This window comes from Terriglobia bacterium (assembly GCA_020073085.1).
Taxonomy (GTDB): domain Bacteria; phylum Acidobacteriota; class Terriglobia; order JAIQFV01; family JAIQFV01; genus JAIQFV01.
In genome coordinates, this window is the sequence record JAIQFV010000016.1 from 1 (window position 1) to 57671 (window position 57671).

The 57671-nt window shown below is 55.8% G+C and carries 39 protein-coding genes and 1 CRISPR repeat array (1 of these 40 running past the window's edge); of the genes, 26 read left to right on the forward strand and 13 right to left on the reverse strand.

The window, feature by feature from the left end; all coding sequences use genetic code 11:
* A CRISPR array of direct repeats spans positions 1–1261; the repeat unit is 37 nt; unit sequence GTTCGCCCCGCGAATTCAGCGGGGCGCGGATTGAAAC.
* 487 nt (positions 1262–1748) lie between these two features.
* Entirely contained in the window at positions 1749–3650 is a 1902-nt protein-coding gene (gene speA, locus LAO21_16110; protein MBZ5554242.1) for a biosynthetic arginine decarboxylase, read from the forward strand.
* 226 nt (positions 3651–3876) lie between these two features.
* Here the strand turns inward: speA and LAO21_16115 are convergent, their stop codons facing one another.
* A complete protein-coding gene (locus tag LAO21_16115; protein MBZ5554243.1) occupies positions 3877–6183 on the reverse strand; it encodes an LptF/LptG family permease in 2307 nt (768 codons plus the stop codon).
* A gap of 51 nt (positions 6184–6234) precedes the next feature.
* Here LAO21_16115 and LAO21_16120 point away from each other — a divergent pair, with 51 nt between their 5' ends.
* On the forward strand, positions 6235–8403 hold the full coding sequence (locus tag LAO21_16120) for a glycoside hydrolase (GenBank protein MBZ5554244.1): 2169 nt from the start codon (positions 6235–6237) through the stop codon (positions 8401–8403).
* A 165-nt stretch (positions 8404–8568) separates the two neighbouring features.
* Here the strand turns inward: LAO21_16120 and LAO21_16125 are convergent, their stop codons facing one another.
* Together LAO21_16125 and LAO21_16130 are read right to left on the reverse strand one after the other, a co-directional pair.
* Positions 8569–9978, reverse strand: a complete 1410-nt coding sequence (locus LAO21_16125) for a M28 family metallopeptidase (GenBank protein ID MBZ5554245.1) — start codon at positions 9976–9978, stop codon at positions 8569–8571.
* A 372-nt stretch (positions 9979–10350) separates the two neighbouring features.
* Entirely contained in the window at positions 10351–12021 is a 1671-nt protein-coding gene (locus LAO21_16130; protein ID MBZ5554246.1) for an amidohydrolase, read from the reverse strand.
* Between the two features lie 752 nt (positions 12022–12773).
* On the opposite strand from LAO21_16130, the gene LAO21_16135 reads away from it, so the two are divergent.
* From LAO21_16135 to LAO21_16205, 15 genes are all read left to right on the forward strand, one after another.
* A complete protein-coding gene (locus LAO21_16135; protein MBZ5554247.1) occupies positions 12774–16991 on the forward strand; it encodes a PAS domain S-box protein in 4218 nt (1405 codons plus the stop codon).
* A gap of 290 nt (positions 16992–17281) precedes the next feature.
* Positions 17282–17758, forward strand: a complete 477-nt coding sequence (locus LAO21_16140; protein MBZ5554248.1) for a flavin reductase family protein — start codon at positions 17282–17284, stop codon at positions 17756–17758.
* A gap of 66 nt (positions 17759–17824) precedes the next feature.
* Positions 17825–18313, forward strand: a complete 489-nt coding sequence (locus tag LAO21_16145) for a tetratricopeptide repeat protein (protein MBZ5554249.1) — start codon at positions 17825–17827, stop codon at positions 18311–18313.
* A gap of 60 nt (positions 18314–18373) precedes the next feature.
* Entirely contained in the window at positions 18374–19309 is a 936-nt protein-coding gene (locus LAO21_16150; protein ID MBZ5554250.1) for a DUF72 domain-containing protein, read from the forward strand.
* A 148-nt stretch (positions 19310–19457) separates the two neighbouring features.
* Positions 19458–20309, forward strand: coding sequence for a nucleoside triphosphate pyrophosphohydrolase (mazG, locus tag LAO21_16155; GenBank protein ID MBZ5554251.1), 852 nt, complete (start codon positions 19458–19460; stop codon positions 20307–20309).
* 3 nt (positions 20310–20312) lie between these two features.
* Positions 20313–21098, forward strand: coding sequence for a GNAT family N-acetyltransferase (locus LAO21_16160; protein ID MBZ5554252.1), 786 nt, complete (start codon positions 20313–20315; stop codon positions 21096–21098).
* A gap of 37 nt (positions 21099–21135) precedes the next feature.
* Positions 21136–22242 carry an o-succinylbenzoate synthase gene (gene menC / locus LAO21_16165; protein ID MBZ5554253.1) on the forward strand — a complete coding sequence of 369 codons (1107 nt, stop codon included), beginning with the start codon at positions 21136–21138 and terminating at the stop codon, positions 22240–22242.
* 40 nt (positions 22243–22282) lie between these two features.
* Positions 22283–23230: a DMT family transporter gene (locus tag LAO21_16170; protein ID MBZ5554254.1), complete on the forward strand. Its 948-nt coding sequence runs from the start codon at positions 22283–22285 to the stop codon at positions 23228–23230.
* Positions 23231–23269: 39 nt separating this feature from the next.
* Positions 23270–24328, forward strand: coding sequence for a 3-isopropylmalate dehydrogenase (locus LAO21_16175; GenBank protein ID MBZ5554255.1), 1059 nt, complete (start codon positions 23270–23272; stop codon positions 24326–24328).
* A 311-nt stretch (positions 24329–24639) separates the two neighbouring features.
* Positions 24640–25440 (forward strand): DNA repair protein RecO, encoded by an 801-nt coding sequence (gene recO / locus LAO21_16180; protein ID MBZ5554256.1) that lies wholly within the window; start codon positions 24640–24642, stop codon positions 25438–25440.
* Positions 25437–26327 carry a glycine--tRNA ligase subunit alpha gene (locus LAO21_16185; GenBank protein MBZ5554257.1) on the forward strand — a complete coding sequence of 297 codons (891 nt, stop codon included), beginning with the start codon at positions 25437–25439 and terminating at the stop codon, positions 26325–26327. Before recO ends, LAO21_16185 begins: the two co-directional genes overlap by 4 nt.
* The gene (gene glyS / locus LAO21_16190) at positions 26324–28483 is read left to right on the forward strand and encodes a glycine--tRNA ligase subunit beta (protein MBZ5554258.1); all 2160 of its coding nucleotides are present in this window, start codon (positions 26324–26326) and stop codon (positions 28481–28483) included. The genes LAO21_16185 and glyS overlap by 4 nt, the downstream gene beginning before the upstream one ends.
* 45 nt (positions 28484–28528) lie before the next feature.
* Entirely contained in the window at positions 28529–31306 is a 2778-nt protein-coding gene (ppdK, locus tag LAO21_16195; GenBank protein ID MBZ5554259.1) for a pyruvate, phosphate dikinase, read from the forward strand.
* Positions 31307–31426: 120 nt separating this feature from the next.
* Complete coding sequence (locus LAO21_16200; protein ID MBZ5554260.1) at positions 31427–32134, forward strand: Crp/Fnr family transcriptional regulator; 708 nt, start codon at positions 31427–31429, stop codon at positions 32132–32134.
* A 644-nt stretch (positions 32135–32778) separates the two neighbouring features.
* Entirely contained in the window at positions 32779–32988 is a 210-nt protein-coding gene (locus LAO21_16205) for a hypothetical protein (GenBank protein ID MBZ5554261.1), read from the forward strand.
* A gap of 32 nt (positions 32989–33020) precedes the next feature.
* Here LAO21_16205 and LAO21_16210 read toward each other — a convergent pair whose 3' ends face one another.
* The 4 genes from LAO21_16210 to LAO21_16225 form a co-directional block, all read right to left on the reverse strand.
* Positions 33021–34184 (reverse strand): D-alanine--D-alanine ligase, encoded by a 1164-nt coding sequence (locus tag LAO21_16210; GenBank protein ID MBZ5554262.1) that lies wholly within the window; start codon positions 34182–34184, stop codon positions 33021–33023.
* A 75-nt stretch (positions 34185–34259) separates the two neighbouring features.
* Positions 34260–35561 (reverse strand): asparagine--tRNA ligase, encoded by a 1302-nt coding sequence (gene asnS, locus LAO21_16215; protein ID MBZ5554263.1) that lies wholly within the window; start codon positions 35559–35561, stop codon positions 34260–34262.
* Between the two features lie 203 nt (positions 35562–35764).
* Complete coding sequence (ggt, locus tag LAO21_16220) at positions 35765–37498, reverse strand: gamma-glutamyltransferase (protein MBZ5554264.1); 1734 nt, start codon at positions 37496–37498, stop codon at positions 35765–35767.
* 126 nt (positions 37499–37624) lie between these two features.
* Positions 37625–38368, reverse strand: a complete 744-nt coding sequence (locus LAO21_16225; GenBank protein MBZ5554265.1) for a class I SAM-dependent methyltransferase — start codon at positions 38366–38368, stop codon at positions 37625–37627.
* Positions 38369–38644: 276 nt separating this feature from the next.
* Between LAO21_16225 and LAO21_16230 the strand changes: the two genes are divergently transcribed.
* The 3 genes from LAO21_16230 (at position 38645) to LAO21_16240 (ending at position 42111) form a co-directional block, all read left to right on the forward strand.
* Complete coding sequence (locus tag LAO21_16230) at positions 38645–40192, forward strand: sodium:solute symporter (protein ID MBZ5554266.1); 1548 nt, start codon at positions 38645–38647, stop codon at positions 40190–40192.
* Positions 40193–40263: 71 nt separating this feature from the next.
* Positions 40264–41649, forward strand: coding sequence for an amino acid permease (locus LAO21_16235; protein MBZ5554267.1), 1386 nt, complete (start codon positions 40264–40266; stop codon positions 41647–41649).
* A 126-nt stretch (positions 41650–41775) separates the two neighbouring features.
* Positions 41776–42111, forward strand: a complete 336-nt coding sequence (locus LAO21_16240) for a hypothetical protein (protein MBZ5554268.1) — start codon at positions 41776–41778, stop codon at positions 42109–42111.
* A 116-nt stretch (positions 42112–42227) separates the two neighbouring features.
* Here LAO21_16240 and truB read toward each other — a convergent pair whose 3' ends face one another.
* From truB to LAO21_16270, 6 genes are all read right to left on the reverse strand, one after another.
* Positions 42228–43178 carry a tRNA pseudouridine(55) synthase TruB gene (gene truB, locus LAO21_16245; protein ID MBZ5554269.1) on the reverse strand — a complete coding sequence of 317 codons (951 nt, stop codon included), beginning with the start codon at positions 43176–43178 and terminating at the stop codon, positions 42228–42230.
* Positions 43179–43482: 304 nt separating this feature from the next.
* Positions 43483–43863, reverse strand: a complete 381-nt coding sequence (gene rbfA / locus LAO21_16250; GenBank protein MBZ5554270.1) for a 30S ribosome-binding factor RbfA — start codon at positions 43861–43863, stop codon at positions 43483–43485.
* Between the two features lie 193 nt (positions 43864–44056).
* Positions 44057–44338: a DUF503 domain-containing protein gene (locus LAO21_16255; protein MBZ5554271.1), complete on the reverse strand. Its 282-nt coding sequence runs from the start codon at positions 44336–44338 to the stop codon at positions 44057–44059.
* Between the two features lie 118 nt (positions 44339–44456).
* The gene (gene infB / locus LAO21_16260) at positions 44457–47354 is read right to left on the reverse strand and encodes a translation initiation factor IF-2 (protein ID MBZ5554272.1); all 2898 of its coding nucleotides are present in this window, start codon (positions 47352–47354) and stop codon (positions 44457–44459) included.
* 128 nt (positions 47355–47482) lie between these two features.
* Positions 47483–49066, reverse strand: a complete 1584-nt coding sequence (gene nusA / locus LAO21_16265) for a transcription termination factor NusA (protein MBZ5554273.1) — start codon at positions 49064–49066, stop codon at positions 47483–47485.
* A 150-nt stretch (positions 49067–49216) separates the two neighbouring features.
* Entirely contained in the window at positions 49217–49690 is a 474-nt protein-coding gene (locus LAO21_16270; protein MBZ5554274.1) for a ribosome maturation factor RimP, read from the reverse strand.
* Between the two features lie 240 nt (positions 49691–49930).
* On the opposite strand from LAO21_16270, the gene LAO21_16275 reads away from it, so the two are divergent.
* From LAO21_16275 to LAO21_16300, 6 genes are all read left to right on the forward strand, one after another.
* Positions 49931–50383, forward strand: coding sequence for an Hsp20/alpha crystallin family protein (locus tag LAO21_16275; protein ID MBZ5554275.1), 453 nt, complete (start codon positions 49931–49933; stop codon positions 50381–50383).
* A gap of 151 nt (positions 50384–50534) precedes the next feature.
* The gene (gene lon, locus LAO21_16280; protein ID MBZ5554276.1) at positions 50535–52979 is read left to right on the forward strand and encodes an endopeptidase La; all 2445 of its coding nucleotides are present in this window, start codon (positions 50535–50537) and stop codon (positions 52977–52979) included.
* 117 nt (positions 52980–53096) lie between these two features.
* Entirely contained in the window at positions 53097–54071 is a 975-nt protein-coding gene (gene thiL, locus LAO21_16285; GenBank protein ID MBZ5554277.1) for a thiamine-phosphate kinase, read from the forward strand.
* 6 nt (positions 54072–54077) lie between these two features.
* Positions 54078–54560: a DUF2062 domain-containing protein gene (locus tag LAO21_16290; protein ID MBZ5554278.1), complete on the forward strand. Its 483-nt coding sequence runs from the start codon at positions 54078–54080 to the stop codon at positions 54558–54560.
* Between the two features lie 22 nt (positions 54561–54582).
* Positions 54583–55881, forward strand: coding sequence for a 3-phosphoshikimate 1-carboxyvinyltransferase (aroA, locus tag LAO21_16295; GenBank protein ID MBZ5554279.1), 1299 nt, complete (start codon positions 54583–54585; stop codon positions 55879–55881).
* A gap of 698 nt (positions 55882–56579) precedes the next feature.
* Positions 56580–57671, forward strand: partial view of an activator of (R)-2-hydroxyglutaryl-CoA dehydratase gene (locus tag LAO21_16300; protein ID MBZ5554280.1) — the 5' portion only. Its footprint extends 597 nt past the window's final position; the window shows 1092 of its 1689 coding nt (coding positions 1–1092); the start codon lies at positions 56580–56582; its stop codon lies off the right edge, out of view.

A 57671-nucleotide genomic window follows, 5' to 3' on the forward strand; every position in this document is an offset into this window, starting at 1 on the left:
GTTCGCCCCGCGAATTCAGCGGGGCGCGGATTGAAACCTTTTTATCATACACACTGCGGACCGACTTCGAATGGTTCGCCCCGCGAATTCAGCGGGGCGCGGATTGAAACCACCATGGCAGCGCCCGCATGACGTCGGGATCCCGCGTTCGCCCCGCGAATTCAGCGGGGCGCGGATTGAAACCCAAAAAAAGATGTTCAGGGTTAACACACCCAGGAGTTCGCCCCGCGAATTCAGCGGGGCGCGGATTGAAACCCTGGTTCCTGCATCCTGGTAGGTCGGGAGAGCGGGTTCGCCCCGCGAATTCAGCGGGGCGCGGATTGAAACAAGGAAACGGCAAGGAGCCTTATCCTGAAGACTTTGTTCGCCCCGCGAATTCAGCGGGGCGCGGATTGAAACATATTCATCTGGCTTTGGCTTTTGGCTTGCATGGTTCGCCCCGCGAATTCAGCGGGGCGCGGATTGAAACAAGCGCCATCTCTTCATGCGCTCGAACCTTTCGACGTTCGCCCCGCGAATTCAGCGGGGCGCGGATTGAAACCCGGGTCTTCCCCCACCGTTTCAATGTACTCCAAAAGTTCGCCCCGCGAATTCAGCGGGGCGCGGATTGAAACACGGTCGGATGCCTGGCGTGCGTGAGGTGTAAGCACGTTCGCCCCGCGAATTCAGCGGGGCGCGGATTGAAACTATCGCTCAGTAGCTGCATCCTAAGTTCGATCTCGTTCGCCCCGCGAATTCAGCGGGGCGCGGATTGAAACATCACCGACAAGGATGTCGCGGCGGCGATGCAATTGTTCGCCCCGCGAATTCAGCGGGGCGCGGATTGAAACGGGATAATGCGGGACCAGCAGCCGCGCGACCGACTGGTTCGCCCCGCGAATTCAGCGGGGCGCGGATTGAAACCAGAATCACCACAAGGCCCGGTCATTGCCCTCGGGTTCGCCCCGCGAATTCAGCGGGGCGCGGATTGAAACAATAAATCATTACGTTTTCACGCAACATGGAAATCAGTTCGCCCCGCGAATTCAGCGGGGCGCGGATTGAAACTAATGGCCGCGCCGCAACGGGTGCATATCGAAAGAGTTCGCCCCGCGAATTCAGCGGGGCGCGCATTGAAACCAGGCTGGGCAACGACTGAAGTCGTTACTACGGCGTTCGCTTCGCGAATTCATCGGGGCGCGGATTGAAACCAGACCGAGCAACGACTGAAGTCGTTACTACGGCGTTCGCTTCGCAAGTTCAGCGGGCCGTGCATTGCAGAATCCCTAAGGGTGACCCTCCGGCGCGCTATGCACCCAACAACTCCGCAATTGCACCATTTGCCGCTCATTCCCCTCCCTTTTATGATTCCGGCAGCACCAGTCGATGTGCGTTGTGCCTGCCCCTTTTCCTCTCCTCAAAGTTTTGAGTGAAATCCGTATCTTTTAGTTTGACGCGAAAATTTATTTTTAGTAGATTGAGAAAAATTAGAAGGAGGGAGGCGCGATACTCAGGATGCGCAACGGTCGACGATTGGATCGGCCCGGTTTGAAGCCTCCCCCATTGGACTAAAGAATTTGAATGGTGTTCAAGCAGCACCTCTGATCGGTTTAAAGAGAGTCTACCTGCCGACAGGGCGGTGTTGCGGTGTCTCGTTCGATTCAGGAGCTCCGCGCGGGCGGGGAAACGCCTGGTTCCACATGGTCCAAAACACAACTTAAACCGGAGACTGACTGGAAATGAACCCCCTTCCTGCCGAAACACAGTTAATGCCCAGTTCCGAAACCACGGATCTGGTATCCAAGTTGTATGGCGTCGAAAACTGGGGCGCCGGATATTTTCAGGTCAACCAAAGGGGCAACCTCTCGGTCACCCCGACCAAGAATCCGCACCTCCAGGTCGACGTGTATGACGTGGTGTGCGAACTGGCACGGCGCAAAGTCGGCACCCCCATCCTGCTGCGGTTTCCCCAGATGCTGGAATGCCAGGTCACCGATCTTCACGAGGCGTTTCTGAATTCCATTAACGAGTTCCATTATGGCGGCGGACATCTCGGCGTTTTCCCGACCAAGGTGAACCAGAAACTGGATGTCATCGAGAGCCTCCTGCACACCGGGGCCAAGTACCGCTACGGGCTGGAGGTGGGGAGCAAGGCGGAACTGGCACTCGCCGTGGCGATGCCCCTGTCCCCCGGCGCGCTGATTATCTGCAACGGGAACAAGGACGAGCTGTTTGTCCGCAGCGCGCTCTTATGTCAGAAGCTCCAGAAGCCGTCCATTGTGGTCATCGAAGACATCGAAGATCTCAAGATGACGTTGAGCCTGGCGGAGAAGCTGGAGCTCGAAGCTCAGCTGGGGATTCGCGTCAAGCTTTATACCCGGGGTAGCGGCAAGTGGGAGGAGTCGGGTGGAGAGATTGCCAAGTTCGGCCTGAATACAATCCAACTGGTCAAGGCGCTGCACCACCTGCGCGAGGTCGGCCACCAGCAGGACTTGAAGATGCTGCATTTCCACATCGGCTCTCAGATTACGAACATCAAACGGATCAAAGCTGCTGTCAAAGAGGCGGCGCGCGTGTTCTGCAAGGTGAATAAGATGGGGTTCAACGTCCAGTACCTGAATGTGGGGGGGGGACTGGGCGTGGACTACGACGGCAGCCGCACCGCCTCGGAATGCAGTGTCAATTACACGATTCAGGAATTTGCGAACGACGTCATTTACACCGTGCGGGAGGTGTGTCAGAGCGAGAATGTGCCCGAGCCGATCGTGGTCACCGAGAGCGGGCGCGCCGTTGTCGCCTACCATTCCATGCTGATCACCGACGTGAGACAGGCCGTTTCCCCGGGGGCCAGTGCCGCCGCGCTGATCGAAATGGCGAATGGCACCAAATCGGAGCCGGTTCGCGAATTGGTCGATCTGGCGCGCGACATCAATGCCAAGAATTTCATGGAGTATTACCACGATGCCCTGGCACACCGCGAGGAATTCATCGCCCTGTTTGACCTGGGCTTTCTCGACCTCGAAGAAAAGGCCAAGGGCGAACAGCTCTTCTGGGACATCTGCCGGAAGGCCGTGAAGTTTTCCAAATCGATGAAAGATCGTCCAGAAGAGTTTGAAGACCTGGAAAAGTTGCTTTCGTCAAAGTACATCTGTAATTTCTCGCTCTTCCAGTCCGCCATCGACATCTGGGCGCTGGACCAACTGGTCCCGATCATGCCCATCCATCGGCTCAACGAGATCCCCACCGAATACGGGACGCTGTGCGACGTCACCTGTGATTCCGACGGGAGCATCGATAAGTTTGTCGATGTGCGGGACACGAAGGAATCCCTCGAACTGCACTCCCTCAATGGCACCCCCTATTACATCGCCCTGCTGCTGGTGGGGGCCTACCAGGAAGCCATCGGGGATCTGCATAATCTGTTCGGCGCAGTCAACGAGGTGAGCGTGGTGGTGGACGAAAACGGGCGGTTTCATTTCCGAAAAATCGTGCGGGGGGAAGTCGTCCGGCAGGTCCTGAGTTACATGGGCTACGATGTGGACACGCTGCTGCAATTGCTGGGGAACAGCGTGTCGCGACTGCGCCAGGAAGGGCTGCTCAAAGATGAGGACGAGCACGAACTGCTCGCCAACTATTCGCGTCTGCTGGACAGCTACACGTATCTATCTTAGTTCAAAGTTCGAAGTTCAAAGTTCAAAGTCCAAAGTCCGGAGACCAAAGTTCCGAGTTCAAAGTTCCAAGATCAAAGTTCCAAGTTCAAAGTCCAAAGTTAAAGGTCCTGATTCCACCCCATTCAATTCTGATTCCCGGCTTCTGGCCTCCGTCATTCGTCTTCTGATGTCCGACCTCCGACTTCTGACCTCTGACAACTGAGCGCCGAGAACTGACATCTGGGGCTCACGTATCAATCGTCAGAAGCAGGTACAGCCCGCCCAGTCCGAACAACAGGTTCGGAGACCATACCGCAATCATCGGATTCAGCTTGTTGAAGGAGCCCATCGCCTCGAAGAGTCCCGCCACCGCCCAGTAAACGATTCCGATTACGATCGACAACCCCACTCCGTACAGAGCCCCTCGCCGGCCCGTGGAGAAGGAGAACGGGATGGCGATCAAAACCATGATAAACGCCATGGCCGGATATGAGAATTTTCGATAGTACTGGACCATCAGCCGCACCACATCAAACCCGCTCTGTTGCAGTGATCCAATGTAATGCCACAGTTCTCGGGCGTTCATTTGTTCGCTCAATTTCACCACTTTGACAAAGTACTCGGGTTTCTCAGTCATCTCCGCAAAGGTGGTCACGCTGAACGTCCGATAAGGTTCAGGCGCACCCGCGGCAAAATCCCTCACCCAGCCGTCATCGTAAATCCAGCGGTCCGAGTACGCATCCCGGTAGGTCTGTCGGGCGAAGATGCGTCGCGTGATCTCAAAGGAGTGCGGATCGATCTCAAAAACAGAGAGCCCCGCAAAGACTTGCTTGTCCGGATCGTAGTAGTTGTAATTGTAAATCTGGAGGTGTGCATTCCCCGTCCCTACAATCCAATTCTGATTGGGACGGAGAAACGTCTGCGGAGGCCTGCCCTTGATGATGTTCCGGTACATGTCCTGGCGCTGATTGGATCCGGGCAGCACGAAGTCCTGCAGTACAAACATACCGACGCTGATCACGGCCGCGCTGAAAAGCAGCGACAGGGAAAGGCGGTAGAGACTTAAACCCGAGGCCTTCATGGCGGTGATCTGATTGGTCTTGGTCAACAACCCAAAATTCACAAGAGTGGCCACCAGGATCGCGAGGGGGGTCAGCGTGTAGACAATCTGAGGAGTTAGGAAGACAAAGTAATAGATGGTGGTCAGCGGAGAGATATCATTTCTCACGATGTCCGAGATGAGCTCAAACAGGGTGACAATGATAAAGATGATGATGAAAGCAGCCAGGGAGAGCAGGAGGTAGGCGAAGAATCCCCGCAGAATGTATTCGTCCAGGATATGAGGAGAGATCAAGCGCAATAGAGAGATGACCTTCCCGGACGGCTGCGCGGTGGAGGACTCGGTATTATTCAACTGGGCGGCCCTTCTCATCCCCCGGGCATCCAGAAAGGCGGGGCGTGAAATCCTGAACAGGGACCGCTCATGAAGAAAGATAAGAACGCCCGCAAAGAACAGGAAGATCAGGTTGGTTCCCCAGATCCCCACAAAAGGTGAAAGCCGGCCATCCTCGGCAAACCGGGATCCACTGACAAACAAGAGATAATAGGCGCTGATGACCAACAGGCTCAGGACGAACCCATAGGACTTGCCGCCTTTCCGGGAGGAGATCCCCAAGGGGATCCCGAGCAGGGCGAGCACGATGCAGGAACAGGGAAGGGCGAACCGCCGGTACAATTCGATACGGAAAGACCGGGAAGCGATCGGCTTCCTCGTTTCGTTCAGGAGTTCCCAGTTCGTATATTCGCTCAGCGACCGCCGGGTTGCCTGCGCCCCTTTCGCGACGATCGGAGGCAGGGGAATTTCGCTGTGCGTGAAGTGAATCATGGAGTACTCGCTGGGTCTCTGAGGCGCAAGCAGGTGGGTTCCTCCTTCTTCCAAGTACAACTGGAGTCGATCCTTGGGGCGGTCAACAATCAACATTCCCTTCTGCGCCAACGTGATCTTGGGCTCATCCGCTTTGGAAACGTCGACCAGGAAGATCCCGTTCCAGCGATCCCCACTGATATCCTGAACGTAAAGAATCAAATTCGGGAACCGTCCATCAAAGACGCGGGGGCTGATCTCGGTGCCGATCTGGGAGCGGGCGAGTTGGGTCAGGACCGACTGCTTCATGCGGTTCACTCGGGGCACAATCTCGAGGGAAAGTCCCAGATTGAGCCCGGCGGCAAGGAACGCCAGAAGGAGAACCGGCCTCACAAACGCCGCGATGGATTGGCCGCTGGCACGAAGCGCGACCACTTCGCCATCCGCCGAGAGCCGTCCCAGCCCCACCAGGATACCGAGTAGCCCCGCCATGGGAATAGCAAAGAGAAAGATGTTGGGGAGCAACAGCAGGCAGAGCTTCCCGATCAGTGCCGGTGAGGCCGTGCTGCTGACCACCATCTCCAGCAATTTTCCCATGTCCCGGACGAAGAGGATGAAAGTAAAGACGAGCAACCCGAGGAGGGTGGGGGAGAGAATTTCACGAAAGATTGCGCGTGATATAATTCGCATGCTTCAAAATCTCGTGGCGAACGACCTCATCAATTTACCATATATTTTTTTATGCCCGAAAAAATTAAATTGGCCCTGCTCTGGCACATGCATCAACCATTTTACAAGGATTCCCTCCGGGGACTGCTGGAAATGCCCTGGGTGCGCTTGCACGCCCTGAAGGACTATTGGGGGATGGTCGCCATGCTCGATGACTTTCCCCGCGCCCGAATGACCTTCAATGTGGTCCCTTCACTTCTCTCCCAGATCGAGGACTTTCTTGCCCATCCGGAGGTCGATCCGCTTTTCACGCTCGCCTTCCAGCCCGTGTCCTCTCTGACCGACGATCAGAAGCTCTCGATGCTGGAGAACTTCTTTCAAGCCAATTATGAACATCAGATTGCCCGCTTTCCAAGGTTCGAAGAGCTGTTCCAACGCGCCCATCAATCCCCCGGTCCGCCCTCCAGCGCAAGACTCCGACAATTCGGGGCGCAGGATCTTCTTGATTTGCAGGTTCTCTCCCAGTTGTGCTGGTTTGATGAGATCTACCTCACCCGAGATCCGGTGACCCGCTCGCTGGTTGAAAAAGGGCGACGATTTTCCGATGAGGACAAAGCCAGACTCCGGGACAGGGAGGTGGAGATATTATCTCACCTTGTCCCAATCTATCGGCAGGCGGCAGAGCGGGGGCAGGTCGAACTCTCAACCACGCCCTTCTTCCATCCCATCCTCCCCTTGCTCTGTGATTCGTCGATTGCCAGTCAATCGCAACCTCGCTCTCCCTTCCCGGCGCAACCCTTCCGGTATCCTCAGGATGCTGCTTTGCAGTTGAATCGCGCCGTGGAGCAACATCAAAGGCTTTTCGGCCAGGTCCCCTCCGGGGTCTGGCCTTCCGAAGGTTCGGTCTCCAACGCCGCTCTCGATGTGATCTCCGACGCCGGGTTTCTGTGGACCGCGACCGACGAGGGGATCCTGGCTCGCAGCCTGGGGCTGGCGTTTCATCGGGCCCCCAGCGGGGAAATCCACCACTCGGAGATGTTGCACGCCCCCTACCGATATCGCAATACCTCGTTGCACATCTTCTTCCGCGATCGGGAACTCTCCGATGCCATCGGCTTCCACTATTCAAGGATGCCGGCGGGAGACGCCGCAGAGAATTTCGTGCATCGCGTCAAGTCTTCAGTCAAACTTTCCAGAGAATCTGCACCCTGCGTCTCCGTCATCCTTGATGGCGAGAACGCATGGGATTACTTCCCCGAGAACGGCCGTCCCTTTTTGAAGGCTCTTTACCAGCGCTTGACTGAGGACCCCGGCCTCGAGATGGTGACTTTCTCCGAAGCCTGCGCCCAATTGAGCACCCATGAGCGAAGATTGGAGAATATCTGGCCCGGTTCCTGGATTAACTCCGATTTTTCGATCTGGATCGGGGACCCTGAGGACAACCGCGCCTGGGAACTTCTTTCCGAGACCCGTGAGGCGATGGAGATCTTCACGAAAACCCATCCCGATTTTGCAGGCAGCCCCCGCGGAAAGGCAGCATGGGAATCGCTGCTCGCAGCGGAAGGGAGTGACTGGTGCTGGTGGTACGGACCCGAACACTCCACGGTCAACGATTTTCGCTTTGATCGGTTGTTCCGTTCCCACCTCATTAACTGTTACCAGCAGATGGGACTGAGCATCCCCGGAAGCCTGGCGCAACCGTTGAAACGACAGATCCCGAAGCGCCTTCACATTCTTCCGTTGGGGAGGGTACATCCCTCCATCGATGGCCGGGTCTCCAGTTATTTCGAATGGATGGGGGCGGGATCGATCGAGGAATCCCAGAGCACCATGCATCAGGGTCGAAAAAGTTTTGAACGGCTCCTATACGGATGGGATGAAGAAAATGTTTTTATAAGGATTGATCTGCCGGAGCCACTCCTCGAGAGTCATCCAGCCGTTGATGTAAGGCTCTATTTCGATGCTGACACCTGCCTGGTCTTCAAGGATGCCGCAGCGAAACACGTTGCCCTTTCGGTGCTCCTCCGGGAGGAAAAAGTACCGGCGGAGCGGGCTGTTGACCGTGCGGACGCGGAACCGGCCTTCGATAGAATGTTCGAAGCCCGCATTCGGAAGTCCCTGTGGCCTGCTCAACCCGGCGGTGCGCTCTCGTTTTACGTCCTTTTGGAGATTGGCGGCGTTCCCGTTGAACGCATTCCCATGCATGGGAACCTGAGGGTCGACGACACCTCATTTGAATGAGCGTCACGAATCGTCCTGTCCATAAAACGGCCCTTAAAGGGACCGCCATTCTCACATCACCCTCTTACCCACGGCCCCGCCAGCCCGCTTTGAGAATTCATCCCCAAGAAAATTCTTCGCGGGAAGCCGAGGCGGGTCCCGCCGAAACTGAGCGGTAGCCGGCGGTCACCGCCCCGACGCCCCTCGCTGAGGGCTGGGCGGCCTGGGCACCGTAACCGGACTCAAATCACCTTCCTTGTCAACGGCCCGTACTCCAAAGATCAAATTGTCCTTTGACAGGCCCTTCAAGGTGAACTCCGTGACGTTGCCGACATACAGTTCATGTTGCCAATCCGGCGCCGTGGTATCCCTCCAAACCAGCGCATAACCGGCGACGTTCGATTCAGGATTGGGAGACCAATGGATGAGGGTGTCGTAGGCTTGGCGCGCCGAGCCGAACCGGACATTCTCGGGCGCTGCGGGAGCCAAGGCCAGTGAGGCCAGCGAGGCGGCATTGAGCCGGGCGACCTGGGCGATATACCCCGGTGAGACAAACCCGGGCAAATCGCCATACTGGACGCCCCCTTCAGTTCGTGGGGTTTGATGTTGGTGTCTGAAATCCTCGTGTAGTTCGGAAAACCGAACGGCCGCGAACCCGTTTTCATTGAACGCCGTATGGTCGCCCCCGCGTCCATATCGGTCCCGACGGAAGACCATCAGGACCTTGAAATCAGGCACGTATTTGACGGCGGTCTCTTCAATGTAGCGCGCCAGCTGTCGCGAGGGTGAATCATCTTCGCCCCCGATGGCCTCACGCAACCGCTTGTCTGCCTCAGTTTCGTTGACCGGCACCCCTTCGGAAAACACCCTCACGATCTGATTATTAATCTCTTCGCCACCTCCCTGAATGTTGCCCACGATGTCGTCGTTGAGCATCGCCGCGATGTTCCATTTCTTTTCTTTTGCCGCTCGGGCCCAGTGCGTGGACCCGATCAACCCCTGCTCCTCGCCCGCGACGCAGAGGAAGACCACCGTCGCATCGAACTGATACTTGCTCATGACTCGTGCCAGCTCCATCGAGACGGCGGTGCCGCTGGCATCATCATCGGCTCCGGGGGCGTCGCACTTGGTGTCCATCATTTGTGTGCACATGGAATCATAATGCCCGCTCACCACATAGATTCGGGCGGCGGAATCCGGCCGTGAACCCGGCAAGGTCGCAACCACGTTCACGATCTCGGTGGGTTTGGGGACGCGGGACCGGTAGCGGGGCTCAATGTCCTTGGGATCAGTGATGAAGGAGTCGAATTCGACCTTGAGCCGCCCACCACTGTCCTTGGAATACTTTTCCAATTCGTTTTTAATCCATCGACGGGCCGCTCCGATCCCGCGGTCCTCAGGGGCCGTTTCGGAGAGCGTGTGCCGGGTCCCAAAGCTCACCAGCTTGTCGAGGATCTGCTGGATGTTCTGCGGCGAAATTTCCTGGACGATCTTTTCAACTTCCGGGTTGCGGGCAGGGAGCGGTTGGCCGGAACAAGGGATGACCCAACTCATCGAGACAAGCAAAATCACAATGGCGCCGAAACGGATTCGCATAAACACTCCTGGCGATTGGAATAGATTCCCGTGATAAAATAATGGCATGGGTAAAGGACGATTCGTCAATCAAAAGCTGGGGAAGCGCGTCCACCGCGGCATTGGACAGCACTTCGGGAAGTCCCAAACCAAGGGCTTTCCGGATAAGATGTCTCAACGCCGGGACCAAGTAAATCTTCGCGGAAGCTGCTCCCCCGAAGCCGCAAGGCTTGGGAAGAAGACTTTCCCGCAAGGGTCCTGAGGGGTGCTCGAAGCCACTTCCTCGGGGCCGCCGCTTGAAGATCACGCTCGATTCCCCGCGAAAATTTCGCCTCTCTCCGCCCCTGGCTGATTCAGGGAAACGCAGGAGATCGCTCCCTGGAGGATCTTCACTCAGGGCCTTGACGTCACTTTTCCGTAGACCAGTTTACCCCCCAGGAAGGTCTTCTCAACTTCCGTTCGCAAAATCAATTGAGGTTCAATTTTCATAATATCATGGCTTAGAACCACCAGGTCAGCGAGCTTCCCTTCCTCAATGGATCCCTTCAGTTTTTCCTCAAACGCCGCGTAGGCTGCGTCCAAGGTGAAGGATCGAAGCGCCTCTTCACGGGTCAACCGCTCCTGGGCAAACCAGCCGGCCGTCGGCCACCCGCTTTGGTCCTGGCGCGTGATCGCCGCATAAAATCCCCACAGCGGGTTGGGGTCTTCCACCGGGAAGTCGGATCCGGCCGCAATGCGAACCCCGGTCTTCAGAAGCGAGCGCCAGGCATAGGCTCCCTTGATCCGTTCCGCTCCCACGCGCTGCTCGGCCCATCGCATGTCACTGGTGCAATGGGTGGGCTGCATCGAGGGGATGACATGCAATAGCGCCAAGCGGGGGATATCGCTCATGGCCAGGATCTGGGCATGCTCATCGCGCAAGCGCAACTCTTTCACTTTCGGGTTTTCCTTTTCGAGGCTTTCCACGATATCAAGCCAGATGCGGTTGGCACGGTCGCCAATGGCATGCGTGTTGACCTGGAAGCCCCCATCCGTGGCCTTCTTGGCCCAGGCATAAATGGCCTCTTGGGGTGTAACCATCAGCCCGGTATTCTTGGGATCGTCACTGTACGGCTCCAGCATCGCGGCTCCCCTGGATCCGAGCGCGCCGTCCGCTATAATCTTGATGGATCGGACCGTCAGTCGATTTCCACCATATCCAATGAGAGGTCCCGTCTTCAGGTAGGCATCCAGTGTCATGGCTGCCGGCGAGTTGGCGGGACTACCCGTCGCCATGATCATGGCATAGATGCGGAAGTCGAATCGGCGCTCGTCAACCAGGTCCTTGTAAATTTCGATCGTCTCCCTGCCCACCCCCGCATCGTGGACCTCGGTCAACCCATCCGCGAGGCACTTCTGGATTGCGAGCAGGGCAGCCCTCTTGATCTGGTCGCGCGTAAGGGGCGGAATATGACGTCCGATGAGGGACATGGCATTGTCCACAAAGACTCCCGTGGGCTCGCCGGATTTCTCATCATGGACGATCCTGCCCCCGGGCGGGTCCGGAGTTTGGCGGGTAATCCCAGCTATTTCCATTGCCCGGGCATTGGCAAGCCCCGCATGGCCATCCACGCGGGTCAGCCAGACCGGATTTTCGGGTGAAACGGCGCTCAGTTCCCGATGGTGGGGAAAATCTTTGACAGGCCATCGGGTCTGATCCCAACCGCGCCCCTGCACCCATTCGCCGCGGGGACTCTCGGCGACCTTCTGTTTTACCATCCCGACGACCTCTTCGAAGCTGCGGGTTTCCACGAAGCTTAATCGCTGTAAACTTTCTCCGAGTCCAATGAAATGACCGTGCGCGTCAATAAAGCCCGGTACCACCGTTTTGCCGTCGAGATCTACCACCTCGGTCTTTGGACCCCTGAACCGTCCTGCCCCTTCGTTCGTCCCCACATATCGTATTTTGTCCCCAAGAATCGCGATGGCCTGTCCGTGCGGGTTCCGTGGATTCATGGTGTAAATGTTCCCGTTCAGCAACACCGTGTCCGCGGGTTCACTCCCCGCACCTGGCGAGCCCTTCATTCCGGGTTGGGCACGTAAAACCTGATGCAGGATGAACGCTGCGAATAGAAGAATCACCAGAACCGGGAGAACTTTTCGTGCCTTCATAGCCAGATCCTCTGGGTGTCGACTTTTTGAAGGTAGAACATTGAACAGCAAATTGCAGGGCCAGCCGGCGCTGAACTGAAACCCCCGAGGATCGGACATCTCGGGGTCCGGGACCTATACTGAAACCACTTCCTGAGGCCAGCCCCGATTCTATCTCTCCCGAGACCCAGATTCTAGCAATTAGTTTCCATCCTTTTATCCAGAATGGAAGTGGCGCCTGCCGCAGGGCCACTGTCCTGCGCCCGTTTCCCTGAAGATGTCCGAGCTGAGTCCCTTCGGGTTAAGACAGAGGATTGACCCGGATCAATCCAGACGTGGCCCCTCGCAGAAACTATTAAGGCCTAAATCTTGAGAAGCCGATAAGTTAATGGAACTCCTGTTGGGGGTTCCGGACTTGAGTTTGATCGGTTCCTCTTCGGCCTGATGAAAATATCAAAGATGGCATGAGTGACACAAATTGGGGCGGAGACAACGCCCGGCATTGCTTCAAAGGGGTGGAAGAGGGCACTCTGAAACCATGCGGGTGTGTATCGTCCCGCCTGAACTCTGCGATCGGAAGTGCAATTGTCCTGGTTCGAATCCCATTGACCTTAAGCCGAGAGGGAGCCAGGAATGAATGCCTACCCGGGAGGTACTAGAAGACCATTGCATCGAAAGTCATCCTTATGAGACGAAGCTTCGGGATCATCGCTTTGACCATGGCTGCCTTGCTGGCGGTTACCCTTCTCGCATTTCACCTTCACCAGCGAAGCAAAGATGAGGTGGTGTCAGGCTTTCAGGACCAGCAACTCCTCATGGCCCGGCATGTGGCAAATCAGATCGCCTCCTATCTGCGCGACCGCTCACAGCGGGTTCGACTCCTTGCCACCCTCGCCTCCGCGCAGCCGCTGGAGTTGGACCACCTGACCAAAGACATCGACAATTACTTTCAGTATGTGAAAAACAAGAGTGTCAAGGCCATCACGGTCTATGATGATGCCGGAAAGATTGTCTACTCAACCTCGAAAAGCTTCGTCGGCGAGAAGGATGCCCCGGCTGATCTTCTGGCCTGGGCCGGGAAACCCGAGAACCGGGGAAAGGTCTACTTATCCCCGATTGTGGTCCCCGCCGCTGCGGGTGAAAGACTTCCCACCTATGCCCTGCTTCTTTTTGAGCCCGTCCGATTTAACCCTGGACTCCCGAATGACCCCGGGGGCAGCCCAAGGCCCGCTGGTGGGATTTCGCTCATCGTGGATATGAATGAGCTTCTGAGCGGTCAATTGGCCCTTGTCAGCCCCAAGAAGAAGGCGCCGCAGGCCTGGGTTATTGATGAAAACGGGACTCTCTTGTTTCACTCCGAGCATCCTGAAATGGTCTTGAGGAGCATACGCCGCAGGGAGAGTGAGTGCGTTCAATGTCACATCTCCATGAACTATGTCGAGAAGATCCTCAGAGAGAAGCAAGGCATCGTCGACTATGCCGTCAGCAATTCCTCCAAGAAGCTGGCCGCTTTTGCCCCGATTGAGTTTGAAGAAGCCAAATGGGTCGTGGTTGTCAATGCACCCTATGATGACGTGACCGCATTCGTCAGAAGGAGTTTTCGCGACACGTTAATGCTTCTGGCAGTGACCGTTCTTGCCCTGGTGACCGGCTCCTCCTTCGTTTACCGGGACTATCGCTCGAGGATCCGGGCCGAAGAGGACGCCCTGCAATGGAGGGAAAAACGGGCCCTGGAGGAAAAGGCACGGGAATCGGAAGAACGTTATCGGCGCCTTGTCGAACTCTCTCCGGATGCCATTTTCATTCAGTGCGATGGGAAAATTGTCTACACCAACCCGGCTGGGGTGAGGCTCGTGGGAGCAACCGATGCGGAACAACTCCTGGAAAAATCTGTTCTGGACATGATCCACCCCGATTTCCGGGGAGTCGTCCAGAAACGCATCGAGAGGTTAAAGGAGGGGGAGGATCTCCCGGCCCTGGAAGAAAAACATCTCCGGCTCGATGGGAGTTCAATCGAGGTGGAGGTGGTCGCGACGCCATTCACCTACCACGATAAACCTGCTGCCCAGGTCATCGTGCGGGACATCACCGAGCGCAAACGAGCCGACTTGTTGTTGAGGAAGAGTGAAGAACATTTTCGATCCCTGATCGAGAATGCCTCCGATCTGATTTTTGTCCTGAACGCAGACCGGACGATCCGTTACGTCAGTCCCTCGATCGAACGCGTGCTGGGATACAAGCCCGAGGTCTATACCGGCCGGGATGTCCTTCAATTTGTGGACCCGAGCGACATCACGCGCATAGTGAGTTTCCTTTCTCGGTCGATCAAACAGCCGGGTGAAGTCTATGTGGTTGAACATCGGATCCGACACCGGGACGGAACCTGGCGTTACTTCGAATCCTCGGGAAGGACTCACCAGGATCCTGAACGGGGGTTGACTGCGGTGGTCAATTCCCATGACATTACGGACCGGAAGCTGGCCCAGGAGGCGGTACGACAGAGTGAGGAGAGGTACCGGGGACTCTTTGAGACCATGCTCGAGGGATTCGCCTTGCACGAGATCATCTGTGACGAGAGCGGGAAACCCTTCGATTATCGATTTCTTGAAGTGAATTCGGCTTTTGAATCAATGACCGGCCTCAAATCAGCGCATCTCGTCGGGAAGACCGTACGACAAGTCCTTCCGGAGATTGAAGACTTCTGGGTCGATACCTACGGAAAGGTCGCGCTGACAGGTGAACCCGTTCAGTTTGAGAATTATTCTGTGCCCTTGAAGAAACACTTCGAAGTCGCGGCCTATAGTCCGAACCGGGGACAGTTTGCCTCCATCCTCATGGACATCACCGAGCGCAAACGGGCCGAAGAAGCGATCTTGAAACGGAGCCGGCAACTGCAGATTCTTTCGCGGGCCACCCAGGAGGTGAATGCGGTGTTGGAGGTCCCTGTCATTATGCGCAGCCTGGTTGCGTCCGCCATGGAGTTGGTCGGTGCAACGGCTGGAGCGGCGGGGCTCATGGACGGGGGAAGACTGGCCTTCACCGAATACAACAACAGGGGAAACCTTCTTCCAATTGAATTCCACTTTGAGCCCGGCAGCGGCGTCCCCGGCTGGGTCCTGGAAACGAGAAAGCCCTATATCGCCAACGATGCGGCACACGATCCCAAAGTCCTCCCCGAAGTCCAAAAGGCCCTGGGGTTTTACAATCTCGTCAATGTTCCCATCTTCAATCGGCGAGGGGAACTCCTGGGGGTATTTGAGATTCACAACTCCCAGGGGCGCGTCGGGTTTGATGAAAATGATGTGGAGCTGCTCCAGGGGCTGGCCGCAAGTGCTGCGGGAGCACTCGAAAATGCGCAAACCTTGATTGAGCGCACACTGGCAGAGATGGAAACCGCGCGGCAGAAGACCCTCTTCCAACAGCTATTTGAAAACGCGCCGGCAGCCATCGCCTTGTTGGATGACCACGACCAGATCCTCCAGGTGAACAAAGGGTTCGAAACCATGTTCCAGTTTTCTGCCCATGAAGTCCTCGGAAAGCACATCAACGAGACGGTGGTTTCTGAGGAATTCTCCGAGGAAGCTTCTCTATTATCTTCGAGAGTCCTTCACGGAGAGGCGGTTGAAATGCAATCGACGAGGCGCCGAAAGGACAGCTCTCTCATCCCCGTCCAAATCTACGGGGTCCCCATCGTGATCAACCAGAGGCAGACGGGTATCTACGGCATGTATGTCGACCTGAGTGAATCGAAGCGCATGGAGGAGCAGTTTCGGCAGGCGCAGAAAATGGAGGCCGTCGGCCGACTGGCCGGGGGCGTGGCCCACGATTTCAATAACCTGCTCACGGCGATCATGGGATACTCCGAGTTGCTGCTGATCCGTCTCGACGGATCGGATCCCATGCGGAAAAATGTGGAGGAGATCAGGAAAGCCGGGGAACGAGCGGCATCATTGACCCGCCAACTGCTCACCTTCAGCCGAAAGCAGGTCCTTCAACCTCAGGTCATCGACCTGAACATTGTCGTTTCCGGAATGGAAAAACTGGTCCGCCGCCTCATCGGAGAAGACATCGATTTGCGGCTGGGACTTCAGTCGCCCCTGGGTAGTGTCAAAGCGGATCCCGGGCAACTCGAGCAGGTCATCTTGAATCTTGTGGTCAATTCGCGCGATGCCATGCCTCGCGGAGGTAAGCTGACGATCGAAACAAAAAGTGTCGCCCTGGGCGACGACTACATCTGGAAGTACCCCGGGGCCAAGGCGGGGAGTTACGTGATGCTGGCGGTAAGCGATACCGGATCCGGGATGAGCGCCGAGGTGCAATCCCATCTCTTCGAGCCGTTTTTCACTACAAAGGAAAAAGGGAAGGGAACCGGACTGGGGCTTTCGACCGTTTATGGCATCGTCAAACAGAGTAACGGCAATATCAGCGTTTACAGCGAAGGGGGGCGGGGGACGACCTTCAAAGTCTACCTACCCCTTGTGGATGCTCTCGCGGCCGAGGCCAAACCTCCTGTTGAACCCGAAGAGGGGGGGGCGGGGTCGGAAACCATCCTCCTGGTGGAGGATGAGCAAGCGATCCGGGGATTGATGCGGACCATGCTCAAGATGAAAGGCTATACTGTTCTCGAAGCATCGGATGGGGTAGAAGCGCTCAGTTTATTCAGAGGGAATGAGGACCGCATCGATCTGGTGATCACCGACGTGGTGATGCCGAGAATGAGCGGCCGGGAGCTGGCTTCGCGGATCGCCACCGACCGGCCCAGAACCAAGGTGCTCTTCATGTCAGGGTACAGTGAAGAGGCCGTGCTGTACCAAGGGATCTTTCAGTCGGGGACTGCGTTCCTCCAGAAGCCGTTCTCGCCTGATTCGCTGACCCGGAAAGTCCGCGAAGTCCTCGACCACTGATCCGCAGACGCCGGGATGCGTGGTCCAGGATTGCAATTCTCACCCGGCGTCAAACACCATCCCTCAACCGGGGCGGGCAGCCGGCCTGCTTCCTGGGCAGTCGAATCCCGGATCAGCGGGAATCATCCGGCCCTGCAAAATTCACAATTCATCTTGAATCCCCTCTGCTGGACCCGCTCAAATCGCGCTCCTGAAAGTCCATTGCTTCAGACTCACCCAGGATATAGAATCCCTCTGCTGGAATCCTTTCATGTCGTCTCAATCCGGTCTCCCCAAGGGAGGGAAAATTCATGGATTCAGAAGCGAAGAAGAAAGTCCTGCGGATGATTAACTATGGAATGTACATCCTCTCGTCCCGCGCAGATACACATCTCGCCGCTGCCACCGTCAACTGGTTATCCCAGGCTTCCTTTACCCCGCCTTTGGTCATGGTAGGGCTCAAAGTGGACAGCGACACTTTTGCCACCGTGAAAAGGTCGAGGCACTTTGTGGTGAACATTTTGGGAAAGAACCAAAAGGAATTGGCACAGGACTTTTTCAAAGCGAGTTCCGTTGAGGGAACCAAAATCAACGGCCATGAATATGAAAATGGGAAAACGGGCGGGGCCCTGCTGAAGGAAACTCCCGCGTCCTTCGAATGCAAGGTCACGGACATCGTCGAACGCGGCGATCATGCGGTCGTCCTGGGTGAAGTCCTTGAAGTGAATATCAACCGCGAGGATACACCTTTATTCATGCGCGAGACCGGTTGGTTCTACGGCGGATAGGCCACATTAAGCCCACACGAACCGCGGCGAGAGTGGCTTCCACATCGAAATCCGGGTTGATTTCCTATGAGCAGCCAAGCAGACCGATTTCACCTCGCCACGGAGCTTTGGCAACAGGCGTACGAGTTCCAGAAAAATGGTGACTTCGAGGAAGCGATCCGGCTCTATAAGGAATCGATCGAGGTGCTTCCAACCGCGGAGGCGCACACCTTCCTGGGGTGGACCTACAGCCTCCTGGGGAGACTTGATGAGGCTATTGAAGAGTGCCACAAGGCCATTCAAGTGGATGCAGAATTCGGGAACCCTTACAATGATATTGGAGCCTATTTGCTTCAGTTGGGCAAACCGGATGAGGCGATCCCCTGGTTGGAACAGGCGACCGAGGCGCGAAGATATGAAAGCTATTGCTTTCCCCATATGAACCTGGGGCGCATTTACGAAATGAAGGGCCAATGGAAGAGGGCCCTTTCAGAATTTCAGAAGGCGGTTGAATGCCGGCCTGACTATGAGGAGGCAATTCACGCTCTCCGCCGCCTGCAAGCGCGGATGAACTGAATCCTTGTCCCCCTGATGCTGACGGCGACACGCGGTTGAACCGGTTACCACCATCGAACCGTGGCTCATCGAAAACCAAACGTCAAAATTGGAATTGCCGGATGGAGCTACCCTGACTGGGAACACGTCGTCTATCCTTCGGGTGGTGGTCGGGGCAAGCTGCGTTTCGTGGCGCAGTTTTTCCCGGCCATTGAAATTAATTCGACTTTCTACCGAATCCCTTCAACACGGGTCGTCGAAGGATGGTGTGCCGAGGTGAGTTCCGTGGAGGAATTCACCTTCACTGTGAAGCTTCTCCAGGACTTTACGCACGGGAAGAGCAGGACGGACGTCAAAGGACCCGACTTTGCCCGCAACGTCTCTTCCTTCAAACAAGCCCTCCAACCGATTCAGCGGAGTGGCCGGCTGGGTTCAGTGCTGATTCAATTCCCGTATTCTTTTCATCTCGATTCCAAGAACCTCGATTATCTCAAACAGTTATTCACGGCGTTTGAAGGGGATCCCCTGGTGGTGGAGGTGCGTCATCGGTCTTTTCTCAATGAGGAGTTCTTCGATTTTCTTCGCCGCTGCCAGGTCGGCTTTGTGAACCTTGATCAGCCCCCGGTCTCGTATTCCATCGGCCCCACCGCTGAGATCACCGGCCCGGTGGCTTATGTCCGTTTCCATGGCAGGAATTCGGCCGCCTGGTTTGATGAGAAGGCTACTCGGAACGAGCGCTATGATTATTGTTACTCCGGTCAAGAGCTGCACGAATGGGTGGACCGAGTGGAACAACTTTCGAATGGCGCCCAGGTGGTCTACGTAATGTTCAATAACCATTTCCGCGGACAGGAAGTCGTCAATGCGCTGGAGTTTCTCCATTTATGGTCCAGGAAGCCGGTCCCCGTCCCCGCCCCGCTGAAGCGGGTCTATCCCCGATTGAAGGAGATTGCCTCAGAATCCTCACTGCAGTCGCCGGATGCGGGGAACACGCTGCCCCTGTTCCCAGAAGAGTGATTGTGTTTCTCCCGGGCCGGGGAGCCTCCCCGTCCGAGCTCGAAAATCTTTGCCGTCCCCGCCGTGTCCTGTATAATCGCCGAGGCGCAACGAAGTCCAGCGCAAACCACGTTCAATGAGGTGGAGTATCCCTCCACTCGGCGTCTCCATGACCCAAACCAAGTTTGAGGAGTTCGTGCAAATCATGGCTAGGCTTCGCGGCGAAGGGGGATGCCCCTGGGACCGGGAGCAGACCTATGAAACTTTAAAAAACTTCCTGATCGAGGAGACCTACGAAGCGGTCGAAGCCATCGAAGACAAGAACCCCGCCGCTCTTTGTGAGGAACTCGGGGATGTCCTTTTGGAAGTGGTGTTCCTGGCGCAAATCGCGCGGGAAGAAAATCACTTCACCATTGACGACGTCATCAAAGCCATCAGCACCAAGATGGTGCGGCGCCATCCCCATGTTTTTGGAGACACGCAAGTCGCCGATTCTCGCGAGGTCCTGAAAAACTGGGAGGAGATGAAGCGGGCGGAGCGGGCCGAAAAGCGTGGGGACAGAGTCGAAGAGATGCAGCCTCCATCAATTCTCGATGGGGTGACGCGCCGCATTCCGGCTGTCCTTGAAGCCAGCCAGCTCTCACAACGCGCCGCCCGGGTCGGGTTCGACTGGTCGCGGGCGGAGGAGATCCTCGACAAACTCCATGAGGAAATGGAAGAACTGCGTGAAGCGATGAGGGGTACCCCCCAGGCCCAGTCGGACGCCAGGGAGGAGCCTTGCGAGCTGTCCAGGGTCGAGGACGAAATCGGAGACATCATCTTTGTGGCCGTGAATCTAGCCCGTCACTTTAAGATTGATCCGGAATCTGCTCTAAAAAAGACAAATCAGAAATTTAGGAACAGGTTCCGTTACATTGAGAGCATGCTGGCGCGGACGAACAAGAGTTTCGAGCAAACAAACCTTGAGGAAATGGAGCGGTACTGGCAGGAGGCCAAGCGGGGGGAACCCAGCGCCGAATAACCCATGTCCGTCTCTCAAGCTAATCCCATTGCAAGCAAAATCGAAATCCGTCCACTCACCACCGTGGATGAATTCCGCCGGTGCGTCGATCTCCAGGTCTCCGTATGGGGATTTGACGAACTGGATGTGATGCCGCTCCGTTTCTTTGTCGTCGCCTCACACATTGGGGGACAGGTCTTTGGTGCATTCACCCCTCATAGGGAAATGATCGGGTTTCTATGTGCTCTTTCGGGCATGAAGGGGGACCTGCCGTTTATCCATTCCCACATGTTGGCAGTTGTCGCTGGATTCAGAAACCAGGGGGTGGCGAAGCGCCTGAAACTGGCACAGAGAGTGGATGCCCTTCAAAGGGGTTTTCGGCTCGTGGAATGGACATTCGATCCGTTGGAACTGAAGAACGCCTACTTCAATATTCAGAAACTCGGGGCCATCGTGCGTCACTACTCGCCGAATCATTATGGGATCACTTCAAGCCGGCTGCAGGCGGGGCTGCCGACTGACCGACTGATCGCAGAATGGTGGATACACAGCGACCGCGTCAAGAGGATCCTGGGAGAAGCCCCCGCAAGCACCGAGGCAGAACTCGCCGAAGGCCAGAGTCGTGTTGAGGTTCCGGCGGATGTAATCGATTGGAAATCCAAAGACGTGCCGCGAGCTGAAAAGATACAGGCCGAGATCCGCCAGCGCTTCCAGGATCATTTCAAAGACGGGTTCAATGTCACCGGATTCGAAAGAGGAAAAGAGCACAGCGCCTATATTCTCACCAAGAACTTTAAGATAGAGAACTAAATTGTAGAAATACATATAATTTACAAAATACAGGCTCATGAAAATCGATCGGATCGAACTTACTCAGGTTCACATCCCTCTGGTGCATTTCTTTGAAACCTCCTTCGGCCGCACCTACGATCGGACGATTGTGCTGGTAAGGTCATTCTCCGATGGGGAAGTCGGCTATGGCGAGGTCACGGCAGGTGAAACTCCCTTTTATAGTCATGAGACCGGGGACACCGCCTGGATTATCATCAAGAAATTTATCGTGCCCCTAGTGCTTCACCGCGATATTGCACATCCGCGCGAGGTCTCTCCGTTGTTCCAACCTATCCGGGGCCACAACATGGCGAAGGCCGCCATCGAGACTTCCATTTGGGATCTGTGGTCCCGTCTGAACCATCAACCGCTGCATGCTGTTATTGGTGGCAAGCGGGGGGAGATCGAATGCGGAGTTTCCATCGGGATTCAGGAAAGCGTACCCGCGTTGCTGAAAAAAATTGAGACTGAAATTGAAGCCGGCTACCGCAGGATTAAGATCAAGATCAAGCCGGGCTGGGATGTTGAGGTGGTCCGTGAGGTCCGAAGGCATTTTCCAAAGATCCCTCTTATGGGCGACGCCAACTCGGCATACTCCCTGTCGGATGTCAGTGTGTTCCAGCGGCTGGATGAATATGACCTGATGATGGTGGAACAACCCCTCCACTGGAACGACCTTATCGACCACGCAGAGTTGCAGCGGCAAATCCGGACGCCCATATGTCTGGATGAATCCATCCACGATGTCGATGATGCCCGCAAGGCGATCGGGATTGGGGCCTGCAAGATCATCAACATGAAGCTCGGCCGAGTCGGCGGTTACACGGAGGCAAAGAAAATCCATGATTTGGCGGAATCCAGAGGGATTCCGGTTTGGTGCGGGGGGATGCTCGAGTCCGGCATCGGGCGGGCGCATAATGTCGCCCTATCCACCCTCGCGAATTTTAAACTTCCCGGTGATGTTTCAGCCAGCAAGCGATATTGGAATCAGGACATCGTCGATCCGGAAGTTGAAGTGAATCCCCAAGGAAGGATCATAGTCCCAGGAGGCGTGGGGTTTGGTTACCAGCCGGTCTGGGAACGTGTGGAGAAGCTTTCGGATCGAACAGAATCCTTTGCCTGAGACAGTGATCCGCAGAGGGCGTCCCGGCCTCTCACTCTGAATGACAATTGAGATTTCAGCTCCCAAACCCTCGATTGAGCCGGTCCGCCGATGGACCCTTTACGTCTTGCTGGTTCTCATGGAGCTGTTTTGGAGTCTGCACTACGTCGCCAGCAAGTATGCTTTGCGCGAATTCGAGCCTTTCGTGCTGGCCTTCCTGAGGATTGGGGCCGCGACCCTGATCCTCGGCTTGATCTCAGCGGTTTCCCGAAGCGGAGGTGCCGCAAGGACGGTGAAGACTTCCCGACCGCGCAGTCTGTTTCTCCAGCTCGGGCTTTTTGGCACCGCTCTGAACCAACTTTTTTTTATTCTGGGATTATCTAAATCGCTGGCTTCTCATTCGGCATTGATAATCTCCCTCTCCCCGGTGTTTGTGCTTTTCATCGCCCGGTTGAAGGGAATGGAGCGTCTGGCCCGATTCCGGGTAGCCGGCATGGCCATTTCGATTCTCGGCGTGGTTGCTCTGAACCTCAAGCAGGGGTTTCATTTGCAAACTCAATATTTCCTGGGTGACCTCATCACCATGGCGGGAGTACTCTCTTTCTCTTATTATACGATCATCAGTAAGGATATCGCCCGGCACCATGGCTTGATCCGAGCGACCTTTGCCACCTATCTGGGAGGTGCGTTATTTCTGGTTCCCGCAGGTGTTTACGGGTGGCACCGTCAAATCTGGGGCATGATCAGTTGGCGGGGCATCGCCGCCCTTGGTTATATGGTTCTTTTCGGTTCGATTGTCGCCTACCTGATCTTCTTCTATGCCCTTCGACATGCCGAGGCCTCCCGGGTGGCGTCCTACGCCTATTTGCAGCCCGTGATGGCCAGCGCTTTCTCCATCTCTTTCCTGGGTGAAAGACTGACACTCAGTTTGGTGGCTGGAATTATCATCATCATGACAGGAGTTCTCATTGCAGAGCACGGGAGAGAAGTCTTCGACTGGCTGGTGTGACCGGGACTTGTTCCGTCGTTCTGAGGCAGGGGCAGCGTAATGAAAAGAATAGCGGTCATTGCGGGAGATGGGATCGGCATTGACGTGACGCGAGAGGCCGTCAAGGTGATTGAGGCGCTGAAGAGAGTTGGCGATCTCAAGATTGATTTGAAGGAGTTCGACTGGGGCGCCGACCGCTACCTCCGGGATGGAGTTTCCATGCCCCCGGGCGGGCTTGCCATGCTGAAGAATGAATTCGACGCCATCTTTGTTGGCGCCCTGGGCGATCCACGCATTCCCGATATGCGCCACGCCGCCGACATCCTGTTAGGCATTCGCTTTGGTCTCGATCTCTACGCCAATGTCCGGCCCGTCAAACTCATCAACCGTAAACTGACGCCTCTCAAGGGCCGCACCGAACAGGACATCCAGTTCACGGTCTTCCGGGAAAACACCGAAGGGGCCTATGTCGGCATGGGCGGCAACTTCAAAAAGGGAACGGCCGACGAGGTGGCCCTCCAGGAAGAACTTCACACCCGAAAGGGAGTCGAGCGGATTATTGTTTACGCCTTCGAATACGCCCGCAGAAGCCATCTCAAGAAGGTATGCATGAGTGACAAGTCCAATGTCATGCGGTATGGCCACGACCTGTGGCAACGGGTCTTCAAGGAGGTTTCGGAGCGCTATCCGGAGATCGAACCCTCTCATCTGTACGTGGATGCCCTTACCATGCAGATGGTCAAGAATCCCGGCCAGTTCGAAGTGATCGTGACCAACAACATGTTCGGAGACATCGTGACCGATCTCGGCGCTGCATTGCAAGGAGGCCTGGGGCTGGCTGCATCGGGAAACATCAACCCGGAAGTCACAAGCATGTTTGAACCTGTTCACGGGTCGGCCCCGAAATATGCCGGCAAGAACATCGCTAATCCGCTGGGCGCCATCCTGACCTCCGCCATGTTGCTCGCCCATCTGGGTTATGAAGCCGAGGCAAAACGAATTGAGGATGCGGTCAAGGACTCGATAGAACAGGATGTCACGACGACTGATCTGAACGGGAAGTACGGAACGCGCGAAGTGGGGGACTTTATCGCCGGCCGCGTGCTGGCCTCGCGGTAGGGAAGCGGCCGGCCGATTTCAGACCTTCCCTTACTTCTCAAGCCTGACCCAGGGAAGCTCAACCCCGCGCAAGGTCTGATAACGCAATTCCCAAAACGCGCTGACTTGACATAACACAAAGAGCGTCGTTCGGAGGCCCGGCAGGGACGACCTTCCTGTCGATTGCGGCATTGAATCTGCGCGGCGATCGATGGGGGGCCGCATTTTTCCTTGGCGGGATGACATTTGCAACTTTATAAATTCGGCTTCGTGTGATATTTTCGAGCGCGAGTGAATATTATCAACCAGCGTCGGCATGCCGACCGCCTATTATGCCTTTGACCCAAGCGGAAGCCATCGTTTTAAGGGACTACTCTCTTGCTGAGGCCGACCTCATCGCGACTCTGTTTACCCGTGAATTTGGAAAAATCCGTGCCGTGGCCAAATCCGCGCGTCGCCTTAAGAACAGGTTCTCGGGAAACCTTGAGCCGCTCTCTCACCTCCGAATCGAGTTCTACGAGCGCGAGAACCGCGATCTGGTCTATCTGAACCGGTGCGACCTGGAAGAGACTTTTTTTGACCTCCAGGCGGACTACGGGTTCCAGGTGGCGTGCGCCTACGTGGTGGAGATTATCGATGCCTTCCTGCCTGACCGGGAAGCGAACCCTAAGGTCTTCCGGCTGCTTCTCTCCATTCTGCAGTCGCGAAGAGAGGGGGTCGGGATTATCCCGCTCCTGGCCTACTTCAATTTCTGGATGCTTCGTCTGTCAGGACTTCTTCCCGTCCTGGATGTCTGTGTCCAATGTGGGACCCCCCTCAGTCAGCAGGGAGGCCGTCTGCTTCTCTCGGAACACAAGGTTTTTTGCCCGGACTGTAGAAGCTCCGGCGGGGCAGTGCTGACACCTGATTGCATCGCCTTGGCCCAGATTTTTGCCCGAGAATCCATTCGGCAGATCCTGGGAAGAAGGATCTTTGCGCTGGCATCGTTTGACAAGTTCAATTCAATTCTTGAACGGTTGGTTGTGGCTGCGGTGGAGAAGCCCATCAAAAGTATTGACTTATTGCATGATCTGAGAAGAAGCGCGGTGAACTCGCCGGACGCGACCGCTAGCAACATCCCCGTGCCATCATGAAGAAACTCACATTTCAAGAGATCATTTTCGAGCTGGAGAGGTTTTGGTCGCAGGAGGATTGCGTGATCCAGCAGCCGTACGATGTGGAGGTCGGGGCTGGAACGATGCATCCCGAGACCTTCTTCAGGGTGCTTGGTCCCTCCCCATATCGTGTTGCCTACGTCCAGCCCAGTCGGCGCCCTGCCGACGGCCGCTATGGGATCAACCCCAATCGCCTCGAAAAGCATTCTCAGTTCCAAGTGATTTTGAAGCCCCCGCCGGTCGACGTTCAGGATGTTTATTTGAAGAGCCTTGAAAAACTGGGGATTACCCTGCGCGAGCATGACATCAAGTTCGAAGAGGACAACTGGGAGGCGCCGACGCTGGGAGCCTGGGGGATGGGATGGCAAGTCATGCTGGACGGCCTGGAGATCACCCAATTTACCTACTTCCAGCAAAGCGGCGGGATCAATCTGAATCCCGCCTCAGTCGAACTTACCTACGGATTGGAAAGAATCGCGGCCTTTCTCATGAATGTGGATAGCGTCTTTGAAATCCAATGGGGGGCCGGAAAGACTTACGCCGACATCCGTCAAAGGGCGGAGCGTGAGTTTTCGATTTACAATTTTGAGTTGGCAGACATACCTACCCTTTACCAGATCTTCGACTCCTATGAGCGGGAAGCCAAACGATTACTTGGGCCTTCCGACCGCATTCCGAAGGGAGACATAGGAGACAGGATTCCACTTTTACAAGTATATGATTTTTGTTTGAAATGCTCGCACTTATTTAATGTTTTGGATGCAAGAGGCGCAGTGAGTGTGACTGAGCGCGTCTCCCTTATGTCCCGAGTGAGGGATCTGACCTGCCAGGTCGCCAGACTCTATTCCGAGGAGATCTCCGCTTGAACTCTGGAGCCGCTGAATTCTTGCTCGAGGTCGGTTGCGAAGAAATCCCTGCGAGATTTCTGACCGATCTGTCGCGGGAGCTCGCTCGGAAGCTCGGAGAACTCCTGGAGAAAGAGCGCATCACCGTGGGTGATGTGGGAATCCGCTCATTCTATACTCCCAGGCGGCTGGTCGTTGTGGTCCCCCAGATGGCAAAGCGACAAGCCGCACTAGAGGAGAGAGTCATCGGCCCACCCAAGAGCGTAGCGTTTGATTCGCAGGGCAGGGTCACCCAGGCGGCCGTCAGCTTTGCCAATAAAAATAGTGTAAAAGTTGAAGAGTTGGCTGTAGTCAGCACGGCCAAGGGTGATTACGTCTCGGCGAAGAGGATCCAAGGAGGGCTTGCCACCGAACAGATTTTGAAAAGCGGACTTTCGGAAACGATCTTATCCATTCCGTTGCCAAAAGCGATGTATTGGAGCGCTCCCGACGGACCGCAGTTTCTGAGGCCCATACGATGGCTCTGCTGCGTTTTTGATGGGAAGCCCCTCCGGTTCCAGATCGGGGAGGCCAAATCCAGTAACAACACCTACGGTCACCGCATCCTGCAACCCCGCCGAATCGCGATTCACAGTTTCTCAGAATATGAAGAGCATCTTTTCAAGGCAAAGGTTCTCTTGGATCCTGAAAAGAGGAGGGAGCGAATTCAAGACGGAGTGAAACGATTGGTTTCAGATATTGGTGCCAATATATTGAAGGACAATACGTTGCTTTCAACGCATGTCAACCTCAGCGAGTATCCGACCCCCTTCATGGGGGAATTTGACCCCAATTTTCTAAAGCTCCCCGCGGAAATTCTGGAAGCGGTGATGCGGGATCATCAAAAGTATTTTTGTGTCCTGAGAGCTGACACTCGCGCGGGGGAGAACGTGCTCCTTCCCCGGTTTGTGGCGGTGATCGACAATGAATCGGATCCGCACGGATATATTCGCCGGAGCCATGAGCGGGTCCTGAGGGCTCGATTCGCGGATGCCGAATTCTTCTGGGAGAGCGATCTTAAAGTAAAACTTGAAGATCGCAGCGGCATGCTGGAAAAGGTTGTGTTCCAGGAGAAACTGGGATCCTATGCCGAGAAATCCCGAAGGATTGAGGTTTTGGCGGAATGGATCGCCCAAGAGGGGGGAGTGCAAGCAGGAAGGGAGGCGCTCAGGCGTGCGGCGCACCTTTGTAAATGCGACCTCACGAGCCAGATGGTAAAGGAATTCCCCGAATTGCAAGGCATTGTCGGGGGACTGTATGCCCGAGAGCAGGGAGAACCGATCGAAGTGAGCCGCGCCATTTATGAGCATTATCAACCCGAGAACCTGGAATCGCCGGTCCCTGATAGCCTCACAGGAGCTGTGATCTCGATCGCTGACCGCATCGACACCATCGTGGGCTCGTTTACCTTGGGACATCGGCCCACCGGGAGCAAAGACCCGTTTGGACTCCGCAGACTCGCCTACGGTATAATTAAAGTAATACTTGAAAAATCAATTTTCATCGACCTGAGAAAGCTAGCATTGATATCCATAGAACTTCACCGGAAGGTGCGGGAGTTTGCACACCAGCAGGTCCTGGATGCACTCCTGGAATTCTTCCGTGATCATTCGCAGCATGTATTCCTTCAATCCGGCCAGTTGGGTGCTGGGGAGAAGATCGAGAGGGACGAAGCGGTCTCTGTGCTCTCGACGGACCATTGGGACCTTTGCGACCTGCTGGCCCGGGCCCAGGCCCTGCACGAAACCCGGAAGCGGGAAGACTTTGACTCGCTCGCCGTCAGCTTCAAGCGTATTAAGAACATCATCCGGAAGAGCGGGGTGGATTTTGAAGGCGCCGATACGGGGGTCAAGCCCGAACTCTTTGAGCACGACGAGGAAAGGGAGCTTTCCACCGCGATCCAGGACCTGAAACGGAGCCTCATCGATCTTCACGTTAGGAAAGACTATTCCGGGATCCTGGAAGTCATCGCCTCGATGCGCCCCGCCGTGGACCGCTTTTTTGAGAAGGTCCTGGTGAACGCCGAGAAACCGGCCATCCGACAGAACCGCTTCAATTTGCTGTTGAGTCTTTATCGGGAATTCATTCAGATCGCAGACTTTTCGGAGCTGCAACCTGCGACCAGTCCCCGTCTGTAATTTATCCGCAGCCCTAAACCTTTAACGATGGGAGAATTCGAAGCTATGGAAAAGTTCGTTTATTACTTTGGAAGCGGCAAGGCCGATGGAAACGGCCAAATGAAAGATCTGCTGGGAGGGAAGGGAGCAGGGCTTGCAGAAATGACCAACGCCGGCCTGCCCGTCCCGCCGGGCTTCACCATCTCGACGTCGGCATGCCGACTTTTCTATGAGAATGGAGGACGATTGACCGATGCCGTCAGCTCTGAGATTAATGCGGCCATCGAGCGACTCCAATCCACGGCGGGGAAGATGTTTGGCTCCACCGAGAAACCGCTCCTTGTTTCCGTTCGCTCCGGAGCCAAGTTTTCAATGCCCGGCATGATGGACACGGTCCTGAATCTCGGACTCAATGAGAAGACCGTGGAGGCCATGGCGCGACTGACTTCCAACGAGCGGTTCGCCTATGATGCCTATCGTCGATTCATCCAGATGTTTGGGAAGATCGTCCTGTCGGTTGATCCAATTCAGTTCGAAGAGACATTTGACCACGCCAAGAAAACAAACAAGGCGAAGCTGGACACCGATCTCGATGCCCGTGCGCTCCGGGAAGTCTGCAAGGCGTTTAAAAAAATCATCAAGCGTTCCACGGGAGAGGAATTTCCATCGGATCCGTTAAAGCAGCTTGATCTTGCCATTAAGGCGGTCTTCTCTTCCTGGAACGGAAAGCGGGCGATCGACTACCGCCGCCTGAACAAGATTCCGGATGACCTGGGGACGGCCGTCAATATCGTGACCATGGTGTTTGGAAACATGGGAATCACCTCTGGCACCGGGGTGGCTTTCACTCGAAACCCTGCCACCGGCGACAACGAGTTGTATGGCGAATACCTCCCGAACGCCCAGGGAGAAGATGTCGTGGCGGGCGTTCGTACCCCCAAGCCAATATCTCAACTAAAGGATGAAATGCCCCCGGTCTACGAGGAGTTCTCCAAACTCGCCAGGCAGTTGGAGAAGCATTACAAGGATGTTCAGGACATGGAGTTTACCATCGAGAACGGCAAGCTGTGGATGCTGCAAACGCGCAATGCAAAACGAACCGGGCCCGCGGCTGTGAAGATCGCTGTGGACATGGTCCAAGAAGGGATGATCGACCAAGAAACCGCCCTGATGCGGGTAGAGCCCAGTCAACTCGACCAGTTGCTCCATCCCATGGTGGATCCCCAGGAGAAGATCAAGGTGATTGCAACCGGTCTCCCTGCCAGCCCGGGGGCCGCCAGTGGCAGGGTCGTCTTTGATCCTGACCTGGCGGAGAAGGAGGCTTCCAAAGGTGAGAAAGTGATCCTGGTGCGCATTGAAACATCGCCGGAGGATTTTCATGGAATGGTGGTCGCCCAAGCCATCTTGACGGCTCGCGGAGGCATGACCTCCCACGCAGCCGTCGTCGCACGCGGGATGGGGAAGTGTTGTGTCGCCGGCTGTTCTGAGTTGGAAATAAAGTATGATAAGAAATTGTTTAGTGCAAATAACCTAACCATAAAGCAAGGGGACTGGATTACCTTAGACGGTACAGCGGGCCAGGTCATTCTGGGACGCCCGCGATTGATTGACCCTCAACCGGAACTTAATGTCTCCTTTGTTAAGCTCATGAACTGGGCCGATAAGATCCGAACCATGAAAGTTCGGACCAACGCCGATACGCCCCATGACGCGACGGTTGCGCGCAAGTTCGGCGCCGAAGGGATCGGTCTCTGCCGCACCGAACACATGTTTTTTGAAGGAGATCGGATCGACGCTGTCCGGCAGATGATTGTCGGAGCCGCCGATTACAAGAGGTTCCAGTTTCAAATCCAGCGGATTGAAACCGAACTCGTCAAAGTCACTTCGCAGAAGAAAATCAAGGAATTGAAGAGGGAAGTGGCGACCCTGAAGAAGCAGGTCGAGACTCCCAAGGCGCTCTACTTTGGGGCCATTAAGAAACTCCTCCCCATGCAACGCCAGGACTTCGTGGGGATCTTCCGCGCCATGGATGGCCTTCCTGTCACCATCCGCACCCTGGATCCCCCCTTGCATGAGTTCCTCCCGCACACGGAGGCCGACGTCCGGAAGCTGGCGAAGAAGCTCGGATACCCGGCCAGCGATCTAATGGCTAAATTTGCAGCCCTGCACGAGGTCAACCCGATGCTGGGACATCGGGGATGCCGGCTTGGGATTGTCTATCCCGAACTCACGGAAATGCAGGCCCGGGCGATCTTTGAAGCAGCTGCTCAGGTCCAGAAGGAAGGCATCAAGGTCATCCCGGAAGTCATGATTCCCCTGGTGGGCCACATTAATGAACTAAAACTTCAGGAAACATCTGTAAGAAAAGTAGCAGAAGAAGTTAAATCTAGACTTAAAGTATCACTAGAATATCTAGTGGGAACGATGATTGAGCTTCCACGCGCTGCTTTGACCGCCGGAGAAATCGCCTCGGTCGCCGAGTTTTTTTCCTTCGGCACAAACGACCTCACCCAGATGACTTACGGGCTGAGCCGCGATGATGCGGGCAAATTCCTCCCGTTTTATATTGACAATGGCATCCTGAAGGACGACCCCTTTCAGACACTCGATCAGGAGGGGGTGGGCCAATTAATCACCTGGGCGGTCGAGAAGGGCCGGGCGGCGCGGCCCCAGTTGAAGGTGGGCATCTGCGGAGAACATGGTGGAGATCCCCGGTCTGTCGAATTTTGTTTCCGAAACCACCTTAATTACGTGAGCTGTTCGCCGTATCGAGTTCCTATTGCGCGACTTGCAGCGGCGCAAGCGACCATCCAGGACAAGAGCGAAAGCGGCCGCACGGTTTGATCCCGCTGAGGATGCGTCTTTATTAAGTGTGATATAAGAAGCAGAAGGTTTTTTCCGCTCATAGGGTGTATGATTTAACCTCAACCTGAAGAGGGCTTGTCTCTTCCCGAGGGCAGAATCATGATATCGGACCTTGCCTTTCTCAAACGAACCATGCTGTTTGCTGATCTTCCTCCGAGAGAACTGGAGCGGGTCGCCTTTTTAATCCAGGAGCGCAAATTTTCCAAACACCAGATTGTTTTCCTTGAAGAAGAGGCCGGGAATTACATGTACATCGTCAAAAAGGGCCAGGTCAAGGTCACCAAAATGGCTGCCAATGGCAAAGAGCGGATCCTGACCATTCATAAGGAAGGCGACTCCTTTGGTGAACTTTCGCTGTTGGATAACCGGATGGTCCCTGCGTCAGTCACCGCCATGACCTCGGTCGTGATCTGGTGCATGAATAAACAGGATTTTCTGAGCGTGGTTTTGAACAACCAGAAGGTGCTGCTCAAGGTGGTCCAGGTCCTCAGCGGAGAGCTCCGGAAGGCCTGGTCCCAGATCCAGGCGCTGACGATTCTGGACGCGGACAATAGAATCAAGGCCACACTGGTAAAACTCTCCCAGGAAAACGGATTTCAAACTGAAGCCGGTGTCCAGCTCAGGTATCGCCTGACTCACCAGGAAATTGGAGATATGGCCGCGACTTCCCGTGAGACCGTTACTCGTTTCCTGACTGTCTGTCAAAAACGTAAAGTTCTCAGCTTCTCGGAAAGCAATTCCATCATACTGCATCCCGGCTTCTTCGGGAGACCAACCAAGGATGTCCGTTCACAAGTAAAGAGCTAGCAATAGCATACCACAGCCATTCTAAACAAATAGTCTAAAAGCGCAGCGAACTCTGAGCAGCCACATTCTTCCAAAAAAGAAGGGTTTATGTGAATAACCTGTGAAAATGTGCAAACCTTCCCACCCTGTATTTTACATAATATATGTTATCGGTCATTGATGGTCAATAAATCTGATTGAATCCAGGGACCAGCCCGACTCCCCCCTTCTTTGCATCTTGGGACTCTTCGAACCGGATGCCTCACCTCCTGGCGCACCCGGAGGTTGGGACAATCGTGCTGGATGAAATCGCGGGGAATGAGGATCGAGTAATGGCGCCACGGAGACTTTTAGCGTGACGCCGCCAAAAGCCCTAAGTTATCATCCGAAGGTGTTACGCCCTCTGGATCTGCAGATCATCGAGGTGAGCTATGCAAAGATGTCGGAATAGGGCCATTCGGGAGCCAGCCCTTCTAGCATTCATACTTTTTTTCTTTTTCTGCATCGTGCCGTCGGTGGGCTGGGTGGCAGCTTCTTTTTGCCAGTCAGGGGCATCCTCCTCTCATTCTAAGGGTTCAGGCCGGAGTGACTTGGATCCCAGGACAGCCTCCCTTCCACAAGTTCGAGAACCGCAGGAGCCACGGCCTTCAGAGCAGGAAATAGAAATGGAACGCAAGCGGGAAATTGCGAGGAAGAAGCAGAATTACGAGGACACCAAGAAATTGGCGGACCAGCTATTGAAGACGGTCCAGGATCTAAAGAGCTCGATCGATAAGGCCGGGGAAAACACGCTGCCTTTGGATGCTGTGAAGAAAACAGATGAAATCGAATCCCTTGCGAAGAAGATCAAATCGAAGCTGAAGGGTGTCGGGTAAGAGCGGCCTTGACGGTGTGTGAGGGGAAGAAATCAGGCTCCGGGGTGGCCCGGTTTGGGTCTTTCGTAACTGCATATCAACTGGGTCCGGCTGGCATGGCGCTCCATAGCCAGTTGAAGCAGACGGTCGATCAGTTCGGTATAGGAGATTCCGCTGGCCTCCCAGAGTTTTGGATACATGCTGATCTTGGTAAATCCCGGGATCGTGTTGATCTCATTGACATAGACCTTACCAGAAGGCCTTTCGACGAAGAAGTCGACTCTTGCCATCCCGGTACAGTCGATGGCGGTATAAGCGGCGACTGCTAACTTCCTGACCCGCTTGAGTTGGGCCTTCGTGAGCTTTGCCGGGATGATCAGCCGTGAGCCTTCATCGATGTATTTCGCCTCATAATCATAAAATTCGTGGACCGAAATCACCTCCCCGGGGACCGAGGCCAAGGGGGCTTGGTTGCCCAGAACGGAGCATTCAATCTCTCGGCCAACAATTCCCTGCTCCACGAGCACCTTTTCATCATACCGGAGCGCATCCGCAAAGGCTCGCTCCAGTTCTCTGACGGAATGGACCTTGTGAATCCCCACCGACGAACCGGAGTTTGCCGGTTTGACAAAGCATGGGAAGCCAATTTTTGAGGCGATGCTTTGTTTGCAGGCGGCACGACGTGAACTGAGTTCCTCTTTCCTGAAGACCAGAAATTTCGGAATCGGGAGCCCCGCATCCCTGAACAGCCGCTTCATGACATCCTTGTCCATGCCCACGGCGGAGGCCAGGACTCCTCCGCCCACATAAGGGATTCCCGCCAACTCCAACAGCCCTTGAATCGTCCCGTCTTCGCCGAAGCGGCCGTGCAGAACAGGAAAAACCACATCGATTGCATTGCTTTCGAGGGGGCCCCGGGAGGGACGATGTGCCAGGGATGCAGTTGACCCGCCCTGACTTTCCGAGGGCGCGGGCATTGGGAGGATCTCTTTCACTTGCGGATCCGGGGGGATCAGAATGGGCCGGCCTGCCTCGATGACCTCTTGCGGGATCAGTTTCTTGGCGCCCTCTCCCAAGACCCATCGTCCGGTCTTGGTAATCCCAATAGGCACAATCTCATATTTGTCCCTGTCGATGGACGCAATGATGGATGCCGCAGAGGAGAGAGAGACCTCGTGCTCCGATGACTTGCCCCCAAAAATGACTCCAACCCGGATCTTCTTTGCCATGCGTTAGACCTTCTGGCACCTACACATTCAAAATTTGTAAGAGCGTTTCGAACCCTTATCGTCTCAGGGATAGTTCCTTTGAATCGTTCTCGGGAAAGGGATCGCCTCCCGCAGATGTTCAATTCCACAGATCCAGGCGACACATCGTTCAATCCCCATTCCAAATCCGCCATGGGGGACGCTGCCATACTTTCGCAGATCCAGGTACCAGGTGAATGCTTCTGGCGGCAAATTGTGCTCCTGAATTCGCTTGACCAGGCCTTCATAGCTTGAGAGGCGCTCCCCTCCCCCGATGATCTCGCCGTACCCTTCCGGTGCCAGCACATCAACGCAGCAGGCCAATTCTGGCCGGTGAGGATCGGGTTCCATGTAGAACGCCTTCACCTGGCTCGGGTAATGATGCACCAGGACCGGACGGTCAAAATTCTCTGAGATCAGGGTCTCGTCCGGTGCCCCGAAGTCCCCTCCCCACTCAAATGCGGTGCCCTTTTCCTTGAGCAACTTCACCGCATCGTCGTAATGCAACCGGGGAAAGGGTTTCTGCACTCTTTCAAGGGGGGCCATATCGCGTTCCAGCGCCTTTAACTCAGCCCGGCGGTTGGTGATGACTCGCCCGACAATCGAGCAGATGAAATCTTCGGCCAAATTCATGACGTCTTCCAGGCGCGCATAGCTCATCTCGGGTTCGACCATCCAGAATTCAGTCAGGTGCCGCCGGGTCTTGGATTTCTCAGCCCGAAACGTTGGCCCAAAGCAGTAGGTCTTCCCAAAGGCAGCCGCTGTTGCTTCGTTGTAAAGCTGTCCCGACTGCGTCAAAAAGGCCTTCTGCCCGAAATAATCCACCTCGAATAATGTGGTTGTCCCTTCACAGGCCGCCGGTGTAAACACAGGAGTGTCCACCAAGGTAAAGTCGTGGGAGTCGAAGTAATCGCGAACCGCGCGGATCACCTCGTGACGCACCTTCAGGATGGCATGTTGGCGCAAGGAGCGGAGCCACAGGTGCCGTCGATCCAATAGAAATTCGATACCGTGCTCTTTGGGAGTGATCGGGTAGGGATCGTTGGGTGAAACCGTTTGCACAGGTTCGAGGTGGGTCACACTGATTTCAAAGCCGCCTGGCGCGCGCTTTTCTTCCCGGATCGTTCCTTGAATAATGACTGAGGATTCCTGACTCAGGTTCTTGGCAATTTGAAAAACTTCGGGGGAGACCTCTTTCGCGGAAACGACGCCCTGGATGATCCCTGTGCCGTCCCGGAACTGAGGGAACAACAGCTTCCCGCTTTCCCGCAGGTTGTACAACCATCCCTTGAGTTCCACCGTCTCCCCGACGTGCCGGGCAATCTTCTCGATGGTCGCAGAAACCACGCCAACCTCCTTGTCAGTGCGACTCCTCAGCGCTGCCAGCCGCACGTGCTCACATCACCAACAGGAAAGGCGGTAATCTAGCAGAACCTCCCGCCTTTGCATAGAACCTTGCGCCGAGAACCACCGGCATGCTCCTACTGACTCCCGCCACCCGAGACATCGCGACCGTGAACCCGATTAATTCCGACTCCCTGGAAGTGAGCTCAATATCCCATGGCCTTGCCACTCCGCCGGGGATCAGCGGCCCCCATTCGAACTCCAGTCTTGGGATCAACCAGGATCGCTTGAGCGTCCCCTAAGAACTGGTTGCCCCACAACGGGGAGACCATGAGTTTGAGTTGATACCCCTCAGTGCGAAGAATGGTCAAGGTATCTGCCGAAAAGCCCACGGGCTCGACCTGTAATTCATCAGGCATCCATTGATGGTGAATGCGCGGTGCGTCCACCGCCTCTTGAATGTTCATCCCAAAATCGATGACGTTGATGATGGTTTGAAGCACCGTATTAATGATGGTGGGCCCTCCGGGACTCCCTGTCACCATGAATAACTTCCCGTCTTTGAGCACCACAGTGGGCGTCATCGCCGACAGGGGACGCTTGCGCGGCTGAATCGAATTGCTTGGAGACTGGATCAGTCCGAACATATTGGGGGTTCCGGGCTTGCTTGTGAAATCATCCATCTCATCATTTAAGAGGAAACCGAGACCCTTCACCGTCACCCCGCTTCCGTAACCCGCGTTCAAGGTATAGGTATTTGCCACGGCATTTCCCCACTGGTCGACAATGGAGTAATGCGTGGTCTCGGTGCCTTCGTACGCAAAGGGATTGGGATTGTGGACGGCCGCGCTCGCGGTGGCTTCGGTCGGATTAATTTCCCGCGCCAAGGTATCGGAATACTCTTTGGAGATGAGACCCGCGACCGGGACCTTTACAAAATCGGCGTCGCCCATGAATTGCGCACGGTCCGCAAAGGCGCGGCGCATGCTCTCGGCTTCGAGGTGGAGGGCAGCGGCCGACAGGGCCCCCATCGACTTGAGATCAAAATGTTCCAGGGTATTCAGAATTTCGATGAGGGCCGTACCGCCGGAGCTGGGAGGCGGCGCAGAAATGATTTCATATCCCCGGTAAGTTCCCCTTACGGGAGCCCGCAGTTTAGCTGAATACTCCTTGAGATCCTTCTCGGTGATAAGTCCCCCGTGCGCCGCCATATCCGCGGCCATCTTCCTCGCTGTCTCCCCCTCGTAAAATTCCCTCGGCCCCTTCGCGGCGATTCGTTCCAGCGTATCGGCCAGTTCCGGCTGCTTGAAGATTTCTCCCTCCTCATAGAATCTTCCGTCCCTCAGAAAGATCCGCTTTGATTCCGGAAATTGAGCAAGAAGTTTTGCCGCATTGCGGAGGGATTGACTGAAGGGGTAGCTGACACTGAACCCGTCCCGGGCGAGATGGATCGAAGGCTGGATGACGTCCGACCATTTCAGAGTGCCGTATTTCTGGAGGGCGAGATATAAACCGGCCACGGTTCCAGGAACACCCACTGCCCGGTATCCCACGATGCTGGCGTCCTTGACGAGATTTCCGTCGGAGTCCTGATACATGTTCGGCATCGCCTTGCCGGGCGCCATCTCCCGGTAGTCCACGAAATCCGTCTCTCCGTTATTCAACCGGATGAGCATGAATCCCCCACCGCCAATGTTGCCGGCAAAGGGATGGGTCACCGCCAGGGCGAACCCGACCGCCACGGCCGCGTCAACGGCATTACCGCCCCGCTCCAAGATTTCAAGCCCCACTTTCGAGGCCTTGGCCTCGGAACTGACAACCATTCCCCGGGGGCCCCGAACCGGCGCATGTGACGCCGCAAATGGGCATGGGTTCCAACAAGAAAGGGTGAGGCCTAGAACCAAACCGATTCGAAAAATAGTGCCTTTGCGAGAGCTCATGAGTTGACCTCTCTCAAGCTATGAAGTGCCGCCCGGACCCCGCGCATCCAATCGTGATTTAGGCTGCAGATTGACCGACGGAAGTTTGGTCAGCCGGGGGGATTTCCGAAAACCAGGACCCCATGATCAGGATCGCTCGCTGATGATCACCATCCGGCGGCTGGAGATGGAAAAAGGAGAGCAGTCCCGACCGCCATAGGTGGAAACAATCTTCATGCCGACCGATTCGATGAGCTCTTCCAACTCTGAGAGTGAGTACACTCGCAGATCGAAGCTGAACTCCCGGTGAACTCCCCTGTCGATCACGATCCGGCGCCCGTGGACGCGACTGGTCCGAGCGTTATAACTGACGTCATCCAGATACAAATAGTCCTGCTCCAGTTCGTCCCATCGCCGCGGCTGCGCCTCGATCTGGTGCAAAATCCAATCCCGGTTGACCGTTTCTAAGAGAAATTTTCCACCCTTATGGAGGGCCCGGGCGACCCCCTCCAGAACCTTGATATTTTCCCGGTGAGGAAAGTATCCGAAGCTCGTGAAGTAGGAGTAGACCCCCTCAAAGTTATTCTTGTAAGTGAGCCTCCGCATGTCTCCCACCTCAAAGTGTACTTCGAGGTGCCGTCGTCCGGCCTCTTCCTCGGCCATTCGAATGAAACGCTCACTGAGATCCAGCCCGGTGACCTTGAAGCCTTGTTCGGCCAGAATGAGGGCGTGCCGGCCATGCCCACAGGCGAGATCGAGTATCTCAGAATCGGCAGGGGCTCCGAGGGCGGATTCAATGAACTCCGCCTCGCTTCGATTCCGCTCATCGGTGAAGGTGTGCATATAAATACGGTCGTAATCCTCGGTGAATGCGTCCTCATACCAGGCCATGAGTATCCTCGAATTCGCGGATAAATAGAGATTGATGCCTCGCCGTGATTATATTCAAATTCACCCGTTTTGCATAAGAAATGTGTTTGACGAGAATCCTCGGATCTCGCCTCAGAGGATCCCTTGTGATCTGAGAGGGGTGGTACAGTCTTAGGGCCCAAACTTCTTGACTCACTTTCCCAATCAGCTTAGACTCACCGCAATTTTGCGGGATTTGAGAGCGCGAACACCAAGACGACTGTCGCTGGCCATTAATCTCTCCAAGGAGTTCTTCGTTTGGGGCTCAGGCCGCTTGATTTTTTTGTCATCCTAATTTACCTCGTCGGCATTACCCTTTTTGGCGCCCGCTTTCGAAAGAAACAAAAATCCATCAAAGACTACTTCCTCGGGGGCAAGACGGTTCCCTGGTGGGCCATCTGCCTCTCCATCGTCGCCACCGAGACCTCCACCTTGACGGTGATCAGTACGCCGGGGATCGCCTACGGCGGGAATCTGGCGTTCATTCAGCTCGTGTTTGGCTATGTCATCGCGCGTTTCATCATTTCCCTCCTCTTTATCCCGCAGTATTACAAGGGCGAACTCTACACCGCGTATGAACTGATGCGGCGCCGCTTCGGACATCGGATTAAAAACTACACCGCCTCCATTTTCCTGATCATGCGCGGACTGGCGGAAGGGGTCCGGGTCTTTGCCATCTCCATCGTTGTCAATATTGCCCTCACTTCCCTTTTTGACCGCTTCGCCCTGAAGCATGGTGACGTCTGGTCAATCATCATCATCACGCTTCTGACGCTTTTCTACACATTTGAAGGCGGCATGACCGCCGTCATATGGACTGACGTCATTCAGCTCTGCATTTACATCGGGGGAACGCTGATCGCTTTCGCAATGATCTGGCATCGCATTCCGGGTGGCCTGTCCGAGATCGTGTCGATGGCGGGATCGAAGCTTTCTTTCCTGGACTTCACGTTCTCTCTGACGAAGACCTATACGTTCTGGGCCGGGATTTTTGGCGGGACCTTCCTTACCATGGCGAGTCATGGGACCGATCAATTGATCGTCCAGCGGTTGCTGACGGCGCGCAACGAACACGACAGCAAAAAAGCGCTCATCACCAGCGGGTTCGTAGTGCTCTTCCAATTCTCGCTGTTTCTCTTTATCGGAGTGATGCTGTGGGTCTTCTACCAGAAATTTCCTACGACCCTGGCCTTCAAAACCAACGATTACATCTTCCCCACTTTTGTCATCACCCAGCTCCCCACCGGCGTCTCGGGCATTATTGTCGCGGCCATCCTTGCAGCCGCGATGGCGAATCTTTCGAGCTCCTTTAATTCATTGGCTTCGACGACTCTGATGGATTTCTACAAGCCCTTGTTCCGGCCGGAGGCGAGTGACGCGCATTACCTCCGACTCTCGCGCTGGTTGACGGTGGTGTGGGGGCTGATTCTGATTGGCATCGCCGTGCTGGCCCGTCAGTGGGGGTCGGTGTTGGAAGTGGGATTGACCATCGCCTCGGTGACGTATGGAGCACTGCTCGGGATCTTCCTGATGGGCGTGCTCACGCGAAGCGCGAATGAGCGCGGTGGCATGATTGGAATGACCGCGAGCCTGATCACCATGGTCGCAATCCAGTTTTTTCCAAGATGGGCGCCCGCATGGAACGAGTGGGCTGGGACCGGATGGCTCCGGATCGCACCCTCCCACATTGTGAAGATCGGGTGGCCGTGGTACACGCTGATCGGAACGGCAGTCACCTTTGCCCTGGGAATGTTTTTCAGCAAGATCCTCAAACCCCGACAGTCAACCCCCTCTTCCCTACTGTGATTGGCTGCTGATCTAGAGGTGGGCCGGGGCTGGTACCTTTTTCGAATTTAGGGCTGGAATCCACTGACCCCATGATCTCTCCCGATGAGAAACTTGTTCGTGGCCTGACCCTGATGGATGCCTCGTCGATCGTGATGGGTACCGTCATCGGGACCGGTATCTTCATTGTTCCCGCCTACATGGCACAGGCCGTAAGCACCCCTCTTCTAGTCTTTACCGTATGGATTTTCGCCGGATTCCTTTCGATGGCAGGTGCCTTGACCTATGCGGAACTCGGGGCGGCATTCCCGGCGGCCGGCGGGGAGTATGTCTACATTCGTGAAGCCTACGGACCCTTGTTCGGATTCCTTTATGGGTGGACCTATTTCCTGGTCGGAAAGACGGGATCACTGGCAGCCCTGGCAACGGGTTTCGCCCTCTACTTCAGCGACCTGGTCCCGGTGAACACAATCTATTTCCGCTACGAATACAGCTTCTTCGGCCATCCCGCTGCTCTCACGTTGGGCCACCAAGTCATGGTTGCCATTTGCGTGATTTGGTTTTTATCCCTGGTCAACGTGTTTGGGGTCGTGATCGGGGGCCGGCTGCAGAGCTTTCTCACTTCACTCAAGGTGGGAGTCATTTTGCTTCTCGTCGTGCTGGGACTGGTGATGGGACGCGGATCCATGTCCCACTTCTCCTCTCATCTCACTCCCCTCGCCCAAACCGGACTGCTGAGCCTTTTCGGCGTCGCCATGGTCAAGGCACTCTGGGCATACGATGGATGGAACAATGTCAACATGGTCGCCGGCGAAATCAAGGACCCCCAACGCAATCTCCCGCTGGCGCTGATCTATGGGACCGGCGGCGTCATGCTTCTTTACCTGCTGGCCAATTTGATGTACTTCTACGCTCTTCCCCTCGACCGTCTGGCTGCTTCTCCACGAGTGGCCTCAGAGGCTGCTCGTACCTTCCTCGGGAACGCCGGAGGGACGTTTGTAGTGGTGGCCGTCCTGATCTCGTCCTTCGCGGCCATTAATGGCTCCCTTCTCTCGGGGGCGCGTATCTACTTCGCCATGGCCGAAGACGAATTGTTCTTCGCCCGGGCTGCCAAAGTTCATCCCAAATACCGGACCCCGGTTTTCTCTATCCTTGTGCAGGCGACTTGGGCTTCCCTTCTGACCCTCACGGGAACTTACGACCAGTTACTAACCTACGTCATCTTCGGTGAGTGGATACTTTACGCCCTCGGAACGACGAGCGTGTTCATCCTTCGGAAGAAGTATCCTGGCCTTCCTCGCCCGTATAAGACTTGGGGGTATCCATTCGTTCCCCTCCTCTTCGTCCTGGTTGCCCTGTTCTTATTAATAAACACCGTCATGACAGATGCCAAGGACTCTCTTATGGGGCTTTTTTTGATTTCCCTCGGCCTGCCCGCATTCTGGTATTGGAGGCGAAAACGAACGGCGAGATCTTAGAACAAGTTAAATGAAGTGAATATTCGCGACCAGTCAGCATAGATCTTGACGTGAACGTCAAGGTTGGGTATCATCTTTGGGATCGAATGCAAACCAACTTGAACTTTAATCGATGGAGGAGTGTTTATGACACGACGCTTGAGTAGTATCCTTCTGGTTCTTGCCCTTGTGCTTAGCGCTTCAATGCTTTACGCAGCGGACGCCAGCTGGACTGGTACCATCAGCGATTCACACTGCGGCGCGATGCATGCCAAGGCCAGCAAGGCCGCTGAGACCTGCGTGGAGAAGTGCATCAAGGGCGGTAATTCCTATGTGTTCGTCAATGGCGCTGACAGTAAAGTTTTTAAACTGGATCCTGCCGATAAGGCAAAGGGTCTGGGCGGTCACGAAGTAAAGGTTACGGGGACTCTGGATGGCGACACCATCCATGTGACATCAATCCAAGCATCCGGGAAGATGTAGCCAGAGGCCACACCCTTCACCGACGCTCATCAAAAAGCACTCCATCCAATGGAGTGCTTTTTTTGTGGCTGAAAGAGCGTGACTCCCTCTCGAATTAAGGTGACCCGGGATCTTCTTTACGCGGGCGAGAGGATGACCTTCGGTTTTATCTCCCACAGGTCATCCATGGTTTTGGACTGGTCAATCATCCCCATTCCAATGAGGACATCTGGTCCGCTTAACAATCTGACCCAGTTTGGAGCAGGGGAGGAGGTGAGGATTAACACTTCGCTTGAGACCTCCATTCTTTTAACGCGGAAAGACATGCCGTGTTTGACTCGGTCGAGATCCTCATCGGGAACACCTACCGAAGCCATCCCAGGCAAGAGCATGTTGATAGGTATCAAATAGTCCATCCAATCAACTTGGGAGAAATCACCTTGCGCTTCCTTCTTCAGAAGATTGAAGTCCAGTGCTTTTGCCAGGGTAAATTCCCCACTGGCGAGTCTTCTCAGCGACGTGAGGTGGGCACCACAACCCAGCTTCAACCCCATTTCATGGGCCAGCGAACGGACGTATGTGCCCCCTGAACACTCCACTTCGAACTCCGCCTCCGCGGCGGAGACTAACGATAAGTCCAATCTGAAGATCTCGACCTGAATGGGCTTGAGTTCAACCGGCTGGTTTTTTCTTGCCAGTTTATGGGAAGAAATACCCCCGATCTTCTTGGCTGAAAACGCCGGCGGAGTTTGCTGGATGGGGCCGACAAACTGTCTCCGCACGATCTCCAGGTCAATCGCTGAAATTGAGACAGCCCTTGCCTCCGAAGTGGGGCGGCCATCCGAGTCGTAAGTGGAGGTCGAGAAACCGAAGCGGATGGTTCCGCAGTAGCTCTTCCTCGACCCCAAATAGAACTGTTGAAGTCGAGTGGCCTTCCCCAAGGCGACGGGAAGAACCCCGGTGGCCATGGGGTCCAGGGTTCCAAAGTGCCCGACCCGGGCGTGGCCTGTGATTTTACGCACCCGGGCGACGACATCGTGGGATGTGACTCCTGGGGTCTTATCAATTACAACGACGCCATCGATCATGATTTTTCTAAGTTGAGACCCGAACTCCGTTGCGGGGAAAAATGACAGGGGGTCGGCAGAGCGCCGGATCGGGCCTGCGGAAGAATGAATGAATCGGTTGGGGTGATGCCATACCGTTCTTTTCAACGGGGCGCGATGTTTTTCCTGCGGCAAACGGTGGTCTTCAGAATCGAGGTTAAGTGTGACCGGGATGACTCGGCTGCGTCCACCCGCGAAGATCGGTTACCACGGATGACAAGACTTCGGCTCGCCTCGCTCAGGGTTTTGATTATGACACGACGACACCCGACGTTCGATGGATTCCCTACTTTTCATTCTCCTCTTCATCGGCGTCGGATGATTTCTTCAGTTGCTGGATGACATCCTCAATGTGGGCGCCATATTCAACCGACTCATCATACTCGAATGCGATTTCCGGCGTGTAACGGAGCTTCAATTGGTGCCCCAACTCCCGTCGAATAAACCCCGCCGCCGCATGCAAACCCTCGAGGGTCTTCTTCTTCGCTTCCTCCCCGCCAAACACACTGACATAGATCCGCGCAAAACGGAGGTCGGGCGACATTTTCACTCCGGTCACTGTCGTGAAACCGATGCGCGGATCGTGCAATTGCCGCAGCAGCAATTCTCCGACGGCCATTCTGACCTGGTCAGCCACTTGTTCCGGTCGTCGTGAGGGTTCCTTCATTGCCGTCCTCGAAACTCAGAATCGACACCCTGATTTCTTCCGAAAGCCCTTTTCAATTAAAATATACAGCCCCGTCTCCATGGCAGGAGCAGCGACGGGATTTCTTGAATCCTCCGGTCAGCCGCCCGCCCTGAGAAAGTGAGCCCTTCTTCCGTCCAGGTCACCTGCGGGCAGAAGCTTTGTGGGCGCCAGGCTACATGAATTCCCGGTGAAATTCATAATCATTTCCGGCCAGTATTCTCCCCGCTTCTCGTTCCATCGCACTCATCATTTGTTCCAGAAGGACATGATCTGAATTGACGGTCACCACAGCGACATGGGAAATTTGCCATAAGTCATTGGCATCCACCTCAGCCACCGAACAGTTGAACTTCGCCCGGAGCCGATCCTTGAGTTGGCGCACCACCTCACGCTTATCTTTCAATGATTGTGCGTACGGGAGGTGGATGTCGATGGTGAGAAGTGCGATTTCCATGGGGTGTGGAGGGGATCCCGTGCCAGTCCACGCTGCCGCGGCTCCGGGTGACGAAGAGCCTTTCTACCGTGCGCGCTGCAACCCGGGACTCCGGTCTCCTAAAACACCCGGGGCCCGGTCACACGGCTTCGGCGGCCACGCGCTCACTGACAAAGGCTTCGATCACATCCCCTTGCTTGATGTCACTGAAGTTCTGAAGGGCGATTCCGCATTCAAAACCCAATTTCACCTCGCTGACGTCATCCTTGAACCGCCGCAGGGAGGAGACATGGCCCTCGTAAATCACGACGTTGTCGCGAAGCAACCGCACCTCGCTGTTGCGCGCGATCCTCCCATCCTGGATGTACGATCCAGCCACCGTCCCCACCTTGGGAATGCGGAACGTTTCGCGAACCTCCGCACGTCCGAGGTAGACCTCGCGGAATTTTGCTTCCAACAGACCGGTCATGGCCTTTCGGATTTCGTCGCTGATCTCGTAGATAATGGTATGCAACCGAATGTCGACCTTTTCCTGCTCCGCCAATTCCAGCGCCTTGCGTTCGGGCCGGACATTGAAGCCGATGATGATTGCGTTGGAGGCGGAAGCCAGCAAGACGTCGGTCTCCGTGATGGCGCCCACGCCGCTGTGCAACACCTTGACCTTGACCTTGTCGTTGGAAAGCTTTTGCACCATGTCAGCGACCACCTCGACGGAACCTTGGACGTCGGCCTTCAAGATGATCGGAAGTTCCTTGATGGCGCCTGTCGCCAGTTGATCATGGAGTTGATCCAGGGTCAACCGTGAGGACTTGGCGAGGGCGGCTTCGCGCAGCTTGGTCTGCCGGAAGGTTCCAATCTGTCGAGCTTTCATGGTATCGGCGAGGACCTGGAATTTGTCGCCCGCCTGCGGCACGCCTTCGAGGCCGAGCACCTCCGAGGGGGTGGCCGGTCCGGCCTCCACAAGCGGCTGTCCTTTGTAATCGAACATGGCCCGCACTTTCCCGTACCAGGCTCCCACGATGAACGAATCCCCAACATGCAGTGTCCCGTTTTGTACGAGGACGGTAGCCACCGCGCCCCGACCCCGATCCAGTTTGGCTTCGAGAACGGTGCCGGCGGCAGGACTGTCCGAGTCCGCCTTCAGTTCGGCCAAGTCAGCGACCAGCAGGATCATTTCAAGCAGCAGGTCGATATTGGTGTGCTGTTTGGCCGAAACCTCCACGGTGACCGTTTTCCCGCCCCATTCTTCCGGCATCAAGTCCAATTCCGTGAGTTGCTTCTTCACTCGTTCCGGCAACGCATTCGGCTTATCCACCTTGTTAATAGCAACGATGATAGGGACCTTGGCCGCTCGGGCGTGGTCGATGGCCTCGCGGGTCTGTTGCATGATGCCATCGTCCGCGGCGACCACTAGGACCACAATATCGGTGACACTGGCGCCGCGGGCTCGCATAAGGGTAAAGGCCTCGTGGCCCGGCGTGTCCAGGAAGGTGATCCTTCGGCCCTTGATTTCGACTTGGTAGGCCCCGATGTGCTGGGTGATTCCGCCGGCCTCGCCCTCGGTCACGCTGGTCTTGCGGATGGCATCCAAAAGAGAGGTCTTTCCATGATCGACGTGTCCCATGACCGTCACCACCGGGGCGCGCGGCGCCAGGTGTTCGGGAGAGGGGGCGGCCACCGTTTCCATGATCGCTTCTTCTTCGAAGCTGACGACCTTCGCTTCAGCGTTGAATTCCTTGGCAAGGTCGACGGCCAGTTGCGCATCCAGGGTCTGATTGATGGTCACGAAAACTCCCTTTTCCAGGAGTTTCTTGATCAGATCCTTTCCTTTGACATCAAGCTTTTCGCTCAAGTATTTCAGGGTGACGCCTTCGGCGATTGTGATGGTCCGAAACTCACGCGGAACAGGGGGTTCTGCGGCCCTCTGCTGGGGTCTCAACCGCTTCAGCAATTCCTCGGCAGGATCGTGACGATCTCGACGTGTGGTTCCCCGCGGAGGCATTCCAGGTCGGCCTCGCCGCTGCCCAACCGGTGTCGTGGCGGGCACGGCGACGTTGGTTCCCGGCGAAGTTCTCGGGTGGGGCGTATAAATCGGCCTTTGCAAACCGGGTTGTCCGGTTGACTGCGGGGACAGCCTCTTGGTCGGATGAAGTGCTTTGGTCAGATCCAGACTCCTCGAAGGAGTGGACGGTCGCGCGTGAGGGGCCTGATGAGAGGCTCCGCGATCGCGGGGTTGATGAGGGGGTGCGTGTTTGGGGGCCGTCGCGCTCGCCGGCTTACCCATCGCCACTTTGCGCAATTCCGCTAAGGAGGTGGCGCGTGATGGTCTCGGGGGGTGAGGAACCGCGGCAGCGGGGGCGGGCAGAATCGGGGAAGGGGGTGGTTCCTGAGCCGCCACCCTGGCCGCAACCTGGGGAGGCGCCGGCGGATGGACGGCGGGGGGAACCCGCACCGGCTTCGGTTCTGCTGGCTTTGCCACAGGCAGCACCTCAGCCGGGACATGGGCTGGCATGGGCGGCGCAGGGATTTCAGGAGCTTCAGGGACTACAGCTGCCACCGGTTCCGGCGCAGGTGCCACGGCTTCAGCGGCCACCTCTTCCTTCTTGGCCTTTTTCGCTTTTGCTGCGTGGGCCGCCTTCTCTTTTTCCTCTTGAGCGTGCTTCTTTGCAGCCGCCTTTTCCTCTTCCTTGGATTTCTTCTCTGATTCCTTGCGGGTCTTATCTTCCTCTTTTTTCAACCGCGCTGCTTCGACGCGCTCTTTCTTGCGGACTTCAGCCCGTGCCGCCTTCTCTACCCGGGTCTTCTCCTCATCCTGTTGTTCCTTTTCTTCGCGCGCCTTGCGGTTGGCAAAGTACGTCTCGCGCGCTTCCGGCTTCAATTTGAAATAGCGGTCGAGGAACTTCTCCACCTCGTCGCGTTCCAGATGACTCGATGAAGTTTTTCCCCGGATCCCCAGCGCATTAAGTCTGGTTACAATCTCAGCGGCTCGCTTGATGCCAAGATCCTGCGCCAGGTCATAAATTCGAAATTGCGGCATTCAAAAACTCCTTCGAGATGAGCGGATCAGTATTATAATCCGCTCGCATTGGTTCCTGAAAACAAATTCGAGGCCTGCCGAAATTCAACGCGCATTTCACCCAGGATGTTCCCGTTGAGTCCAATGGATCAGGATTTTTCCTCCTTTTTCGATCTGCCCGCCGGGGCCGAGTCCACCGGCTTCTCTTCTGTTCCCTCTTCCTCCGGTGAACTGGAGGGTTCGGCTTCCTCAAGCAGCTCCGGTTCGGAATCCGGGAGTTCTTCGTCTTCAGAAGGGCTCTCAGGGAGTTCTTCTTCTGCTACCTCCCCGGCCAGGGCCTCGACTCCTCCCTCTTCCGCTTCGGCGGGTTCAGGGGCATCGGCAGCAAAGGCTTTCTGCTGAGCAGCGGCCTCCTCGGCCGCGGCCTCGGCAGCAGCCTCCTCCGCAGCGGCCTCCTCGGCTTCTGTCTGTTCGAGCGCTTCGTAAAACTTCTCCACGGCGTCGCGAATCTTCTCCACCATCTTTTCGCCAATCCCCTGGAGTTGCATCAATTGTTCGGGAGTCTGGTTGCCCAGGTCCTCCACGGTTTTGATCCCGGCCTCTTGAAGCTTTTCAACCAGCTTGGGCGTCAGCCCCTCCAGCTCGGCGATGGACGTCTGCGCGTGCGCCATGGCAGCCATCTGGGACTCGACTTCGCGCCGCTTCTCCTCTTCGCTCTTCACATCGATATGCCACCCGATGAGTTTGGACGCGAGGCGGACGTTCTGACCCTTCTTTCCAATTGCCAGCGACAGCTGGGAATCCTCAACGACCACTTCCAGTTCCCGGTCCTCGGGATCGAGGATTGCCACACGACTGACCTTCGCAGGGCTCAACGCGTGCGTCGCAAATGAGACGATATCGTCGGAGTACTCGATGATATCGATCTTCTCGCCTCGAAGTTCCCGGATGACCGCTTGCACCCGGAGTCCCTTCATGCCGACACAGGCCCCCACACTGTCCACATCCCGATCTTTGGACAGAACAGCAATCTTGGTGCGCTCGCCCGCTTCTCGCACACACCCCTTCACCGCCACCGTGCTGTCATAGATCTCCGGCACTTCCATCTCAAACATCCGAATCACCAGTTGCGGGTCAGCCCGGGAGAGCACCACCTGAGGAAGCTTGGAGCTCTTGTCCACGCGCACGATAACGGCACGAACCCGCTCTCCGAAGGAGAATTTTTCCAGTCTTGACTGCTCCCGCTTCGGAACCACACCTTCCGTTTTGCCCAGGTCCACGATGATGTCACCGTTTTCAAACCGCTTCACGGTGCAGTTCATTAACTCCCCGATGCGATTGCTGTATTCCCCGAAAACATTGTCGCGCTCTGCTTCGCGGACCTTTTGAAAGATCACCTGCTTGGCGGTCTGGGCGGCGATTCGGCCCAGGACTTCAATCGATTTCGGAATCCGGATTTCATCGTCGATCTGGGCGGACGGGTTGATCCGGCGAGCTTCCTCGAGGCTCATTTCCTTGAGCGGATTGGTCACCTCGTCGAGCACCTTCTTGACGGAGTAAACCTGAATCCGGCCGGTCTCCTCGTCGAACTTGGCAAAAAGATCCTCATTCGTCTTGTAATACTTCCGAGCGGCGACCAGGAGAGCGTCTTCCACAGCCGTTAAGACGATCTTGGGATCGATGCCCTTCTCTTTGGCGAGTTGATCGATGCTTTCATAGAGCTCATTCAACATGCAAGTGCTCCTCGACTGCTAATCTTTGGACTGCTCCGGGTCGGACTCCAAGGGCGACCGGCCTGCTGAGGTCGCCTCGATTCACGCACCTCCGACGCTAGATGCTTCGCCCTTTGGGATGCCGTCATTCGCGACGGCTACATATCGGGCCTACCACTCCACCACAAGATTAGCTTTTTCAACTTGATCGAAAGGAATTTCCACGTGATGGGTCCGGGAAACCGCGAGGGTAATGATCCCCTCCTGGAACTTCACCAATCTTCCCTGAAAGGACCTGCCCGCTTCAATGGGTGCGCGGGTGCGAATCTTGGCGAGCCGGCCGAGAAACCGCTGATAGTCTTCCGCGCGCATCAGCTTGCGATCCAGGCCGGGGGAAGAGACTTCCAGATGGTACCGGTGGGGGATGAGATCTTCCACATCCAAAAGCACCCCCAGCCGCTTGCTCACACGCTCGCAATCTTCCACGGTCACGCCCTCGGGAGCCCGATCGATGTACAACCGCAGGAAGCGGCTGTTGACTGTGCCGGCCCATTCGATGTCGACCAATTCCAACCCCTCCTCCCGAATGACCCGGTCGGCCAGTGCTCGGATCGGCTCCAAAACTTCCATAAATAATACCCACAATAAAAAAGTGGGCTTGCGCCCACTTCAATGCGAAATATTATACTCCCCGCTCCATGTCATGGCAAGAGGTTTTATCTCGCTCAGTACCCAGCGACCGTTCCTTGACACTTCAAAAACAAAAGTGTTACAAATGCGGGGGTCTGAATGCCCGCGGGGATGAAGGGGCTCTTGCCTAGTCCGTGAAAACACCCGGTGGGACCGCGGGTGCAAGAGCTGTCCCAGGCGACAAAGAAATTCCCAATGATCAAAAAATACGCCGCGTATGTCGATTTCGAGCGTTTGCAGCAGGAGTTGAACCAGTTGCTGGAGGAGTTGTCGCGCCTCGGTCCCGACATTGCAACCTGGTCCTCGGGAAATTGGCATCCACCGGTCGACATCTTCGAGACCAAGGACGAGGTCGTGGTGCTGATTGAGCTTCCCGGCGTTCGAAAGCCCGATACCTCGGTCGCTCTAAAACATAACACCCTGGTGATTTCAGGTCGGAAGTATGAGGACAACACCGCCGAGAACAATGCCTGTTTCTTGTGTCTCGAGCGCAGCTATGGGGAGTTTCGTCGAGTCGTCCCCTTGACCACATTAGTGGACCCGCACAATGGAAGGGCCACCCTGAAAAACGGAATTTTGACGATACGGCTGGCCAGAATCGTGGATTCCAGAAAGTCTGAGTACCACATCAGGATCAAAGAGGACTGAACCCGCCTCCGCCTGCTGTGATTTGGGGCTGTTCCATGGCGAGTCAGACGGCATAAGAGCCTGGGGCGGATCAGAGTTAATCCCCCCGAGGCGGGACTCCACACCTGGAGCCTGCAATTGATGTACTCTTTCATCATCATACGAGAGGATCATGGCTGAAAACGAAAAGACCAACGAAGTGTCCGACGAGCAGATCAAGATCCCGGAGATGCTTCCTGTTTTGCCGATCCGTGACATTGTCATCTTCCCTTTCATGATCATCCCGCTGTCGGTGGCGCGGGACCGCTCCATCAAGGCCGTGGACCAAGCGCTCACGGAACAGCGGCTGATTCTTCTCCTGGCACAAAAATCAGTGGACCAGGACGATCCCAAATCCGAGGACCTGTATCCGGTCGGTACCGTGGCCACCATTATGCGGCTGCTGAAATTGCCCGACGGCCGGGTCAGGATCCTGGTCCAGGGATTGGCCAGGGCACAAGCCGTCTCCTTCGATGAGTCGCTCACTTTTACGCGGGCCAAGCTGGAAGTGCTCAATGAACCCACGGTCAACCTGAAAGCGGTCGAGACGGAAGCGCTAATCCGAAATGTGAAATCGGAAGTGGATAAGGCGGTCAACCTGGGAAAGAGCATCTCGCCCGAAATTCTGGTCATCATCTCCAACCTGGACGACCCCGGTCGACTGGCTGATCTGGTCGCCTCCAATTTGGAGCTGAAGGTCGAGGTGGCCCAGCGCGTCCTCGAATCGGTCGACCCCGTCGACCGGCTTCGCAAAATCAACGAGCTGCTTACCAAGGAGATCGAGCTCCTCACCGTGCAGCAACAGATTGATACGGCGGCCAAGGCCGACATCGACAAGTCCCAACGCGAGTACTACCTGCGTCAGCAGCTCAAGGCGATCCAGCAAGAACTGGGGGATGTCAACGAACTGCAAGAGGAGATCAACCAGTACCGGGAAAAGGTCGAAAAGGCCGGCATGCCCGCCGAAGTGCGCGAGGAGGTGGACCGTCAAGTCAAGAAACTCGAGCGAATGCATCCGGACGCCGCCGAGACCGCCACGCTTCGCAACTACCTCGACTGGATGGTGGAATTGCCCTGGTCCAAGCAGACCGTCGACAACCTGGACCTGAAGAAAGCGCAGTCCATCCTGGACAAGGATCATTACGGGCTCGAAAAGATCAAAGAACGCATTGTCGATTATCTGGCCGTTCGAAAGCTCAAAGAGAAATCAAAAGGCCCTATTCTCTGCTTTGTCGGCCCGCCGGGGGTGGGCAAGACCTCCCTGGGAAAATCCATCGCGCACGCCCTGGACCGCAAATTTGTCCGCCTCTCGCTCGGCGGGGTCCACGATGAGGCCGAGATCCGGGGCCACCGCCGCACTTACGTGGGGGCCATGCCCGGACGGATTGTCCAGGGAATTCGACAGGCGGGCACCAACAATCCCGTGTTCATGCTCGACGAGGTCGATAAAATTGGCGCGGATTACCGTGGGGACCCGTCCTCAGCGCTCCTTGAAGTGCTGGATCCGGAACAGAATTTCTCCTTCCGAGACCATTACCTGGGCGTGCCCTTTGATCTCTCTAATGTCATGTTCATCACTACGGCCAATATTATCGATACGATTCAACCGGCCTTTCTGGACCGCATGGAGGTCATTACGCTGTCCGGTTACACCGAACAGGAAAAGCTTCAAATCGCGGTGCGACATCTGATCCCCAAGCAACTCGATGAGAATGGGCTGAAATCCGAGCAGATCGAGTTCACCGAGACCGTGCTGAAGCGGATCATTACACAGTACACCCGGGAAGCCGGCCTCCGAAACCTCGAGCGTGAAATCGGAACAGTGTGCCGAAAAGTGGCGCGACGCATTGCGGAAGGGAAAACCGAGAAATTTAAGGTTGTTGAACAAAAGCTCGAGGAATTCCTCGGCCCTCCGAAGATCCTGCCTGAGGAAATTTTGAAAAAGGACCAGGTCGGTGTCGCGACGGGGCTGGTCTGGACGCCGGTCGGCGGCGAAATCATTTTTGTGGAAGCGACCACCATGAAGGGGAAAGGGACGCTCCTGCTGACGGGTCATTTGGGCGAGGTCATGAAGGAATCCGCTCAAGCGGCCCTGAGTTATGCCCGCGCTCATGCCCGCGAATTCCATATCGACGAGGAATTCTTCGGCAATAACGACATTCATCTGCACGTGCCCGAAGGCGCGATCCCGAAGGATGGCCCATCCGCCGGGATTACGATGGCCACCGCGATGATCTCAGCGTTCACCGGGCGACTGGTCAAGAAATCAGTGGCCATGACCGGCGAGATCACCCTCCGGGGCAACGTGCTCCCGATCGGCGGCCTCAAGGAGAAAGTACTGGCGGCCCACCGTGCGAAGATCCGGTTGGTGATTGTGCCCGCCCTCAACCGGAAAGATCTCAAGGACATTCCCGAGGAGATCCGGAAGGAGATGGAGTTTGTTTTTGTCGACAATGTCAAGTCCGTATTGGATGAGGCCCTCACCTCCGGCGCTAACGAGTCCGAGAAGCAAAAGTCCCTCACCAAATTGAAAGCACGGAAGGGCAGAAGTCAACGCCAACTTGTCCCGGCCCATTGACGGCCACTCTCCACGGCTCGAGGAGAAGGGACAGATTATAACTTTGGAGTGAGCGATGATCGCCCGGTCCTCCTGAATGCAAACCGCATTGCGGCTTCCCCAGACGCCTCGAACTTGATGAAGTTTAAGTCCGAACAGGAATTTATCGCGCGGATTCGAAAGCGGGCCCAAAAACGGCCCGTGGGATTGGTGCGCGGGATCGGGGATGATGCTGCGGTCATCGGGTCGCCCCCGGGCCTGAGATGGTGTCTCACCACCGATCTCCTGATAGAGGGAATCCACTTTGACCTGCGCTTTGATTCTCCCCATTCCGTGGGGCACAAATCGCTGGCCGCGGGCTTGAGCGACCTCGCCGCCATGGGGGCGACTCCCCGGTTTGCCCTCATTTCGATCGCGACTCCCCCCAACCGTGCTCATGGATTTCTTCCCCGCTTTTACCAGGGTTTCCTGGAACTGGCGGATCGTCACAACGTCGCACTGATCGGCGGGGACACCTCGAGTGCCAGGAGACAAATCTGCATTGACGTCATCGCAGTGGGATCTGTCAGAGCGGGGCATGAGGTCCTGCGTTCAGGGGCCCGGGCGGGAGATTATCTTTTTGTGACGGGTACGATCGGTAAGGCCGCGCTGGGATTGGACCTGCTCCGCCATGGGAAGTCTCCGGCTGGGGGCAGGGAAAAACTCGCCGTGGCGAGCCACCGTTACCCTACTCCTCGCACCGGAGCAGGCATGCAGCTGGGCAAGACCCGCCTCGCGGCCTCCATGATCGATATCAGCGACGGCCTTTCAACCGACCTGAACCATCTCTGCAAGGAGAGTGCGGTGGGGGCGAGAGTTTATGAAACCCGTCTTCCCTTCCTCGGTGCAACTTTTTCCAAGCGGATGTTGAAGTATGCACTTACCGGAGGCGAGGACTATGAACTGCTCTTCTCCGTCCGGGAGGACAGGGTCGGGGAATTGCATGGAGAGATCGGGGGCGTCCCTGTCAGGGAGATCGGGAGAATTGTTCCCCGGAGCAAGGGAGTCAGAATCGTCCGGGCCAATGGGGCCATTGAGCCCATAACACCGGCCGGTTGGGATCACTTCCGATAAAAAGCAATGCTTCGCGTCAACCTTAAAAAGGAAATTGAAAGGCTGCTTCACATTCACGACAGCCCCGAGCGGACTGCGCTGGCCTTCGCCATCGGGGTTTTCTTTGGGTTTTCGCCTTTCTTGGGTTTCCATACCATCCTGGCACTGCTGGTGGCTTTCCTTTTCCGTCTTAACCGGGTAGCGTCCTTGATCGGAGTGTATTTGAATACGCCCTGGACAGTGATCCCCGTGGCCATGGCTTCAACCTCACTGGGCGCCAAGGTCCTGGGGTTTGCAGGCCATCGTTATCAAAGGTTCAACTGGCATGAACTGGGGAGTCTCCTCTTCTGGTCGCATCTCCCCCAAGAGTTTCGATTGCACTATCACACCCTCTATCCCTTCTTTGTGGGATCGATGATCTGTGCGGTTGTTCTTGCGATCATTGCGTACCCCGTGTGCCTGTGGTTTGTTCGTACTTATCGACACCGCATTCAACACCTGAAGGACTGAAAGGGTTGCCAAGGATCGAAATATGAAACCGCCGGAAGACCAAATTCAGATCAGCCCGTGCAAGAAGCTGCGCGGGAGTGTTTCAGTTCCTGGCGATAAATCGATTTCCCACCGTCTGGCGATGCTGGCCTCCATTGCAGAGGGAGAATCCACGATTGCCAATTTCTCCACCAGCGCCGATTGCCATTCGACCCTGGATTGTCTCCGCGCCCTGGGTATTGATGCCACCGTTCGTGATGGGACTCTCCTGACTATTCGAGGACGCGGCCTGACGGGATTCCAAGTGCCGGCTCAACCCTTGAATGCCGGGAATTCGGGCTCGACCTTGCGGATGCTCGCAGGCATTCTTGCGGGCCAACCCTTTTCCGCCACTCTGACCGGGGATGCATCCCTTTGCGGGCGGCCCGTGGATCGAATCATGGAACCGCTCTCGCGCATGGGAGCACGCTTCGAGGCACGCGATCACAAGTTTCCACCTCTGAAGGTGTTGGGCGGCCCTCTTCGATGGATCTCCTACAGCCCCACCGTTTCAAGTGCACAGGTAAAAACCGCCATTCTCTTCGCCGGTCTTCTGGCGGAAGGCCGAACCGAGGTCATAGAACGCGTCCCGACCCGCAACCACACCGAGATCGCCCTGCCACAGTTCGGCGCTGCCATTGAAGTCAGTCCCCTGTCCGTTTCAGTGACCGGCAGGAAACGCTTGCATGGAAGTAAGTTCATCGTGCCGGGCGACCCTTCATCCGCCGCGTTCTTTGTGGTGGCAGGACTGCTGGTCCCTGACGCAGAATTGACTCTCCATGCAGTCGGATTAAATCCCACCCGAATTGAGTTCTTCGAATTCGTCAGAGCCATGGGGGGGAGAGTTCAGATTCTGAATCTCCGGGAGCAGAATGGTGAACCGGTAGGAGATGTGCAGGTCCGCTCCAGCGAAATCGAGGGCGGGTTCATTGCTCCTCACCAGGTCCCCTTGCTGATTGACGAGATTCCCATTCTGGCCGTGGCGGGGGCCAGAAGCCGGAAGGGGCTGGCGATTCGCGGAGCACAGGAACTTCGAGTCAAAGAGAGCGACCGCATTGCCGCGGTCGTAAAAAACCTTGCAGCCATGGGCGCCGAAGTAAAAGAATTGGACGACGGATTTGAAGTGAAAGGCAACCAACTATTGAAAGGATCACACCTCGAATCTTTTGGAGACCATCGTATCGCCATGGCGTTTTCCATCGCCGCGCTCCTCGCGGATTCCCCTTCTATCATCCATGGATCTGATTGTGTGAAGATATCCTTCCCTGCCTTCTTTAGTATTCTGCATTCCCTTCGGGGTTGAGTAGAGGCGCTCCCGCCCTCTCTCCCGCGCCGCGGTTCCGCGTGAACCCATCCTTGTCCGCCCCTTGGACTCTTGTCTCCATCCCCGATCATCCTCGATCCATCGTAGGGGCGCATCGCTATGCGCCCCTACCGGGAAGATCCCATAATTACCCCTTGTAACTCTAATTCCAACAGTTGCATCAGGCAGACGCTTTACCCCCCTGCCACTCGCATCTCCACTCCTGGCCGTCCACAAACCCATAAAGACAGCAATGAGATGGCCTCCCGGTGCCCGTTGATGGGTTGAATTCGACTATTCATGTCGGAAGTCTGCCCGTTTAATGTAATTGGATATTAATTCACTCATTTCATCGGAATAATGGGCCTCTTTTAATGGCCCACATCCACCACCGCCAAGGGGCGATGCTATAACAAGCACCGCGGAAATGACCGCTCTGTTACAGATTCGGGGCCGTCGACCTGTGATTGAGTAATTGCGGCCCAACGGAAACCTTTTAAAAATAAAGCGCCACCATGAAGGGGTGAATCATGAGTACAAATTTCGAGAACTCCAAACCTGAGTTCCCCATCCTGACGGTGATCCCGTCTTCTTCCAATTCGGGCGTCAATGGACCCATCCAGATCTCGACGGGGCCTTCAACCGAGCAACTGATCAAGGAGAAGCTGCTCGAGGAGCGCCTGCGGTTAATCCGGGAACTGGGATATGAAGAGAAAAAGACGAAAACATTCAAGAAGCCCGAGGAGAAACCGTTCACCGCTTCCCAGCGCAACCATACGACGATCTTGTTCGGCGGTCTGACCTGGAAGCACGAGAAGATTATTCACGGGGCACTGGAAGGCCTCGGCTACAAGTGTGAAGCCGTTCCTACCCCTAACGTGCGCGCCTTCCAGCTGGGAAAGGAATACGGGAATAACGGACAGTGTAATCCCACCTATTTCACAGTCGGAAATCTTGTTCAATACCTCCAGAGGCTGGAAGAGTCAGGCATGGCCCGCCAGGACATCATCGACAACTATGTTTTCTTTACGGCGGGCGCCTGCGGGCCGTGTCGTTTCGGAATGTACGAAGCCGAATACCGGCTGGCCTTGCGGAACTCCGGTTTTGAAGGCTTCCGGGTCCTACTCTTTCAACAGTCCGGTGGATTGAACCAGGCGGAGGCGGAAGCCGGCCTGGAAATGAATCTCGATTTCTTCCTCGGGATTCTCAACGCTATGAACATTGGCGATTTGATCAATGATTGTGCCTACCAGATTCGTCCCTATGAGGTGAACAAGGGCGAGACCGACCAGGTGCTAGATGAGTGTGTGGACTATCTGCACGATGTGATCAAGAAACACGAACCCTACAAGGTCGAGGGAAAATTCGCGGAACTGGTCAATCGCTTTCCTTCCGCTGCCGGGACGGCCGAATATGTAGGCAAGTTTCTGACTCAGCTCTATGGCGATGAATACACCGGGGCGCTCCGCCATGTGCGCGACCGGTTGAACTCCATTGAAGTGGACCGCACCCGCGTCAAGCCCATTGTCAAAATTACCGGTGAGTTTTGGGCTCAGACCACGGAGGGCGAGGGCAACTTCAACATGTTCAAGTTCCTGGAACGGGAGGGCGCCCAAGTGCTGGTGGAGCCGGTGGGAACCTGGATCATGTATATGATCCATCAAGCGAAACAGGGTATTCGAGACCGCAAAGGGGTCGTGGAAAATCAAGAAGCGGCAAAAGCGTGGGAGGTCACCAAGAAGCTCGCTCAGAACTGGCACTACCGGAGCGTTCTTGGAAAACTGACGGTT

Coding starts and splice junctions, on each gene's coding strand:
- speA (MBZ5554242.1), top strand. CDS start 1,749: ATGCCCAGTTCCGAAACCACGGATCTGGTATCCAAGTTGTATGGCGTC.
- LAO21_16115 (MBZ5554243.1), bottom strand. CDS start 6,183: ATGCGAATTATATCACGCGCAATCTTTCGTGAAATTCTCTCCCCCACC.
- LAO21_16120 (MBZ5554244.1), top strand. CDS start 6,235: ATGCCCGAAAAAATTAAATTGGCCCTGCTCTGGCACATGCATCAACCA.
- LAO21_16125 (MBZ5554245.1), bottom strand. CDS start 9,978: ATGCGAATCCGTTTCGGCGCCATTGTGATTTTGCTTGTCTCGATGAGT.
- LAO21_16130 (MBZ5554246.1), bottom strand. CDS start 12,021: ATGAAGGGCTCGCCAGGTGCGGGGAGTGAACCCGCGGACACGGTGTTG.
- LAO21_16135 (MBZ5554247.1), top strand. CDS start 12,774: ATGAGACGAAGCTTCGGGATCATCGCTTTGACCATGGCTGCCTTGCTG.
- LAO21_16140 (MBZ5554248.1), top strand. CDS start 17,282: ATGGATTCAGAAGCGAAGAAGAAAGTCCTGCGGATGATTAACTATGGA.
- LAO21_16145 (MBZ5554249.1), top strand. CDS start 17,825: ATGAGCAGCCAAGCAGACCGATTTCACCTCGCCACGGAGCTTTGGCAA.
- mazG (MBZ5554251.1), top strand. CDS start 19,458: ATGACCCAAACCAAGTTTGAGGAGTTCGTGCAAATCATGGCTAGGCTT.
- LAO21_16160 (MBZ5554252.1), top strand. CDS start 20,313: ATGTCCGTCTCTCAAGCTAATCCCATTGCAAGCAAAATCGAAATCCGT.
- menC (MBZ5554253.1), top strand. CDS start 21,136: ATGAAAATCGATCGGATCGAACTTACTCAGGTTCACATCCCTCTGGTG.
- LAO21_16170 (MBZ5554254.1), top strand. CDS start 22,283: ATGACAATTGAGATTTCAGCTCCCAAACCCTCGATTGAGCCGGTCCGC.
- LAO21_16175 (MBZ5554255.1), top strand. CDS start 23,270: ATGAAAAGAATAGCGGTCATTGCGGGAGATGGGATCGGCATTGACGTG.
- recO (MBZ5554256.1), top strand. CDS start 24,640: ATGCCTTTGACCCAAGCGGAAGCCATCGTTTTAAGGGACTACTCTCTT.
- LAO21_16185 (MBZ5554257.1), top strand. CDS start 25,437: ATGAAGAAACTCACATTTCAAGAGATCATTTTCGAGCTGGAGAGGTTT.
- ppdK (MBZ5554259.1), top strand. CDS start 28,529: ATGGAAAAGTTCGTTTATTACTTTGGAAGCGGCAAGGCCGATGGAAAC.
- LAO21_16200 (MBZ5554260.1), top strand. CDS start 31,427: ATGATATCGGACCTTGCCTTTCTCAAACGAACCATGCTGTTTGCTGAT.
- LAO21_16205 (MBZ5554261.1), top strand. CDS start 32,779: ATGGAACGCAAGCGGGAAATTGCGAGGAAGAAGCAGAATTACGAGGAC.
- ggt (MBZ5554264.1), bottom strand. CDS start 37,498: ATGAGCTCTCGCAAAGGCACTATTTTTCGAATCGGTTTGGTTCTAGGC.
- LAO21_16225 (MBZ5554265.1), bottom strand. CDS start 38,368: ATGGCCTGGTATGAGGACGCATTCACCGAGGATTACGACCGTATTTAT.
- LAO21_16235 (MBZ5554267.1), top strand. CDS start 40,264: ATGATCTCTCCCGATGAGAAACTTGTTCGTGGCCTGACCCTGATGGAT.
- LAO21_16240 (MBZ5554268.1), top strand. CDS start 41,776: ATGACACGACGCTTGAGTAGTATCCTTCTGGTTCTTGCCCTTGTGCTT.
- truB (MBZ5554269.1), bottom strand. CDS start 43,178: ATGATCGATGGCGTCGTTGTAATTGATAAGACCCCAGGAGTCACATCC.
- rbfA (MBZ5554270.1), bottom strand. CDS start 43,863: ATGAAGGAACCCTCACGACGACCGGAACAAGTGGCTGACCAGGTCAGA.
- LAO21_16255 (MBZ5554271.1), bottom strand. CDS start 44,338: ATGGAAATCGCACTTCTCACCATCGACATCCACCTCCCGTACGCACAA.
- infB (MBZ5554272.1), bottom strand. CDS start 47,354: ATGCCGCAATTTCGAATTTATGACCTGGCGCAGGATCTTGGCATCAAG.
- nusA (MBZ5554273.1), bottom strand. CDS start 49,066: ATGTTGAATGAGCTCTATGAAAGCATCGATCAACTCGCCAAAGAGAAG.
- LAO21_16275 (MBZ5554275.1), top strand. CDS start 49,931: ATGATCAAAAAATACGCCGCGTATGTCGATTTCGAGCGTTTGCAGCAG.
- lon (MBZ5554276.1), top strand. CDS start 50,535: ATGGCTGAAAACGAAAAGACCAACGAAGTGTCCGACGAGCAGATCAAG.
- thiL (MBZ5554277.1), top strand. CDS start 53,097: ATGAAGTTTAAGTCCGAACAGGAATTTATCGCGCGGATTCGAAAGCGG.
- LAO21_16290 (MBZ5554278.1), top strand. CDS start 54,078: ATGCTTCGCGTCAACCTTAAAAAGGAAATTGAAAGGCTGCTTCACATT.
- aroA (MBZ5554279.1), top strand. CDS start 54,583: ATGAAACCGCCGGAAGACCAAATTCAGATCAGCCCGTGCAAGAAGCTG.